Below are 57,671 nucleotides of genomic sequence, written 5' to 3' on the forward strand. Positions count from 1 at the left end.
CACCGCGGCCACTGTGTGTGGTCCCGAGGCGGCGGCCTCCGTAGACCTCGCGGGCGGTTGGCTGGCGTCGCGTCTGGGGATCGACGTCAACCGCGCCGTCGGTCCGTCGATGGTGGTGCTCGAGCGGGCGTCGGGATCAATCGTCCTCCGGCAGCTCAGTGCCACCGCGGCGGAGCTCACCATCACCGGACAGGCGACCACCCGCGTGGCCATCGTCGGGCGGAGTGTCGCCGACTGCCTGGCCGAGGAGCTGCGGCGCATGGACACGGACGGCGTCTACGCGGAGGCGCTGGCGGGACTCGAGCGAGTCATCTACACCTCGGCATCCGTCCGCTGACCTACGGCACTGAAGCCGGACACCCACAGGAACGGAGTACCGATGTCACAGATTCTCCACCACGTGCACGCGGATGTCGACGCGCTCGCCACCGCGGCGGCACAGGCGATCGAGGGGCACCTCACCGAGCGCATCGCGTCGAATGGTCGGGCGGTCCTCGCCCTGACCGGCGGGAGCGCCGGGGTCAAGACCGCGGCCGCGCTAGCCGAGACGGACATCGACTGGGGCAGGGTCACCGTATACTTCGGTGACGAGCGCTTCGTCCCGGCCGACGATCCCGAGCGGAACGACGGCCAACTCGACGCCGCCCTCCTCGACCGACTGGGCGATCGTCCCACCGTGCATCGCTGGCCCGCACGCTCCGATGACATGTCGGATGTCGACCGAGCGGCGGCGTCTTTCCTCGCGGACGTGGCACTGCCCGCCAGCGAGCACGAGATCTTCGATGTGACGATCCTCGGAATGGGGCCGGAGGGGCACATCGACTCGATCTTCCCGCACACGCCGGCGGTCGCCGAGACCGAGTCTCTCGCCGTGGGCGTGCGGAACTGTCCCAAGCCGCCTCCCGAGCGCATGACGTTCACCCTTCCGGCGGTGCGTCGCTCGCGGCACGTCATCGTCGTGGCGACGGGTGAGGGCAAGGCCGAGGCCGTGGCCAACGGCGTCGGCGGGGCGGACCCCACCGAGTGGCCCGTGGCGGGCGCTGTCGGCACGGTCTCGACCACCTACCACCTCGACGGACCCGCGGCATCGCGCCTGACCTGACACTGCTCGTCGCTCGCCGCCCGCCGCTCGACGTTCACAGATCACCACGCGACGATCACTGCTCGGCGATCACCTTTCGACCCACGCGAAGAAGAGTGAGAACGAGAAGCGGGGTGAGGGGGCAGAACTAGAAACGGGGTGTGTCCCCTACCGGTGAGGTAGGAGACACACCCCGTTCTCCGTGTGCGCGACTACCGCGCGAGCACCCGAGTGGGCCGTGGAGATCGTGGAAGGTCAGCTGAAGCGGACCACGAGTCCGACCGCGACGATCGCGATGAGCCAGAGCACCGCCACGATGATCGTCACCCGGTCGAGGTTGCGCTCGACGACGCTCGAACCCGACAGGCTGGACTGGACACCGCCACCGAAGAGTGACGACAGGCCACCACCCTTACCGCGGTGCAGCAGGATGAACAGCATCAGCAGCAGGCTGGAGATGATGAGGAAGATTTCCAGGGCGAGCTTCATGAAAGGGATCGTGCCTCACGTCAGTCAGTCGGTCGGATGTCGACCGCTACAGCCTACCCGGTCAGGTGGCAGGCGCGAATCCCGGCGCGCCCCGACATCGCGGTCGGGGCGCGCCGGGCAGGGTCGGATCAGGGCAGCGGGCCGCCGGCGGCGATCGCCGAGAGCTGGGCGAACTCGTCGGGCTTGAGCGAGGCCCCGCCCACGAGCCCGCCGTCCACGTCGGGCTGCTCGAGGAGCTCACCCACGTTGGACGCGTTGACGCTGCCGCCGTAGAGCACACGCATCTTCTCTGCGGTCTCCGCGTCCGCCAGTTCGGCGAGGGCGGACCGGATCGCGCCGCAGACCTCCTGGGCGTCGGCAGCGGAGGCCGTCTTGCCCGTGCCGATGGCCCAGACCGGCTCGTAGGCGATCACGGTGTCGGCGAGCTGCTCGGTGGTGAGCCCCTCCAGTGACCCCTTGAGCTGGGTGACCACGAAGTCGACGTGGTCGCCCGCCTCGCGGACGTCGAGCTTCTCGCCCACGCAGACGATCGGCACGAGGCCGTGCTCGTGGCACGCGGCCGCCTTCTGCGCGACGAGCTGATCGGTCTCGGCGTGGTAGTCGCGTCGCTCGGAGTGCCCCACCACGACGTAGGTGCAGCCGAGCTTGGCGAGCATCGACGCGGACACCTCACCGGTGTAGGCACCGGAGGCGTGGACGGAGACGTCCTGGGCGCCGTAGGCGAAGCCGAGCTTGTCGCCCTCGATCACGATCTGGACGCCGCGGATGTCGGTGAAGGGCGGGATGAACGCCACGTCGACCTTCTCGAGGTACTTCTCGGGCAGGGCGAAGGCAACCTTCTGCACGAGCGCGATGGCCTCGAGGTGGTTGAGGTTCATCTTCCAGTTGCCGGCGATGAGCGGGGTGCGTGCCATTTTCTCTCCTGTGGTGGACGGGCCGGATCAGTTGGTGCGCTCGAGCGCGGTGACGCCGGGCAGTTCCTTGCCCTCGAGGTACTCCAGGGACGCTCCGCCACCGGTGGAGATGTGGGAGAAGTTCTCCTCTCCCAGGCCCAGTGTGCGGACCGCGGCGGCGGAGTCGCCGCCGCCGACAACGGAGAACGCGCCGTCAGCGGTGGCGGCGATGATGGACTCGGCCACTCCCCGGGTGCCGGCGGAGAACGCCTCGAACTCGAACACGCCCATCGGTCCGTTCCAGAACACGGTCTTCGCGACCGACAGCTTCTCGGCGAACGCGGCGACCGACGCGGGGCCGATGTCCAGACCCATCTTCCCCTCGGGGATGGCGTCGGCGGGAACGGTGGAGTGCGGCGCGTCGGCGGCGAAGCCGTCCGCTGCCACCACGTCCACGGGAAGGCTGATGACGTCACCGAACTTGGCGAGCAGGTCCTTGCAGGTGTCGATCATCTCCTCCTGCAGGAGGGACGCGCCCACGCCGTGGCCCTGGGCGGCGAGGAAGGTGAAGCACATGCCGCCGCCGATGACGAGCGTGTCGACCTTCGGCGCGAGCGCCTCGATGACGGCCAGCTTGTCGGAGACCTTCGATCCGCCGAGCACGACCGCGTACGGACGCTTCGGGTCGCCGGAGAGGTTTGCCAGCACGTCGACCTCGCTGGAGACCAGGTCGCCGGCGTACGCGGGGAGGAACTTGGCCACGTCATAGACCGAGGCCTGGGCGCGGTGCACCACGCCGAATCCGTTGGAGACGAACGCGCCGTCTTCACCGACGAGAGAGGCCAGCTCGGCGGCGAACTCGGCGCGCTCGGCCTCGTCCTTGCTGGTCTCGCGGGGATCGAAGCGGACGTTCTCCACCAGCAGCACGTCGCCCTCGGTCAGTCCGTTGGCACGCTCGCGCGCGTCGGACCCCACGACGTCACCGGCGAGCTGCACGTAGCGGCCCAGATCGTCGCCGAGCTTCGCGGCGACGGGGGCGAGGGAGAACTCGGGATCCACCTTGCCGCCCGGGCGTCCGAGATGGGCGGTGATGACGAGCGCGGCACCGGCGTCGAGCAGTGCGTTGAGGGTGGGCAGTGAGGCCGTGATCCGGCCCGCGTCGGTGATCGTGTCACCGTCGAGCGGGACGTTGAGGTCACAGCGGACGAGGATCTTGCGACCGTCGACGCCGGCCTCGAGCAGGTCGGAGAGCGTGCTCACTGCCATGGGGTGGACTCCTGTGGGGATATGCGGTGGTGGTGGATTCTTCGAGGATGTCGTGATGCCACACCGGGCCCGGTCGGGACGCGTGGTGCGTCCGGGACCGGGCCCGGTGGTCGTGCTGGTGTCGTCAGGACCCGGAGGTCACTCAGAGCGACTTGCCGACGAGGCCGATGAGGTCGGCGAGGCGGTTGGAGTAGCCCCACTCGTTGTCGTACCAGGAGGCGATCTTGATCTGGCCGTCGATCGCCTTGGTCAGCGGCGCGTCGAAGATCGACGAGTGAGGATCGGTGACGATGTCGGAGGAGACGATGGGATCCTCCGTGTACTTGAGGATGCCCTTCATCGGGCCCTCGGCGGCGGCCTTCACGGCGGCGTTGACCTCGTCGACCGAGCCCTTCTTCTCGAGCTCGACCGTGAGGTCGGTGAGCGAGCCGGTGGGCAGCGGTACGCGAACGGCATAGCCGTCGAACTTGCCCTTGAGCTCCGGGAGGACCAAGGCGACGGCCTTGGCGGCGCCGGTCGAGGTGGGGACCATGTTGAGCGCGGCGGCGCGGGCACGACGGGGGTCCTTGTGCGGGGCGTCGAGCAGGTTCTGGTCGGCGGTGTACGCGTGGACCGTGGTCATGAGGCCCTTGATGATGCCGAACTCGTCGGAGAGGACCTTCGCGACCGGCGCGAGGCAGTTCGTGGTGCAGGACGCGTTGGAGATGATCGTCTGCGAGCCGTCGTACTGGTCGTCGTTGACGCCCATAACCACGGTGAGGTCCTCGCCCGAGGCGGGAGCCGAGATGATGACCTTCTTCGCGCCGCCCTCGAGGTGGCCGCGTGCCTTGTCGGCGTTGGTGAAGATGCCGGTGGACTCGACGACGACGTCGACGCCGTAGTCGCCCCACGGCACTGAGGCGGGCCCTTCCTTGACGGCCAGGGCACCGATCTTGGTGCCGCCGACGGTCAGCGAGTTGTCGTCGAAGCTGACGTCCTTGCCGAGGCGACCGAGCGTCGAGTCGTACTTGAGGAGGTGAGCGAGCATGTCGTTCGTGGTGAGGTCGTTGACGGCCACGATCTCGATGTCCGTCTTGCCCTCGGCCTTGAGTGCCTCCACCGCGCGGTAGAAGTTGCGGCCGATACGTCCGAATCCGTTAATGCCTACGCGCACGGTCACTTCGATATCTCCTTGATTGGTGGTGCGACAACGCTGGACGTCGCCGGGGACGCTGAGCGCCCGGGACGTGACCCAGACTACCTGGGGACCGGAATCTGCCGTGCATGGTGCTCCGGCGTGTGATCAGGCGTCGTCCAGCATGTCCTCGGTGACGACCGACTCGGTGTCCGGGATCCCGATCTCGGCGGCCTTGCGGTCCGCCATGGACAGCAGGCGACGAATCCGGCCGGCGACCGCGTCCTTCGTCATGGGCGGGTCGGCGAGTTGACCGAGCTCCTCGAGCGAGGACTGGCGGTGCTGGACGCGTAGTTCGCCCGCGGCGAGCAGGTGGTCCGGGACGTCCTCGCCGAGGATCTCCAGCGCACGTTGGACACGGGCCGCGGCGGCGACGGCCGCTCGTGCGGACCGGCGGAGGTTGGCGTCGTCGAAGTTGGCGAGCCGGTTCGCGGTGGCCCTCACCTCGCCGCGTGAGCGGCGCTCCTCCCACACGTCGCGGGTGGTCGTGGCCCCCATCCGTGCCAGCAGGATGCCGATCGCCTCGCCGTCCCGGAGGACGACCCTGTCCCCTCCCCGGACCTCCCGTGCCTTGGCGGTGACGCCGAGACGACGCGCAGCTCCCACCAGTGCCATGGCGGCCTCGGATCCGGGTGCCGTGACCTCGAGTGCCGAGGACCGTCCGGGTTTGGTGAGCGAGCCGTGGGCGAGGAAGGCCCCGCGCCAGGCCGCCTCGGCGGCGGCGACCGGACCGCCCACTACTGCGGCCGGCAGGCCTCGAACGGCACGACCGCCGTTGTCGACCAGTCCGAGTTGCCGCGCGAGGTCCGCGCCACGGTCGATGACACGGAGGACGAACTTCCGGGCGGTACGTCCGCCGGATCCCCCGATCGGGTGCACTTCGCACGCCACCCCGAACAGTGAGTCCAGTTCGCCCGCGAGACGGTCGACGATGTCGCCGGAATCCACCTCGGCCTCGATCACGAGTCGACCGGACAGGACCTGGAGCGTCCCCGCGAACCGCAGGAGGGTGGAGACCTCCGCCTTCCTGGTCTCGGTGGTCCCGACAGGGACACGCACCAGTTCGGATTTGACCTGGGCGGTCAGCGACACTCCGTGCTCCTTCGTCCGTTACGTCTGTCGCCCGCGCTCGCGGGCATCACGTCGGCCAGCGCCCTGGCCAACTGAGTCGGGTCATGGACCGCACTCATGGTCCCATCCTCGCCGGTCCGGGCGATCTCCGAGGTGTGGACCCTGGCGCCGAGTCCGGCGGCGGCCCGCTCGAGGTGCTCGCGCTCGGTTCCGCTCAGCGGCATCCGCGAATCGACCAGGACGGCGTCGAAATCGATCGCGGGTGCGTGCTGTCGCAGCACGTGGAGATGCTGCTCGGCAGAGAACCCGGCGGTCTCCCCCGGCTGTGGGGCGAGGTTGAGAACCAGCACCTTGGTGGCCCGGGTCCGGGCCAACGAGTCGGCGATCTCCTTGATGAGCACGTTCGGGATGACGCTGGTGAACCACGACCCCGGGCCCAGCACGACCAGATCGGCGGCGTCGATCGCGGAGACGACACCGTCGGCGGCGGGCGGGTCGGGCGGGATCAGCCGGACCCGGCGCACCCGACCGGGGGTCGTGGCCACCGCGACCTGGCCGATGATCGTCCGCACCACGCGTGGATCGGCCTCGAGTCCCACGACCTCGGCGGCGATGTCGAGTGCGACCGGGGACATGGGCAGGACCCGTCCGGTCGCGCCGAGCAGCGACGCCAGGGTGTCGAGCGCCTCGAGGGGGTCACCGAGGAGCTCCCAGAGTCCGGCGAAGACGAGGTTGCCCACCGCGTGCCCGGCGAGCGCGCCGGTTCCGCCGTACCGGTGCTGGAAGAGCCGGGTCAGCAGTTGATGGTCGTCATCGGTGGCGGCGAGGGCGCACAGTGCCATCCGCAGGTCTCCCGGCGGGAGGATCTGCAGCTCGCGGCGGAGCCGTCCCGAGGAGCCCCCGTCGTCGGCCACCGTCACCACCGCCGTGACATCGCGGGCCACCAGGCGCGCCGCGCGCAGCGTGGCCGACAAACCGTGCCCGCCGCCGAGGGCGACCAGGGAACCGATCCGGGGTTCGTTCTCGTCCGTCGACACCGCGTCACTCCCGACCGAGGTCGCGGTGCCGGATGTGGACGTCGACCGAACCGAGGCCGGAGAGCCGGCCGGCGAGGGCCTCGGTGATCGCGACGCTGCGGTGCTTGCCGCCGGTGCAGCCGACCGCGATCGTCATGTAGCGCTTGCCCTCACGGCGGTAGCCGTGCATGGCCAACCGGATCATCGTCTCCGCTGACCGCAGGTACTCCTCGATCGAGTCGTCGGCCATGACGTAGTCGCGGACGGGTTTCTCGCGGCCGTTGTGCGGCTGGAGCTCGGGTACCCAGTGCGGGTTCGGGAGGAACCTCATGTCGAGCAGCATGTCCACGTCGACGGGAACCCCGTACTTGAACCCGAACGACTCGACGGTGAGGTGGAAGTCGAAGCCCAGGTCGCCGAAGGGGGTCTCGAGTCGGTGCCGGAGGTCGTGGACGTTCAGGGCGGAAGTATCGACGACGACGTCGGCACGCCCTCTGATCCCCTCCAGGATCCGACGTTCCCGCTCGATCCCGTCGATGAGTCCGCCGCCGGACTGCAGCGGATGCGAGCGACGCACATTGTTGAAGCGGCTGACGAGCGCCTCGTCCGAGGCGTCGAGGAAGAGGATGCGGGCGTTGGGATCGCCGTCGACACGCGCGACCAGGTCGTCGATGTGGGTATCGAAGCCGATGCTCCGGGTGTCCACGACCACGGCGAGCCGATCGGGCTGGTCCTCCGTGTTCCCGAGGCCGGTGAGGAACTCGTCGAGGAACGACAGCGGCAGGTTGTCCACCACGTACCATCCGAATTCCTCCAGCACCTTGGAGGCAGTGCCCTTGCCCGCACCGGACATTCCGCTGATCAGGAGCAACTCACGGGCTTCGGTGCTGTCCACCATCGCGTCACCTCGCATCGTCTGGGCCACCCTCGTCCTGTCCGGTCGAGTCTGTCACGTCCGGGCCCGGGGCGTCCGGGGTCCCGCCACCCAACACCGATCTGATCGACGCCGCGACTCCGGGGCCGATCCCCGGGACCGCGCACAGTTCGTCGACGGTGGCGGCCCGGAGCGCGGAGACGGTCGGGAACGCCTCGCTGAGCGCGGCACGGCGGGTGGGGCCCAGGCCGGGCACGTCGTCGAGCACCGACGTGGTCATCCGCTTGGACCGCGCACCGCGGTGGGCGCGGATCGCGAACCGGTGTGCCTCGTCGCGGAGGCGCTGCAGGAGGAACAGGCCCTCGCCGTGGCGCGGGAAGATGACCGGGAACTCCTCCCCCGGTATCCAGATCTCCTCCAGGCGCTTGGCGATGCCGATCACCGGCACGTCCGTGACCCCCAACTCGGCGAGAACCTCGGATGCCGCCTCGACCTGGGGGCGTCCCCCGTCCACCACGAACAGCTGCGGCGGGTAGGCGAACCGGCGCCGTGGCGTGGACGCCTGATCGGCATCGGACTCGTCGTCGACCGGCCCGTCCGTCTCGTCCGGGGTGAGCGCGGGGTCCTCGTGGTGGCGCCGGAACCGCCGGCGTGTCACCTCGGCGATGCTCGCCACGTCGTCGGAATGCCCGTCACCCGCCGCGTCCCGGATCCGGTAGAGGCGGTAGTCGCTCTTCCGCGGGATGCCGTCCTCGAACACCACGAGCGAGGCCATCACGTCGGTGCCCTGGATGTGCGAGATGTCGACACATTCGATGCGCAGGGGCGCCGTCTCCAGGTCGAGGTTCTCCTGGATCTCCTGGAGTGCGGCGGACCGGGCCGTGAGGTCGCCACTCCGCCGGAGTTTGTGTTGGGTCAACGCCTCGACGGCGTTGCGGTGGACGGTCTCGGCGAGAGCCCGCTTGTCCCCCCGCTGCGGGATCCGGAGGGAGACCTTCGACCCACGCAGCCCGGAGAGCCAGTCGGTGAGCTCGTCGGAATCCTCTGGGAGCGCGGGCACCAACACCTCGCGGGGAACGGCCGCCGCGATATCCGCCGTCTCGGCGGCGCCGGCCAGATCCGCCTCCCCGCCGTAGAACTGCGCGAGATAGTCCGAGACGACACCGGGTATCGCCTTCTGCGCGTCGAAGTGCCCCTCGTCGTCGACCCCGTGGGCGTGTTCCACCACCCACCCGCGCTGTCCGCGGATCCGTCCGCCGCGCACGTGGAAGACCTGGACCGACACCTGCAGTTCGTCGGCCTCCACGCCCACCACGTCCGCGTCGGTCCCGTCGCCGAGCACCACCGCCTGCTTCTCCATGGCGCGGCGCATCGCCTCCAGATCGTCCCGCAGGCGGGCGGCGCGCTCGAAGTCCAGGTCCGCCGAGGCCTCGAGCATCTGCTTCTCGATGCGGCGCATCATCGGGTCCGTCCGCCCGGCGAGAAAGTCGATCAACTCGTCCACGATCACGCGGTGCTCGTCCGGGGTGACCCGGCCGATGCACGGTGCCGCGCACTTGTCGATGTAGCCGAGCAGGCAGGGCCGGCCCAGTTGGGCCTGACGCTTGTAGACACCGGCGGAGCAGGACCGCACCGGGAAGACCCGCTGGAGAGTGTCGAGGGTGTCGCGGATTGCCCAGGCGTGCGAGTACGGACCGAAGTAGCGGGTCCCGGGCCGACGCGGACCGCGGTAGACGAACGCCCGCGGGATCTCCTCGCCGACGGTCACCGCGAGGAGGGGGTACGTCTTGTCGTCGCGGTACCGGACGTTGAACCGCGGATCGTATTTCTTGATCCACGTGTACTCGAGCTGCAGTGCCTCAACTTCTGTAGAGACCACCGTCCACTGGACGCCGGCGGCAGAGGTGACCATCTGCCTGGTCCGCGGGTGGAGCAGCGTCAGGTCGGCGAAGTACGACCCGAGTCGACTGCGGAGGTTCTTGGCCTTCCCGACGTAGATGACCCGGCCGTGCTCGTCACGGAACCGGTAGACCCCCGGCTCCGTGGGGATGGAACCGGGGGCCGGGCGGTAGGTTCGCGGATCGGCCACGGTGGCTCAGCGGTCGGCGACGGACTCGGGATCGGCCGCCGACGGCTTGTAGGACCCCACGACCTCGCGCAGCCGCGCCATCGCCGTGACCCCCTCCGCGCCGTCGAAGGTCTGGATCGCCCACAGCCCGACGTGCTCGTACGCGGGTAGCTCGAGCCGCGGGAAGTAGCTGGAGCGGGGGAAGGTCAGGCCCACCACGTCGGTCCAGTCCCACACCCGTGACCGCAGTGGACCGGTCACCTCGACCCCGGCCGCACCAGCGCGGACACGGATCCGGAGGAGGGTGAGGAGCACGCCGGCGACGATGAACCCGATGACGACGAACGCGAACTGGTCCGCCGCGCCGATCGTCACGCCCGTGTCACCCTTCACGAGGATAACGGCCCAGATGACGTGGACGATGACGGTCAGGACCGCCAGGGCGATCACGACCTTCCGCATCTTCCGGGGGCGGTGGTCGAAGTCCCAGGTGGTGTCCTCGGCGTCTGAGCCGACCAGGGGCGCGCTCATCGTGCGGTCCGCAGGTCGCGGAGGACGAGCGCGGCTCCGAGAGCCGCCGCCACGGCCTCGCCGCCCTTGTCCTCGGAGGCGCCCTCGTGACCGTCACGGTCCAGGGCCTGCTCCTCGTTCTCCGTGGTGAGCACGCCGTGTGCCACCGGGGTCGCCTCGTCCAGTGCGATCCGGGTGAGTCCGTCGGTCACCGACTGACAGACGTAGTCGAAATGCGCGGTCGAGCCGCGGATGACCACGCCGAGGGCCACGACGGCGTCGTGGGTGCGCGCGAGCTCCTGGGCGACGACCGGCAGCTCCACCGCCCCCACCACCCGGGCGACCGTCGCAGACGCGCCCGCCGCCTCGGCGACCGCGAGTGCCCTAGTGAGCAGCTGCTCGGAGATCGCGTCGTGCCATGTCGACGCCGCGATACCGATCCTCAGTCCGCGGGCGTCGGGGATCACCAGATCCGGCCTGCCGCTGCCGCTCATCGCTGGTCCTCTCCGTGGTCGTTCGTCGCGGACCCGTCGGCGCCGGGCGCCTCGTCGAGTCCTTCCAGCAGGTGGCCCATGCGGTCGCGCTTCGTCCGCAGGTACCGCAGGTTCTCCGGTGTGACGAGGGTGGGGGTCGGCACCCGCTCCACCACCTCCACCCCACCGGCGCGCAGCGCGTCGGCCTTGGCGGGGTTGTTGGTCATCAGTCGGACGCGGTTCACACCGAGGTCGCGCAGGATCTGGGCGGTGAGGCTGAAGTCGCGCGCGTCCGCGGGCAGGCCCAGGTCGAGGTTCGCGTCGATAGTGTCCAGGCCCTCGTCCTGGAGTTCGTAGGCGCGGAGCTTCTGCACGAGTCCGATCCCCCGACCCTCGTGGCCGCGCATGTACACGACGATGCCGCGACCTTCGGCGCAGATCGCCTCCACGGCGGCATCGAGCTGGGGCCCGCAGTCACAGCGGAGAGAATGGAAGACGTCGCCGGTCAGACACTCGGAGTGCACGCGGACGGTCACCGGTTCGTCGCCGGAGATGTCGCCGGCGACCATCGCCACGTGCTCCACGCCCTCGAGTACGTCGCGGTATCCGTGCGCGATCATGGTCCCCGACGGGGTGGGGATCCTGGCGGCGGCCTCGTGGACCACCTGGACCTCGTGCGCGCGTCGCCAGGCCTGGAGCGCCTCGATGGTGATCATCGCGAGGCCGTGCTCGTCGGCGAAGCGCCGGAGCTCGGGGGTGCGAGCCATGGTCGTGGGGTCCTCCTCGGAGACGATCTCGCAGATCACGCCCGCCGGGCGGAGACCCGCGAGCCGCGCGAGGTCGACGGCGGACTCGGTGTGGCCGGGCCGGGTGAGCACGCCGCCGGCGCGGGCGCGCAGCGGGACGACGTGTCCGGGTCGGGTGAAATCCCCGGGAACAGTCTCGGCCGAGGCGAGCAGCTGCGCGGTACGAGCCCGGTCGGCTGCCGAGATGCCGGTCGTTATGCCATTGCGGGCGTCGACGGTGACCGTGTAGGCGGTGTCGTGCCGGTCCTCGTTGATCGCCCGCATCGGCGGCAGGTCCAGGCGGAGGCAGTCCTCGGCCTCGAGGGCCACGCAGACATAGCCCGAGGAGTACCGGACCAGGAAACCCATCAGCTCGGGGGTGGCGAGCTCGGCAGCAAAGATCAGGTCGCCCTCGTTCTCGCGGTCCTCACTGTCGACCACGACAACGGCGCGTCCCGCCGCGATGTCGGCGATCGCGCGATCGATACCGTCGAAGATGGTCACTGCTTCGGGTTCTCCTGTGTTCACCGGTGGCCCGGGCGGTGGCCACGGGCGCGAATCCAAGTATGGCGCATCACCTCAGGTGGGCTGACCACCGCGTCCACCGAGGAGACGCTCGACGTACTTGGCCAGGACATCCACCTCGAGGTTGACGGGGGCGCCCGCGGTCAGGTCGCCGAGCACGGTGGCCTCGAGGGTGGTGGGGATCAGCGACACCTCGAACCACGGTTCGGCGTCCGACTCGCCGCTCACCGCCGACACGGTGAGTGAGGTACCAGAGACCGTGATGGACCCCTTCTCCACGACATACCGCTGCAGGTCGGCAGGCAGTGAGATGCGCACGACGTGCCAGTGCTCGTGCTCGACCCGGCTGATCACGACGCCGGTGCCGTCGATGTGGCCCTGGACGATGTGTCCGCCGAACCGGGCGTCCGCCCGCATCGCCCGCTCGAGGTTGACCTTGTCCCCCGGCGCGAGTGCGCCGAGTGCCGTGCGGTCTAGTGATTCCGCCATCACGTCCACGTCGAAGGTGGCGCCGGGGACGAACTCGGTGACGGTCAGGCAGACACCGTTGACGGCGATCGAGTCCCCGTGGCCCGCATCGGAGGTCACCAGCGGTCCCCGGATCCGCAGGCGCGCCGAGTCGCCCAGCCTCTCGACGGTCTCCAGCGTGCCCAGTTCCTCAACGATCCCGGTGAACATCAGCGGGTCCCTTCCGTCGGTGCGATCAGTCGAATGTGGACATCGGTGCCCAGTGTGGTGGTCTCGGCGACGCTGAACCGGTGCGCGTCGAGCAGCGTCGCGACTCCGGCGTCGTCAACGGCCGACCGTCCGGCCCCGAGGACGAGCGGCGCGATGTAGGCGTCGACCTCGTCCACCAGACCGGCGGACAGGAAGGCCCCGGCCAGACGCGGCCCTCCCTCGACCAGGACTTGCTGCACGTCGCCCAGCATCTCGAGTGCGGCCCGGGGGTCGCGCGTGGCCAGGTGTCGGAACCGGTCATCGGTGCCGCGCACCGACGCGTCAGGGGGAACCGGGGTAAGTCCCATCACCGCGCGCAGCGGTTGGCGGGCGGCCGGGGATCCGTCGTCCCGGCGGGCGGTCAGTGCGGGGTCGTCGGCGGTGAGGGTCCCGGAGCCGACGACGACGACGTCGACCTCCTGGCGTCGCGCGTGCGCGTGACGCCTCGACCCGGGTCCCGTGATCCACATGCTCGTCCCGTCGGCCGCCGCGACGCGGCCGTCGAGGCTGGCCGCGTACTTCCAGGTGACGAGCGGTCGGCCGTGAGATCGTCTGTGCAGCCACGCCTTGAGCGGGCCGCTACGGGCGGCGGCCACCTCGTCGTCGTCGCCCTGATCCACATCGACGCCCGCACGTCGCAGGGTCCCGGCTCCGCCCGCGGCGTCGGCGGTCGTGTCGGGCACCGCGTACACCACCCGCGCGATCCCCGCCGACAGTATCCGGGCGGTACAGGGCCCCGTCCGGCCCTGGTGGTCGCACGGTTCCAGGGTCACCACGATCGTCCCGTGACGGGCCCGCGTACCGGCCTCGTCGAGCGCGACGACCTCCGCATGGCGTCCCCCCGGGGCCTCGGTCGTGCCCCGGCCCACGACGCTGCCGTCCGCGTCGAGTACCACGGCGCCGACCGGTGGGTTGGGGGTCGAGACGCCGAGCGACGCACGGGAGAGGGCGATGGCCTCGGCGAGCGCCGCACGCTCCCGCCCGCGTCGATCGTTCGCCTGGCCGGTGCTGGCCGGGCCGGGGGTGGTCACGCCCGCGCGTCCAAGGCCTCCGCGCGTAGGGCCTGGACCATCGCGTCGGGCTCGGGCGCCCCGTAGACCGCGGAGCCGGCGACGAACACGTCGCATCCCGCCTCCGCGCACGCGCCGATGGTCGTGGCGTCGACACCACCGTCGATCTGGATGAGCACGTCGAGGCCGCGGCGATCGATCTCCGCGCGCAGCGTGCGCACCTTGTCGAGGACATCGGGCATGAACTTCTGACCGCCGAAACCGGGCTCGACGCTCATGACGAGCACCAGGTCCACGTGGTCGAGCAGGCCGAGGTACGGCTCGACCGGGGTGCCCGGCTTGACCGAGACACCCGCCCGGCAGCCCTTCGAGTGCAGGAGGTCCGCAACGGACGCCGGATCGTCGGTCGCCTCGACGTGGAAGGTGACGCTGTACGCGCCGGCGTCCACGTAGTCGCCGACCCAGCGGGCCGGGTCCTCGATCATGAGATGGCAGTCCATCGGCGTGTCGGTGACCGCGGACACGGCCTTGGCAACCGGCGCGCCGAACGAGAGGTTGGGCACGAAATGGCCGTCCATCACGTCCACGTGGATCCAGTCCGCGGAGGGGATCCGCGCGATCTCGCGGTCCAGTCGGGCGAAGTCGGCGGAGAGGATCGAGGGCGCGATCAGCGGCTGGTACGACATGGATTCCATTCTAGGGGGCTGTTCAATGCGGGGGCTGATCACACGGTCGGACGCAGTGCCGCCATGAACATCGCGTCGGTGCCGTGACGATGCGGCCACAGTTGCACCCACGGCCCGTCCCCCAGTCCCCCGAGGGGCTCGACGCAGGCGTCCGCGAGGATCTCGCGGACGTCGAGCATCTCCACGTCGTCCCGCCGCGCGGCCTCGCGCACCACGGAGACGGTCTCGGACAGATGCGGGGAGCAGGTCGCGTACAGGACCACCCCGCCCGGACGCACCAGGCGCAATGCCGAGCCGAGCAGTTCCCGCTGGAGCGCGACCAGGTCGGGGATATCCGACGGCGCCTTACGCCACCGGGCCTCGGGACGGCGGCGCAGGGCGCCGAGACCCGAGCACGGCGCGTCGAGCAACACCCGGTCGAATCCCGGATCCAGTCCGGAGTCGCGGCCGTCGAGGGTGTGCACCGTGACGGGGAGGTCACCGGTTGCGCCCCGGACCAGGTCCGCACGGTGGGTGGACACCTCCACGGCGTCCACCCGGGCGCCCTCGGTGTCCGCCAGGGCGCCGAGCATGACGGCCTTCCCACCCGGGCCGGCGCACAGGTCCAGCCACCGGCCCGAGTCCTCACCCACCACCGGTGCGCGGGCCGCGGCGAGCGCCACCAACTGGCTCCCCTCGTCCTGGACGGTCGCCATCCCTTCCCGGACAGGATCGAGCGCGCCCGGGTCCCCGGATTCCAGATGGACCGCGTACGGGGAGGCCTTTCCCTCGCGGCCCCCGGTGATCAGCGCCAGTTCCTCACCGGTGATCACTCCGGGACGGGCGGCGAGGTGGACCTTGGGTCGGGCGTCATCGGCGGCGAGGAGCTCGGGCAGTTCGCTCGCGGCGGACCCGAGGGATTCAGCGAATGCGCGGGCGATCCATTCGGGGTGTGCCGTTCCGATCGCCAGGCGGGCGACCGGGTCTTTCACGCCCTCCCGGAGTGCGTCCAGCCAGCCGGCGGTATCGCGGGCCGAGATCTTGCGGAGCACGGCGTTGACGAACGCGCCCGCGCGCCCCAGTCCCGCCGTCCGAGCGGCCTCCACACTGGTGTCGACGGCCGCGTGGGCGCCGATCCTGGTGAACAGCAGCTGGTAGGCACCCAGACGCATCACGTCCAGCACCGGTGGATCGATCTCGTCCACCGGCCGCGACGCCACCAGCGTGATGACGCGATCGAGCAACCCCTGGGTCCGGAGCGTTCCGTAGGTGAGCTCGGTGGCCAGGGCCGAGTCCCGCGCATCGAGCTTCGCGCGCCTGAGCTCCGCCGGCAGGGCCAGGTTCGCGTACGCCGAACGCTCGCGCACCGCCGTCATGACGGCCAGCGCGACGGCGCGCGCATCCATAGGCGGCGCCTTGTGGGAGGTGTTACGACCGTCGCCGCCCTGTCGGCGTTGCTGACCGGAGTTGCCGCTACGGGTATTCCGGTCCCGAGTGCTGGCGCCCCGAGAGTTTCCGCTGCGGGTAGTGCCCCCGCGAGGGTTTCCACCACGGGAGCTCGACCCACGGGCAATTGCGCCACGGGAGTTCCCGCCACGGGTGCTGCCTCCCCGGGTATCTCCGCCCCGTGAGTCCCCACGCCTGTCGTTCCCGTTGCGGGAGGAGCTTCCCCGCCGACCGCGTTCGCCGTCGTGTTCACGGTCCCGGTCAGAGTGACGGCCTCGATCGTCGGAACTCATTCGAACGCCGTCCCTGCCTCGATGCGGGCGCCTCGGACCCATTCGAGCGCGTTCATCATCTTCTTGCCCACTGGTTGCAAATGCTCCACCTTGAGCGGTGTCGATGCTGTACCCACGAGGAAGGTCTTCTTCCCCCAGCGGATGTGCCCCGGAGGCAACGCCAGACCTGGTTCCACAGCGTCGATCTCGGACTGCTCGGCAGGGCGGGCCGACCCGATCTTGACCCGGTCTCCGCCCAGGGTCGTCCACGCCCCGGGAGCCGGGGTGACGGACCGGATATGACGATCTACTGCCACAGCGGGGTCCGACCAGCGAATCCGGGCGTCGTCCACGGTGAGCTTGCCCGCGTAGGACACACCGTCCGTTGTCTGGGGTTCGGCTCGGAGGTGACCCACCTCGAGGCCGTCGAGGGTTGCGAGCAGTAGACCCGCGCCGGCCTCTGAGAGGCGGGTGAGCAGATCCCCCGCGGTGTCGCGGGGCCGGATCGTCTCGGTCATCGTGCCCAGCACCGGGCCCGTGTCCATTCCCTCGTCGAGGCGGAACGTCGTGGCACCCGTCATCTCGTCGCCGCTGGCGATGGAGGCGTTGACCGGAGCCGCTCCACGCCACGCGGGCAGTAGCGAGAAGTGAAGGTTGATCCAGCCGTGCGTCGGAATGTCGAGGACCGACCGTGGGACGAGGTGACCGTACGCAACCACCGGCGCGGCGTCCGGGGCCAGCTCGCGCAGGCGCTCCGCGAACTCGGGATCGCGGGCATTCGGCGGGGTGAGGACCTCGATCCCGGCCGCGTCGGCGGCGGACGCCACGGGGCTTCGCGAGAGATTCCTGCCCCGCCCCGTCCGCGCGTCAGGCCTCGACACCACCGCGACGACCTCGTGGCGATCACTGTCGATGAGTGCTTTCAATGACGGCACCGCGACACCGGGGGTTCCTGCGAAGACGACCCTCATCGTCACTTCACCCCCATCGGGTCGGAGAGATGCTCGTGAATGACCCCGGCGCTGATGGCGGCGCTCCCGAACCAGGAGGCAGCCCGAATCTCGGACATAGCCGACCGGCGGGCCTCCGGCGTCAGTCGCTGCAGGAACAACACCCCGTCCAGGTGGTCCGTCTCGTGCTGGACCGCCCGCGCGAGGATGCCCTCTGCGTCAAAGGAGACCGGATTGCCGTACATGTCCTGCCCGCGTGCGCGCACCCTCGCGAACCGCTCGGTCGGCTCGGTGATGCCGGGGATGGACAGGCATCCCTCGTTCACGTGGGTCTTCTCGTCGTCCAACGGCTCCCATTCCGGGTTCACCAGGTGGCCTTCACGCCCGCCACAGTTGTAGACGAACACGCGGATGGACAGACCGATCTGGGGTGCGGCCAGTCCCGCGCCCTCTTCGTGTACGACGGTGTCCGTGAGGTCGGCGACGGCCCGCTCCAACCTGTCATCGAACTTCGTGACGGTGTCGGCCGGGGTCCGGAGGACCGGATCACCGAAGAGCCGGACGGGGAGGACGGGCATGTGGATCTGGTCTCCTAGCGCGCGGTTTCCGGGATGGCAGTTCATTCTAGTTCGTCATCCGGGCACTGCCGTGCGACGGGCGCATCAGCCGATGTTGACCGGGTCGAGGCGCACCCGGAGGGGGTGTGTTCCGCGACGGCCCGACCGGCTGACGATGAACGCGTGTAGTTCGGACGCGACCTCGCCGACCTGTGGCGGCGGTACGCGGAGCAGGACTCGCTCAGGGTCTTCGACCTCGGAGTGGCCCGGCAACTCCTCGCCCGGGGGAAGATCGACCGGGCCCAGTACTTCGACCCGCTCGATGAGCCGGAAACCCTCGAGGAATTCCGCAAGTGACGCGGCGGGCCCGTCGACGGCGAACATGTGCACCGCTGGGGGGAACCCCACCTCAGAGCGATCCGCCAGTTCCCGTTCGGCCCAGCCCTGTGGTGACCACCGGACAAGTGCCTGGGCGACCGGTGATTCGGAATCGGCAGAGAGGAAGACCTTCCCGCCCTCACTCGCGGGGCGTACGAGACTCGCGGCTCCGATCCACAATCGCAGGGCATTCTGCACGGCACGGAGGTCCGGTCTGCTCAACAGCGCCCACGAATCGAGCAGTAACGCCGCGCCGTATCCCCCGGTCGCAACCGGCTCGGCACCCGGTGTCGACACGACTATCGCGGGTTCCGCGGGGACGGTGTCGAGGATGTCCCCGCCCCCGCTGGTGCGCACCCTGATCCCGGGAAACATCCGCCCGAGCTCCTCGGCCGTCCGGCCGGCTCCCACCACACCCGCTCGCAGGGCCCTTGATCCACAGTCCACGCAGCGATAACTGGTCTCCGGCACGCCACACCAGCCGCAGGCGAGGTCGACGGGACCGTAGACGGCATCCATCCGACCGGCTCTGATCGGACCGTTGCACCGTCGACACCGTGCAGGTGAACGACACGTGCCGCACAACAGTGTCGGGATGTACCCCTTTCGAGGTACCTGCACGAGCACCGGCGCGTCGACGTCGATGGACTCGCGAGCCATCGTCAGGGCCACTGCCGGAAGCCGGGTGCGGCCGCCGGCGACATCCCGGGCCTGGGCCGGATCAGAGTCCGTCACCGCAATCACTCTCGGGGCCAGCTCTCGGATGAGCCCCGGCCTGGGGCTCACCTCATGGGCCCACCCCCGCCGCACGTATTCCGCGACCTCGGGAGTGCGGTCGACGGAGCTGAACAGGAGCGGGGTGCCGTCAAGGACGGACCGCTGGACCGCGACGTCACGTGTGTGTGGGTACGGCGCCCGGGGCTCGACATAGGACTCGTCGCCGTCGTCGTGGAGAATTATCAGGCCCAGCTCCGGAAGCGGCGCGAACACGGCGCTCCGTGTCCCCACGATGATCCGGGCGTGACCTCTGATCCCTCGAAGCCACCGGCGGTACCGGGCGGACGGACCCACGCTCGCTGACAACTCGGTCACGAGATCGCGTGCAGCGGAGCCACCACCGACTGCGTCTCGACAGGCCTCGGCGAGACGGTCGACATCGCGTTGGTCCGGAACGATGAGGAGGACCTGCAACCCTCTCCTACGGACCGAGTCGGCCAACGCTGCCAGCGACACCGCCCAGTCACGACCCGGTGGTACCGTCCACACCGCACGCGCGGGCAGGCCGGCGGTGGTCGCTTCCAGGAACCGCGCGACCATCGGATGGTCGTCCCATCCTCGCGGCAGTTCAACCGGACCGACGCCCACCCCGACTGGCGGTTCCGTATCCGGTACCGACTTCTCCGCGGCGGCGTGCCGTGGCGGGATGGCGAGACGAAGGACATCCGACCGCATTCCCACCCACCGTCTGGCGACGACCTCCACGAGCCGGAGCAGCGCAGGGGTCAGCACGGCCTCGGACGACACGACCCGCTCGACCCAGGCGAGGTCTCCCCGGTGGCCGGACTCGGAGGCACGCCCGACGATGAATCCGTCGACCAGCCGGCCCGCGAACCGGACCCGTACACGCGTCCCGGGAACGGCCTCTTCGGACAGGGTCTCCGGCACCTGATAGTCGAATTCCCGGTCCAGATGCGGCACCCCGAGCAACGGCAGAACCCGGGCCACCGGGGCATTCGCCGCGGGGACCCGGGTCGCTGGCCGAGTTGTCGTCACGCCCGGGATCCTCGCATCCCGCTACGACACGTGAGGATAGGCGTCAGAGCCCAGCCGCCGCGCGCAGTTCGGCGACCCGATCGGTCCGCTCCCACGGCAGGTCGACATCGGTGCGCCCGAAGTGCCCATAGGCGGCGGTCGACGCATAGATGGGGCGCTTCAGGTCGAGGTCACGGATGATCGCGCCGGGACGCAGGTCGAACACCTCGGACACCGCCTGCTGCAGGACCTCGATCCCCACCTTCTCGGTGCCGAAGGCCTCGACGAACAAACCGACCGGAGCGGCCTTACCGATCGCGTACGCCACCTGGACCTCGACCCGCTCAGCGAGCTCCGCGGCCACGATGTTCTTGGCGACCCACCGCATCGCGTACGCGGCCGAACGGTCAACCTTCGACGGGTCCTTGCCCGAGAAGGCGCCGCCACCGTGACGCGCCATGCCGCCGTAGGTGTCGACGATGATCTTGCGACCGGTCAGACCGGCATCACCCATCGGTCCGCCCAGGACGAACCGACCGGTCGGATTGACCAGAAGACGGAAGTCCGAGGTGTCGATCCCGGACGCGGCCTCGGCCAACACCGGCTCGATGACGTGTGCGGTGAGGTCGTCACGCAGGGTGGTCTCGAGGTCGATCCCGTCAGCGTGCTGCGTGGAGATGACGATCGTGTCCAGTCTGACGGCCTTCTCACCGTCGTACTCGATGGTGACCTGGGTCTTGCCGTCCGGGCGGAGGTACGACAGCGTGCCGTTCTTCCGGACCTCGGTCAGCCGACGCGAGAGGCGGTGCGCCAAGGCGATCGGCAGAGGCATCAGCTCCGGGGTGTCCGAGCAGGCGTACCCGAACATCAGTCCCTGGTCGCCGGCGCCCTGACGGGCGATCTCGTCCTCGACGGAGTCCCCCTCGGTGCGTGCCTCGTGAGAGGTGTCCACGCCCTGGGCGATCTCCGGGGACTGCTGTCCGATAGAGATCGAGACGCCACACGAGACGCCGTCGAACCCCTTGTCCGACGAGTCGTAACCGATCTCGACGATCTTGTCCCGGATCAGCTGAGGGATCTCCACGTACCCGGTGGTCTTCACCTCGCCCGCGACATGAACCTGTCCTGTCGTGACCATGGTCTCCACGGCAACCCGGGCCGCCGAGTCCTGCTCCAGCATCGCATCAAGGATCGAGTCCGAGATCGCGTCACAGATCTTGTCCGGATGCCCCTCGGTCACGGACTCGCTGGTGAACAGCCGACGTGCCTGCGTCACTGTAGTTCTCTCTTCCATCGTGGGATCGCGCGCGCTCGCTTGAAGAGCGCGTGGTGCCAGCCTAGTCGGTGCTTCCCGGCGCTCGCCGGCCGGTACTTCAGCGCGAGTGCGCCACAACCGCGTCCAGGATGCGAGCGGCGAGAATGTCCTTGCTCCCGGGCTCGACTCGCGACTCCGCGCCGGTGGAGTCGAGGATCCAGCCCGCGTTCTGGTCCTGCCCGAACGTCTTGTCCCGTCCGACCTCGTTGACGACCAACAGGTCGCAGCCCTTCCTGGCCAGCTTCGCACGACCGTGGTCCAGGACGGAGCCCGACGCGTCGCCCGTCTCGGCCGCGAACCCGACGAGTACGCACGACTGAGGGACGCCGCCTCCACGGCGCGCCGAGACCAACTCGGCGAGGATGTCGGGGTTCCGTTCGAGCCTGATCTCGGCCGGCTCGTCGTCACTGCCCTTCTTGAGCTTCGAATCAGAGACGCTGCTCGGGCGGAAGTCGGCGACGGCTGCAGCCTTGATCACCACGTCCGCTGATGCGGCGGCGCGGAGAGTCTCGTCTCTGAGTTCGCGGGCCGAGTCGATGTGGATCGCGGTGACGGCCGGAGGCACCGGAAGATCGGATGACGTCAGGAGGGTCACCTCGGCGCCCCGTGCGGCCGCCAGTGCTGCGAGGGCGTGGCCCTGCTTCCCCGAACTGCGGTTTCCGAGGAACCGCACGGGGTCGATCTCCTCGCGGGTGCCACCCGCGGTCACCACGACGTGTTTTCCGTCCAGGTCCCACGGCAGGGTGCCCCCGTCGAGGAGCAACCAGGCGAGGCGGGCGATATCAGCGGGCTCGGGAAGTCTCCCGGCACCGGTGTCCGCCCCGGTCAGGCGTCCCCGTGCAGGCGGCATAACATGCACTCCGTCGCCCCGGAGGGTGTCGACGTTGCGACGAGTGGCGGGGTGCTCCCACATCTCGGTGTGCATCGCAGGAGCCAGCAGTACCGGGCACCGGGCGGTGAGAAGTGTCGACGTGAGGAGATCGTCAGCCCGCCCCGTCGCGGCACGGGCGAGCAGGTCGGCAGTCGCGGGTGCGATCACGACGAGGTCCGCCTTCTGCCCGAGGGCGACGTGGCGGACGGAAGGCACGTCCGAGAAGACGTCCGTGAAGACCGGGTGTCCGGACAGTGCCTCGAAGGTGGCGGCTCCCACGAAGTGGAGAGCAGCCTGGGTGGGGACGACGTCGACGTGACAGCCGGACTCGGTCAGTAACCGAATGAGACCGCAGGCCTTGTAGGCGGCGATGCCGCCGCCGACTCCGACGACAACGCGCTGGCGGCTCATGTCGTCCCCAGGGGCGGTCACTCGCCCTCGGCGCAGTCGAGGAGGTCGGAGTGGAGTTCGCGCAGCGCGATCGTCAGCGGCTTCTCGTGCAGACCGGGATCGACCAGCGGGCCGACGTATTCGAGGATGCCCTCTTCGATCTGGTTGTAGTACGAGTTGATCTGACGCGCGCGCTTGGCGGCGAAGATCACGAGAGCGTACTTCGAGGACGCCCGCTCGAGTAGCTCATCGATCGGGGGGTTGGTGATGCCGATCGGGGTGTCGTACAGCGGGGTGGCCGCTGCAGCTTCGGTGGTGGCCACTATGGGTTCTCCTCAATGAATCTGAGCCGCGTTCGGGCTCAACGGTGTCGATGAGCGGCGGGTGCCGGACCCTGTCATCGACAAGATCCGGCAATCGACGCTAGCCGACCAGCAATGATACCAACTTGTCCACCGCGGTTTCGAGTTCGTCGTTGACGACGATCTCGTCGAACTCGCCCCGGGCGTCCATCTCGACCTTGGCGGTCTCGAGGCGGCGGGTGACGACGTCGTCGGGTTCGGTGCCCCGACCACGGAGTCGCTGCTCGAGAACGTCCCACGACGGCGGTGAGAGAAAGACGGTCCGACCCTCGGGGATGGACTGCCGGATCTGACGGACGCCCTCGAGATCCACCTCGACCAGAACAGGTCGTCCCTCGTCGAGCGCTCTCCGGACCGGTTCCGCGGGCGTGCCGGACAGCTGGAGCCCACTGTGGATCTCCGCCCATTCGAGCATGCGGCCGTCGTTGATCGCGTCCCTGAACTCATCCAGTGACACGAAGAAGTAGTCGTGTCCGTCGACTTCACCGGGACGCGGGTCCCTGGTGGTCATCGAGACACTGAAATACAGGTCCGGCACGCGCTCGCGAAGGCGGGCGACAACGGTTGACTTACCGACGGCAGAGGGGCCGGCCAAGACGATCAGCCGGCCCCTCTTCGCCGTCGCCTCCGGGGTGTTACCACCGGATGACGGTGCGTTCATACGTCGATCAGTCGACCGTGAAGTCGAACCGCTCGAGCAGTGCGCGGCGCTGGCGGTCGCCGAGGCCGCGCAGGCGGCGCGTGGGCGCGATCTCAAGCTCGGTCATGATCTCCTGAGCCTTGACCTTGCCAACCTTCGGCAGAGCCTCGAGCAGCGCGGAGACCTTCATCTTGCCAAGGATCTCGTCGCTCTCGGCGTCCTTGAGAACCTGCTTGAGGTCGGTACCGCCACGCTTCAGGCGCTCCTTGAGCTCAGCCCGGGCACGACGGGCCGCAGCCGCCTTCTCCAGAGCAGCGGCACGCTGCTCATCGGTCAACTGGGGAAGGGCCACAATTCCTCCGTCTCGTTCGTGTGTGTCTCATGACTCACGCGGGAGTCCAACGTAGGACACCGGCGTGTGGTGTGCGGTGACCGTCCCCGGCGCGTCCACAGTGTCGTGTGGGTCGAACCGGGAGCGGGCACTCCCTCGTACTCACCGTACCCGGGCGTTCCCGCCTCTCTCGCGAGGGGCGGAGACCGCGTCGGGCCTGATGACCTCAGCAACAGTACGCGGACGAATAGTCGCGTACCCGCACCGGGTCCCCCTGTGGAACCCCGCCTGACATGCGATTTGACGTGTTGAGGTTAGAGGCAGACTAACCCCGCATGCCCGCTGGTGCCACGCGAAACGCCTGAAAACAACGTCTCGACGGCAACTCGGTGCACCAGCAGTGCGTAACGCGAGTGATCGGTGTGATTCCAGGGATCAGCGGTGTTCAGGTGGTGTCGGCGAACCGGTACTGGGTCGTCAGTGCCGACACGACCGCACGCATCTCACCCACGTCCGGACCGGCCCTCAACACATGTCGAGAGATGTTGGCGAGAGTGTCGGGAAGAGCCGGTCCCGCGATACGCCGGACATCCGCGAGGGTTCCCCCCTGCTCCCCCACCCCCGGCATCAACACGGGACCGGACAATCCGTCGAGTCGCGGAGGGTCGGAGACCGTGGCTCCGACGACGACACCGAAGGATCCTCCACCGCGTCCGAACGCCTCCGTGTTCCGGCGCCCGATCTCGTCGATGACGGTCTGAGCGACAGTCCCACGCTCCCCCGTCGAGGTCTGGAGCTCTCCTGCTTCCGGGTTCGAGGTACGGGCCAACACGAACAGTCCCCTACCCGAGTCCGCAGCAGCGTCGAACGCCGCGTCCAATGCGCCGACGCCCAGGTAGGGAGAAACGGTCAACGCATCGCAGGCGAGCGGGGATCCGTCGGCCAGCCATGCGCGGGCGTACCCCGCCATGGTCGACCCGATGTCCCCCCGCTTCGCGTCGGCGATGGACAGTGCGCCGAGCTCACCGATGGAGGAGAGCACGTCCTCGAGAACCGCGATACCTGCGGAGCCGTGCTCCTCGAAGAATGCGACCTGGGGTTTGATCGCCGGCACGAGATCGCCGAAAGCGTCCAACGCCAGGCGGGAGAACCGGGCGAGCCCCGCGGGGCTGACCTCGAGTCCCCATGCCTCCAGCAGCGCCGGATGGGGATCGATTCCCACGCACAGGTTTCCCCGGTCGGCCACGACGGACCGGAGTCGGGCCCCGAACGGGGCCCGACTCCCATCTGATCCGGTCATCGGTTCGCGAACTCCGCGTGCAGCTGCTGCAGCGGGCTCACCGTCACGTCTCCCCGCTGCATCGCCTCGATGCCGTGAACTGCTGCGGTGGCCCCCTGGACAGTTGTGACGCACGGGATCCGACGATTGATCGCCGCAGACCGGATCTCGTACCCGTCCGCGCGCGTACCGCCGGTCGACGACGCGATGTTGAGCACCAGGTCGACCTCGTCGGCGTTGATCCGGTCCACGATGGTCGGCACCGGGTTCCCCTCGGCATCGACCGGGCCGGCACCGGTCTCCGTCAGCTTCGCCACGGTCTCGCACTCGATCCCGTAGCGACGGAGCATGAGGGCGGTGCCCTCGGTGGCGAGGACGGTGAACCCGAGCGCGGCGAGCCGCTGGGCAGGGAAGACCATCGACCGCTTGTCGCGGTTCGCCACCGAGATAAACACCGTCCCCGACGTGGGCAGCACGCCCTCGGCGGAGAGCTGGCCCTTCGCGAACGACACGGCGAAGTTGGGGCTGATCCCCATGACCTCTCCGGTTGACTTCATCTCAGGGCTCAGGAGTGAGTCGACGGCGTCTCCCTCCGGGGTGCGGAACCGGTTGAACGGGAGGACGGCTTCCTTTACCGCCACCGGGGCGTCGGCCGGGAGTGAGCCGCCGTCGCGGTCGGACGGGATGAGACCGTCGGCGCGCAGGTCAGCGATCGTCTCGCCCATCATTATCCGGGAACAGGCCTTGGCCAGATGGACCCCCGTGGCCTTGGAGACGAAGGGGACGGTGCGGCTGGCGCGCGGGTTGGCCTCGAGAACGTACAGGATGTCGTCTTTGATGGCGTACTGGACGTTCATCAGTCCCTTGACCCCGATGCCGAAGGCCAGAGCCTCGCTCGACTTGCGGACGCGGTCGATGTCGTCCTGTCCGAGGGTGATCGGCGGGAGTGCACACGCGGAGTCGCCGGAATGGATGCCGGCCTCCTCGATGTGCTCCATCACGCCGCCCAGGTAGACCTCCTCGCCGTCGCAGAGCACGTCGACATCGATCTCCACGGCGTCGTCGAGGAAGCGGTCGACGAGAACCGGCCGGTCCGGGCTGATCTCGGTGGCCCTGTCGATGTAGGACCGGAGCGACGCCTCGTCGTACACGATCTCCATGCCGCGGCCGCCAAGGACGTAGCTCGGACGCACCAGGACGGGGTAACCGATGTTGGCGGCGATCTCGGTCGCCTCGTCGGCGTTGATGGCCGTGCCGAAGGCGGGTGCGGGGAGTCCGGCCTTGACCAGGACCTCACCGAACTCGCGACGGTCCTCCGCGAGATCGATGGCGGACGGGCTGGTCCCGACGATCGGGACACCGGCGTCCTCGAGCTGCGCGGCAAGTCCCAGCGGGGTCTGGCCGCCGAGCTGGACGAGCACACCGGCAACGGTTCCGGACTCCGACTCCGCGTGGTAGACCTCCATGACGTCCTCGAACGTCAGGGGCTCGAAGTAGAGTCGGTCGGCCGTGTCGTAGTCCGTCGAGACCGTCTCCGGGTTGCAGTTGACCATGACGGTCTCGTAGCCGGCCTCGGACAGGGTCAGCGCGGCGTGCACACACGAATAGTCGAACTCGATGCCCTGGCCTATCCGGTTCGGACCGGACCCGAGGATGATGACCTTCTCGCGCTCGGTCTGCGGAGCCACCTCGGACTCCGCCGCGGGATCGAGCTCGTAGGTCGAGTAGTGGTACGGGGTCTTCGCCTCGAACTCGGCCGCGCAGGTGTCGACGGTCTTGTAGACCGGCCGTACACCGAGACGGTGACGGAGCCGCTGAACGCCCTCCGCGCCGGCGAACTCCGGCCGCAGTGCCGCGATCTGGGCGTCGGACAGGCCGTTGTGCTTGGCCCGACGCAGCAGCGGCTCATCGACAACGGGGGCGTCGATGATCTCCGCACGGAGTTCGAGGAGCGCCGCGACCTCCTCGATGAACCACGGGTCGATCGACGACGCCTCGTGGACCTGCTCGACCGTCGCACCGAGGCGCAGGGCGAGCTCCACGTCGTACATGCGTCCCTCGGTGGGGCGCCGCAGGTCGTCCAGGACCGCGGCGAGGTCGGTGGACCGCCCCGGTGCGATCGACTCGTCGGGCAGGGTCCAGAACCCGGCGGCCTTCGTCTCCAGCGACCGCATCACCTTTCCGAGTGCCTCGCGGTAGTTGCGACCGAGGCTCATGGCCTCACCGACCGACTTCATGGTGGTGGTGAGCGTGTCGTCGGCGCCGGGGAACTTCTCGAAGGCGAATCGCGGGGCCTTGACGACGACGTAGTCGAGGGTCGGCTCGAAGCACGCGGGGGTCTCGCCGGTGATGTCGTTGGTGATCTCGTCCAGGGAGTAGCCGATGGCCAGCCGGGCGGCGATCTTGGCGATCGGGAAACCGGTCGCCTTGGACGCGAGCGCGGACGAGCGCGAGACGCGCGGGTTCATCTCGATGACGATGAGGCGGCCGTCCGCGGGGTTGATCGCGAACTGGATGTTGCATCCGCCGGTGTCCACACCGACCTCACGGATGATGGCGATCCCGAGGTCGCGCATGTTCTGGAACTCACGGTCGGTGAGCGTCATAGACGGGGCTACGGTGACGGAGTCACCCGTGTGGACGCCCATCGCGTCCACGTTCTCGATCGAACAGATGACCACGACGTTGTCCTTGTTGTCGCGCATCAGCTCGAGCTCGTACTCCTTCCACCCGAGGATCGACTCCTCGATGAGCACGTTCGCGGTCGGTGACGCGGCGAGTCCGCCGCCGGCGATCCGCTCGAGGTCCTCGGTGGTGTACGCCATGCCCGAGCCGAGGCCACCCATGGTGAAGGAGGGACGGACGACGACGGGCAGTCCGAGCTCGGCGACGGTCGCGTGGACCTCGTCCATTGTGTGGCACACGGCGCTACGGGCGGACTGGCCACCCACGCTGGCGACGATGTCCTTGAACATCTGCCGGTCCTCACCGCGGTTGATCGCGGGGATGTCGGCACCGATCAGTTCGACATCGTGCTTGGCGAGGATTCCCTGCGCGTCGAGCTGCATCGCCGCGTTGAGTGCGGTCTGACCACCGAGGGTGGCGAGGACGGCGTCGATGGGGTGCCCGTCGGCGGCTTCTTTGGCGAAGATCTTGTCGATGTACTCGGGAGTGATCGGCTCGACATAGGTGGCGTCGGCGAACTCCGGATCGGTCATGATCGTGGCGGGGTTCGAATTGACCAGAGTGACGCGGAGTCCCTCCGCCCGGAGAACCCGGCACGCCTGGGTACCGGAGTAGTCGAACTCACAGGCCTGGCCTATCACGATCGGGCCGGAGCCGATGACGAGGACGTGATTGATGTCTGTGCGGCGGGGCATCAGAGAGCGCCCTTTCTGGTGTCTGCGGAACCGAGCAGGTCGACGAAGCGGTCGAAGAGGTCGGCGGCGTCGCGGGGACCCGCGGCGGCCTCGGGGTGGTACTGGACGGAGAACGCGGTCCCGTCGGTGAGGGCGACGCCCTCGACGGTGCCGTCGTTGGCGCACGTGTGGGTGACGGTCGCGGTGCCCCACGGCGTCTCCCATGTCTCGGACTCGGGGGCGCGCAGTGCGAAACCGTGGTTCTGGGAGGTGATGGCCACATTGCCGGTGGACTTTTCGATGACCGGGATGTTCGTCCCTCGGTGACCGAAGGTCATCTTGTAGGTCTCCAGGCCGAGTGCACGGCCGAGGATCTGGTTCCCGAAGCAGATCCCGAAGAACGGGATGCCCTGGCTCAAGACCTCCTTGGTGAGGTGCACCGCCGCGTCGGCGGTCGCCGGGTCACCGGGGCCGTTCGAGAGGAAGAAGCCGTCGACGTCCAGGTCGAGTACGTCCTCGAGCGTCGACGAGGCGGGGATGACGTGGACCCGGATGCCGCGCTCGGCGAGCATGCGCGGGGTGTTGGACTTGATCCCGAGGTCTAGGGCGGCCACGGAGTAGCGCGCCTTGCCGTCCTTGGGCTCGACGACGTAGGTCTCGTCGGTCGTGACCTCGTCCGAGAGCGACAGACCCGCCATAGGTTCCTGGGCCCGGACCGCGGCGAGCATGGTCTCGTCGTCGGACACGTCGTCGCCGGAGAAGATGCCGGCCTTCATCGCGCCGGAATCCCGGATGTGACGGACCAGTGCACGGGTGTCGATATCGGCGATGCCGATCGCGCCCTGGGCGGTCATCTCCTCGTCGAGGGTGCGCTCCGCGCGATGGTTGGAGGCCCGGCGGGACAGATCGCGGATGACCAGGCCGGCCACCCAGATCTTGCCGCCGCGGTCTTCACCGTCGAGGAGCGACTCCCCGTCCTCGTCGTTCCATCCCGTGTTCCCGATCTGGGGCGCGGTGGTGACGACGATCTGGCGGCAGTACGACGGGTCGGTCAGGGTCTCCTGGTAACCGGACATCGCGGTGGTGAAGACCGCCTCCCCGAGAGTGGTACCGGTCGCACCGAACGCGGTTCCCCGATGGATCCGTCCGTCCTCGAGGACGAGGACGGCGGGTACACGTCCTCCCCTGGTCTCCGGTGTGCTGGTCTGCGTCGTCATTGGTTCTCCTCGGTGCTGGAGGTGGGGATGCCTGTGGTGTCGGAGGCACCGGCGTCGCCGCGGAGCGCCTCCCAGCGCTGGTAGTCGTCTTTGTCGTCGGCCCGGAAACCGGAGTCGATCAGCGTGTGTCCCTCGGTGGACGCGACCTGCCACCGGGCGACGAGGATCCCGCCACCCGGGACGGTTTTGTTCGCCAGGGCGGAGGCCCGTCGGACGTCGACGAGGCTCTCACGTGGGATCCACACGTCGTCGGTCGCCAGCTCGAGCAGGAGGCCACCGGTGTACGCCGTGAAGGTGGCCGCGGACCGGTGCCCCAGGGGCGCCCGGGCGATCCGTGCCTGCCAGTCCCCCGCGACGGTGCTCCCGACGTAGACGCCGGACAGCGGTCCCAGGACGAGAGCGCCGGGATCCGCGGGTGCAGCGGGCAGGGACTCGAAGAGGGAGCCCTGTCGTCGGATTCGATTGCGCCAGCCCAGCGTCATCAGGCCGATGGCCACGAGGACGAGTGCCACGGCGATGGTGGCGGTCCAGAAGTCCTGACTCATGCGATCACCTCACCGTTTCTGGTCGTCACACGGCCGCGGTAGATCGTGCCGACGACACGCGCGGAGAAGGTCATGCCCTCGTAGGGGGTGTTGGCGGAGAGGCTGGCGAGCTCGTCGCCGATGACTGTCCATGACGAGTCGGGGTCGACGACGGCGAGGTTCGCGGGCTCCCCGACCTCGATCGGTCGACCCTGGTCGGTCAGTCCCGCGATCTCGGCGGGGCGGACGCTCATGACCCGGGCGAGATCCCGCCAGGTCATGTCTCCGGTCTCGACGAGCAGTGCCGCGACGATCGGCAGTGCGGTCTCCAGACCGAGCATGCCCGGTCGGGCGGCCGCGAACTCGCAGCACTTCTCCTGGGCCGCGTGCGGAGCGTGGTCGGTGGCCACGCAGTCGATCACGCCGCTGACGAGCGCTGCACGTAGTGCCCGTGCGTCCTTCGCCTCGCGCAGCGGCGGGTTGACCCGGTACACACCGTCGTAGGTCTCGAGCTTCGAGTCGTCGAGGAGCAGGTGGTGTGGGGTGACCTCGGCGGAGATGGAGATGCCCTGGTCTTTGGCCCATTTCAGGAGCTCGACCGTGCCGGTCGTCGAGGCGTGGCAGATGTGGACCCGGGCCCCTGCGTCTCGTGCGAGGATCGCGTCACGGGCGACGATGGACTCCTCGGCGGACCGGGGCCACCCGGTCAGGCCGAGTCGAGCCGCGGTGGGCCCCTCGTGGGCCACGGCCCCCTTGGTGAGCCGGGGCTCCTCCGCGTGCTGAGCGATGAGCACGCCCAGACCGGCGGAGTACTCGAGCGCCCGGCGCATGATCAACGGGTCGTACACGCACATCCCGTCGTCGGAGAAGACGCGTACCCCTGCTGCCCCGGCGGCCATCTGGCCCATCTCGGTGAGCTGCTCGCCCTTGAGACCGACCGTCACCGCGCCGACCGGATGCACCGCACACAGTCCCACCTCCTGACCGATCCGCCACACGGAATCGGTCACGGTCTGGTTGTCCTGCGGAGGCTGGGTGTTGGCCATGGCGAAGACCGCGGTGTAGCCGCCCAGGGCAGCCGCGGCTGAGCCGGAGGCGATCGTCTCGGTGTCCTCACGGCCCGGCTCGCGGAGGTGGGTGTGGAGATCAACGAATCCGGGGAGGAGCACCGAACCGCCCAGATCGTGGACCTCGGTGTCGGTCGGGGCAGCTGCGCCGGCGTCGGCGCCGATCGCGGCGATCAGGCCGTCGCGGATCAGGACATCAACAGGGTCACCCTCGCCGTACGGTCGTACGTTTCGGAGAAGTAGGCCGGGGGCCTCGGTGTGGGTCACTCGCTGATTCCTTCCGTAGCGACAAGAGTGTGCAGCAGGACCGACATGCGGACGTGGACGCCGTTCGTCACCTGCTGGATGACCGCTGACGACGGCGCGTCCGCGACGTCGAACCCGATCTCCATCCCCCGGACCATCGGACCCGGGTGGAGTACCACCACGTCGTCCCGCAGCCGGGCGGCCCGCTGCGGGCCGAGCCCGTACCGCACGGCGTACTCGCGCTGCGAGGGGAAGAACCCGCCGTTCATGCGCTCGGCCTGGACGCGCAGCATCATCACGGCGTCGGCACCGGGAAGTTCCGCGTCCAGATCGGTGGACGCGCGGCACGGCCACTCATCGATGCCCACCGGGAGCAACGTCGGTGGTGCGACGAGGACCACCTCGGCACCGAGGGTCGACAATAGGAGCGCGTTGGAGCGGGCGACGCGGGAGTGCAGGATGTCGCCGACGATCACGACCCGGCGTCCCTCGATGCCTCCCAGTCGCTCGCGGAGGGTCATGGAGTCGAGCAGAGCCTGGGTGGGATGCTCGTGCATTCCGTCGCCGGCGTTGATCACCGAGGGACCGATCCCGTCCGGGGCGACCCACGAGGAGATCTGCTGGGCCGAGCCCGATGCGGGGTGACGCACGATCAGGGCGTCGGCACCGATCGCGGTGAGGGTCAGCGCGGTGTCGCGCAGTGACTCGCCCTTCTGGACCGAGGAGGCGCTGGCGGAGACGTTGATCACGTCGGCGCTCATCCACTTCCCCGCGGTCTCGAACGACACACGTGTCCGGGTCGAGTTCTCGTAGAAGACGGTGAGGACGGTCTTGCCCCGCAGTGTGGGCAGCTTGCGGACCTCGCGGCCGAGGAGCGTCTCCTTGAGCCGGCCGGCCTCATCCAGGATCGAGGTGGCCGTCTCCCGGTCGAGGTCGGCGGCGGAGAGCAGGTGCTTCATGAGTTCTCCTCCGGATCATGACGATGGAGGAACACCGCGTCGTGACCATCGACTTCGGTCAGTTGGACCGAGACGCCCTCCTCGCGCGAGGTGGGGACGTTCTTGCCGACGTAATCTGCTCGGATCGGCAGTTCGCGGTGGCCCCGGTCGACCAGGACAGCGAGCTGCACTCGAGCCGGCCGTCCGAGATCGCGCAGGGCATCGAACGCCGCCCGGATCGTTCTCCCGGAGAACAGGACGTCGTCGACGAGGATGACCGTCGCGCCGTCGATGCCCTCGGCGGGAACGCGGGTCGGTCCCATGGGCCTGTGCGGCCCGCCGGCCAGGTCGTCCCGGTACAGGGTGACGTCCAGGGAGCCGGCGTGGACATCTGCGCCACTGAACTCCCGGATCCGTTCCGCCAGTCGTCCGGCGAGCGGGACTCCCCTGGTCGGGATGCCGAGGAGCACCACCTGGCCGGAATCCGGAGAATCCGCAGCGGTGCGCTCGATGATCTGATGGGCCAGGCGGGAGACCGTCCTGGCCACGTCGTCGGACGTGAAAAGTGACACCACGTTCGTTTCCGAACCGTCAGCGTTCACCGATCACCACCTCCTTGTCCGCCTCACTGGACGGCTCGTTAAAGGGATAGCTATCGATACCGAACTCTATCAGTCTGCCGACGGGGCTCCCGGTTCATCCGGCGTGGTCTCGGACACGTCCGAAGCGGTCGAATCGGACGCGTCGGAAGCGGCCGGATCGGACGCGGGGGTCTGCAGCGACGAGACCGCCTTCTCCGCCGCCCGGATGTGCTCGGCGAGCCCCGCCACACGGTCGAGTACCGCGTTGACATACGGCACCGACTTCTCGGCGGACAGGTCGGCGACCAGGAGCACGGACTGGTCAATCACGATCGCCGAATCGACCTCGGTGGGAGCGAACAGGAGCTCCCACGCACCTGCTCTGAGGACGGCCCGATCCACGGCCGGGAGACGTTCGAGAGTCCATTCGCGCAGGTTCTCGGCGATCATCGAGTCCAGCCGGTCGAGGCGTTCCGCCACTCCGGTGACGATCTCCATCGTGTAGGGGGCTACGTCGTGGAACTCCTGCGACTGCTCGCCCATCTGGCGCCGCTCCTCGGCGAGACCCACGACGTCGGCGTCGCGGAGCTCGGCCTCGAAGAGCAGGGAGACCGCGCGCCGTCGAGCCCGATACCGGGAGCCCCGACGCCGGTGATCGAAGTCTTCCGACATGATCAGTCGTTCACCCGGCTGAGGTAGTGACCGTCACGGGTGTCGATGCGGAGCTTGTCACCGGTGTTGATGAAGAGCGGGACCTGGACCTCGGCACCGGTCTCGAGAGTGGCGGGCTTGGTGCCACCGGTCGAGCGATCACCCTGCAGGCCGGGGTCGGTGTGCTGGACGACGAGGTCCACGGCGACCGGCATGTCGGCGAACAGTGCGACACCCTCGTTGAAGGACACCTGGACGCTGGTGTTCTCGAGGAGGAAGCGGGCGCCGTCGCCCATGACCGCCGGAGAGACGTTTATCTGGTCGTAATCCTGCTCGTCCATGAGGACGTAGTCCTCGCCGTCGCGGTACAGGAAGGTCATGTCGCGACGATCGACCGTCGCGATCTCGACCTTGACGCCCGCACTAAAGGTCTTGTCGACGTTCTTGCCGGTGACGACGTTTTTGAGCTTGGTCCGTACGAACGCCGGTCCCTTACCGGGCTTGACGTGCTGGAACTCGGTGATCTGCCAGAGCTGACCCTCCTCCTTGAGGACGAGGCCGTTCTTGAAATCGGCGGTGGACGCCATGGTCGGTGCTCCTTCGAGAGTCGTCCGCCCGCGGCCTGGCAGGGCCAGCGCGGGCGCGGTCGTGGATCGAGGCCGTCAGAGCGTGCTGAAGGCCTTCGAGGTTGTCGTCAGGGATCGACCGCCGCCGACGGAGACGGCCACGGTGTCCTCGATTCGGATCCCGCCGAGCCCCGGGATGTAGATTCCGGGCTCGATGGTGATCACATCGCCGTCGAACAGTGTACTCGTCGACCCGGTCGACACCGCGGGCGCTTCGTGCACGTCCAGCCCCACACCGTGCCCCAGGGAGTGACCGAAGAAACCGCCGAACCCCTCGGCCTCGATGATGTCGCGACTGACCCCGTCCAGATCAGCACATCCGAGTCCGGGCCGAACCGCCTCGACACCCGCGAGCTGGGCGCGCAACACGACCTCGTAGGCCCGGACGAGACGATCTGGGGCCTGCCCGATCGCCACGGTCCGTGTGCAGTCCGACGCGTATCCGTCGACCATCGCGCCGAAGTCGACCACCACGAGGTCTCCAGCCTCCAGGACACGGTCGCCGGGCACATGATGAGGAAGGGCACCGTTGGGGCCAGAGGCCACGATCGTCTCGAAGGCCACACCGTCGGATCCCGCCCGCCGCATCGCGTGCTCGAGATCCGCGGCCACGTCACGTTCGGACCTGCCCGCCGTGATCAGTCCCGACGCCAGCATGTGGGTCCAGGCGCGATCGAGCACGGCGCAGGACTTCTCGATGAGCCCCAGCTCGACCTCGTCCTTCCGTCGGCGGACCCCTTCGATCACCCCGCTGGTCTCGATGACCGGCGCGTCGACTGATCCGACCTCGGCGAGCGCACTACGGAGGGCCGCTGCCGCGCTCAGCGTGAGATCGTCGGCCTCGACGGCGACCGGTGCGTCCCCGGTGCCACGTCGCCGGCCGAGGACGCCGGACACGTACTCGCGGGTGATCACGTGGCCGACGTCGGGAGCCTGCTCGACGACCTGCAGCTCGTACCGGGAGTCGGTGGCGAGTACCGCCTCGCCGTCGGCGTCGACCAGAAGTGCCCCGGCCGAGCCACGGAATCCGCTGAGGTAGCCGATGTTACGCAGGTCGGTGACGACCATCGCCTCTGCTCCGACGGACTGCAGGGCCTGAGCGACAGCACGGCGGCGGTCGGCGAACCGGCCCGTCACAGCAGCACTCCCCCGCCGCCTGACGTGTGGCCCTCCGAGATGGCGGCGTACGCCGCGGTCATCAGGGAGGCATCCGGAGCCTCCATCCGGGACGGCTTGGCCAGACCGTCGAGCACGACCAGGCGGAGGTAACCGGAATGGTTCTTCTTGTCGCCGGCCATCAGCTCGAGCAGCCGCGGGAAGGCGTCGTCGTCATACCCGGTCGGGAGGCCGAGCGCGGCGAGGACCGACGCGTGACGGTCCGCGGTCGCGTCGTCGAGGCGGCCGGCGAGCCGGGCGAGCTCGGCCACGAAGCACATTCCGACACTGACCGCAGCGCCGTGACGCCAGCGGTACTGCTCGCGCCGTTCCACGGCATGGGCGAGGGTGTGACCGTAGTTGAGGATCTCGCGCAGGCCCGACTCCTTGAGGTCCTGTCCGACCACGTCTGCCTTGACCTGGACGCTTCGACGGATGAGTTCGACGATCACCTCACCGCTCGGATCGAGGGCCGCCTCGGGATCGGCCTCGATGAGGTCGAGGATCTCCGGGTCCGCGATGAAGCCGCACTTGACGACCTCCGCCATCCCCGAGATGAGCTCGTTGCGGGGGACCGTCTCGAGTGTCGCCGTGTCGATGAACACCGCGGCGGGCTCGTGGAAGCTGCCGACGAGGTTCTTGCCCGCGTCGGTGTTGATGCCGGTCTTACCGCCGACTGCGGCATCCACCATCGCGAGCAGTGTGGTGGGGATGTGGATGACCCGGACACCCCGCATCCAGGTGGCGGCGACGAAACCGGCGAGATCTGTGGCCGCACCGCCTCCGAGACTGACCACGGTGTCCTTGCGATTCACCCCGATCTTGCCCAGGACGTCCCAACAGAAACCCGCCACCGCGAGGTCCTTCCCGGCCTCCGCGTCAGGGATCTCGATGCGGTGGGCGTTGACGCCGGCCTTCTCGAGTTCCTCCCTCAGCGCCTCGGCGGTCTGCGCCAGTGGGGGCTGGTAGAAGATCGCCACGCTCCGCGAGGACGAGCACGCCTCGATGATCTCGGGGAGCAGTCCGCGCCCGATGACGACCGGATACGGCGACTCGGAACGCACCTCCACGATCGCGGGTTCGGTCATGCTCGGATCCTGACTCATCTCATGCTCCCGGTCATCGTTGGTCGCCCTTCTCGGGCTGGGTGTCCCATGTGTTCTTGTGGACGGTCCTGCTCCCCGCCGGAGTCGGACGCCGACGACCCGTGTGGGGGTCGGCTGGTGCGTCCGCTCATGAACGTCCGTCGGCGCCTCTCAGGTGGGGGTCGCCCGACTCGATTCTGTCGACGATCTCCGACACCACCTTGCCGGAACTCCGACGTTCCGTGCTGACAGTGGTCCAGGCGACCTCGCGGTAGAGCGGCGCACGTTCGGTCAGCAGCGCCTGATAGCGGGCTGTCGCATCGCCTCCGGCGAGCAGCGGGCGCCCCAAGCCCCGTGACCTCTTGACGCCCTCGGCCACACCGATCGTCAGGTGGACCACCCGCATCCCACGCAGCCGCTCGCGCGTGACCGGAGACAGAACCGCTCCCCCTCCGAGAGACAGGACTCCGTCGAACGACCCGAGGGTCTCCCCGATGACGCGCTCCTCGATACGACGGAATCCCGCTTCGCCGTCGGCCTCGAAGATCTCCGGGATCGAACGACCGTCGACGTCCACGATCAGGTGGTCGGCGTCGAGGAACGGTACCTCTAGTCTCCTGGCGAGCTTGCGCCCGATGGTGGTCTTTCCGGCGCCGGGCGGCCCTACGAGGACGGCGACCGGTCGGGCCGGGTCGCTCATGCGGATTCCGTCGGCCAGTCCAGTCGCGCGGCGACCGCGGCGCGGTATCCCTCGACGTTGCGTCGGGTCTCCGCCAGTGAGTCGCCACCGAACTTCTCGAGTGCGGCACGGGCCAGCACGAGCGCGACCATCGACTCGGCCACGACGCCCGCTGCCGGGACGGCGCAGACATCGGATCGCTGGTGGATCGCCGTGGCAGCGGAGCCGTCGGCCATATCGACGGTGCTCAGGGCGCGAGGAACGGTGGAGATCGGCTTCATCGCCGCGCGCACGCGGAGAGGCTGGCCGTTGGTCATGCCGCCCTCGAGGCCGCCGGCACGGTTGGAGCGACGATCGACCCCGTCCGCACCACGATCCATCTCGTCGTGGGCGACACTCCCCCGCCGACGAGCCGTCTCGAAGCCGTCGCCCACCTCGACGCCCTTGATCGCCTGGATGCCCATCAGCGCTGCGGCGAGCTGTGCGTCGAGTCGCTCGTCGCCCGACACGTGAGAGCCGAGTCCGATCGGGAGCCCGTGGACGACGACCTCCACGACACCACCGAGGGTATCGCCGGCCTTCTTTGCGGATTCGATCTCCGCGATCATGGACTGTCCCGCGGCCTCGTCGAAAGCGCGAACGGGGCTCGCGTCGATCGCCTCGAGGTCGTCGAATGTGGGCTCGGGCCCCACGTAGGGCTCGGACGCCCCGATCGAGATCACGTGTGACAACACCTCGACACCGAGAACATCCCGCAGGACCGCGCGGGCGACGGTCCCGGCAGCGACGCGGGCGGCGGTCTCACGGGCGCTCGCCCGCTCGAGGATCATCCGAGCGTCGTCGAAGCCGTACTTGAGCATTCCGGAGAAGTCGGCGTGACCGGGCCGCGGGCGCGTCAGCAGAGCAGCCCTGGCCTTGTCGTCGATCGAGTCGGGATCGACCGGGTCGGCAGACATGATCTGCTCCCACTTCGGCCACTCGGTGTTGCCGACCTCGATCGCGATCGGCGACCCCATGGTCCTTCCGTGACGCACGCCTCCGAGCACACGCACCGCATCTGCCTCGAACTTCATCCTGGCGCCACGGCCGTACCCGAGACGACGACGGGCGAGCTGCGAGGCGATCTCGTCACTCGTCACCTCGATGTCGGCGATGACGCCCTCGATGATCGCCACGAGGGCCTGGCCATGGGATTCTCCGGCGGTGGTCCACTTCAGCACGTGCCCGATCATCCCACGTCGGCGCGGACCGTGGCACATCAGGCCCGTCGGACCCACCTCAGCGGCCGAGAGCCTCCGAGAGCGCGGTGGCCATCGCGGACTTCGGCGCAGGCAGACCTGTGAAGAGTTCCACCTGACCGAATGCCTGGTTGAGCAGCATCACGTCGCCGCCGACCACGGGTGTCCCCTCAGCTGCGGCGACCGAACCGGCCGTGGTCGGCCACGGGTCGTACAGGACGTCGAACAGGCGTCTCGCACGCCTCACCAGATGAACGAGGTCGCCCACGCCCGGCTCGGGAACTGTGTTGATCAGCACGTCGGCGCTCTCGATCTCGTCGAGGAGTCGGGAGTCGTCGAGAAGGTAGCTCGCGACCCGGAGTCCGAACTGCTCTCCGCAGGCGATCGCCGGGCCCGCATTGTCCCGGCGTGAAGCGAGAACCACCCGCGTCGAACCCAGGTGCGCCAATCCGGCCAGTACGGGCCTTGAGGTACCGCCCACCCCCAGGATGACGGCTGACGGCGATGGCGGTAGGTCTCCGAACGCGGCGAGAGCACCGACCACGCCGTCGATATCTGTGCAGTCGGCGAACCAGCCCTCGCCGCGTCGGACGAGAGTGTTGGCACTTCCGACGATGCGGGCGCGTTCCGAGACCTCCGCGGCGTGCTCGAGAGCTGCGAACTTACCGGGCATCGTGACCGAATAGCCGATCCGATGCTCGGGGGAAGCGTCGACCAGGAACGGTAGCCGTTCTCCGTCACAGTCGATCCGCTCGTAGGTCCACCCCACGAGCCCGAGGGCCGTGTAGGCGGCGCCGTGGAGCACTGGAGACAGGGAATGGTCGACAGGATGGCCGAGGACCGCCGCCGAGCACGGACCGCCCGAGGATGGTCGGGCGTGAGTTGGGGCCTCAGCGCCCACTGGCCAGCACCCCGTTCGCGATGGCCTCACTCTGATTGCGTTCGTGTTCCGGGTACTCGTCCGCGAAGCGGGTCGTTCCCTGCATGTCGACGGTGACGAAGTACAACCAGGCTCCCGGTGCCGGGTTCTCCATCGCGCGCAGTGCGTCGAGTCCCGGTGAACCGATCGGACCGTACGGCAGTCCGTCCATAGCATAGGTGTTCCAGGGGTTGGTGTCCGCGCGTGCCGCGTCGGTCGTCGCGATCTCCTGATCGGCGAGGGTGTAGTTGACGGTGGAGTCGAACTGTAGGCGCATCGGTTCGGCGAGACGGTTGAGGATCACCCTCGCCACCTTGTCGAAGTCCTCAGAGGTGCCCTCCTTCTCGACCAGCGACGCGGAGGTGACCACCTGATACGGCGACAGGCCGATCTGCTCGGCCGAGGCGACCAGTCCGGTGGAGTCGTACGAGGCCGCCGACGACGAGACGAGTTCGCGCAGAATCTCCACGGGCTCGGTCCTGGGGTCGATGTTGTGAACACCGGGAGAGATCAGACCCTCGAGTCGGCGGACCGGATCGGGTGCGGCCTGCACCTCATTGATCGCCCATGACGGGACGCCCAGAGCCGCCGGGTCGGTCTGGACAGCGGCGTCGACGATCTCCTGTGGTTGCCGGCAGGTGGCCGGGTTCTCCGGAGCGTCGAGGTCCCGCAGGCAGGTGGCCTCGGCGATGAGCGTGAAGATGCCCTTCTCCGTGGATCCACCCACCACGACGGTGTCCAGGAGTCGCCCGCCCGGTTTGATCTCGAGGAAGCCGACCCGGTTCTGCGGATCGGAGAGCGCTTTCACGGCCGAGTCGGCGCTCATCTCCTCCTGCACCTGGTAGAAGCCGGGTTGGATTCCTTCGACCGAGGTCCCCGACGCCGCACTGACGAATGCCCGGGTGCTGGCGATGGCCCCCACGTCGTAGAGGCGGTCACCGACCTGGCCGAGCGTGTCTCCCTGTTCCACGTGCAGCAGTGCGTTCCCGGTTCCCTGTCCCTCGAAGTCGGGAGCCGGAGCGATCTCCGCGTTGAGATTGCGGAACAGCATGAAACCGAAGGCCAGAATGACCCCGATCACGGCAGCAAGTAGTAGGAAGCGTGTGGTGCCTCCGGTGCGTGGTCGTCCTCGTGCCGCAGACATCGCGCTCCTCGGTCGGGGATACAGGGAACCGCCCAAGGGGCAGCATCGTGCTCGGCGGCGAGTTTATCCAGCACTCACCGCCTTCAGTCGGTCATCGGCGGGCGTGCCGCGACTCCATCCAGGCCTGCAGCAGGACAACGGCGGCCGCTTGGTCGATCACATCCCGTTGTTTGCGGGTGTTACGGCCTGCACCGTGGAGCGCCGCACCGGCGGTGACGGTGGTCAGACGCTCGTCGACGAACTCGACCGGGAGGTCGGGCGACGTGGCGTTCAGTGACTCGACGAACGAGCGGGCCATGCCGGTCGACGCGGTCTCGCGGCCCTTGAGAGATCGGGGAAGTCCCACGATCACCGCGACCGCGTCGTATTCCTCGACGAGCTCGAGGACCCGACGCAGCTCGGCGGTCCAGGAGGGTGCGCCGTCGGCCACGCGGATCGTCTCTACAGGTGTTGCGAGAATCCCATCGGGATCGCAGGAGGCGACACCGATACGGGCGGTGCCCACGTCCAGCCCCAGTCGTCGTCCCCTAGTCCAGCCGGGAGGAGACCCCTCGGACGGGGCGGAACCGACGGCGTCGCTGCTGCCGTCGATGCCCGAGCCCGGCGTCACAGGGCGTCCCGCACGGCCTCACGGAGCGCGGATACGGCAGTGTCGATCCCGGTCGGATCCGAACCCGCGCCCTGCGCCATGTCGGGCTTTCCGCCACCGCGCGCCCCGAGAGCCGGGGCGATCGACTTGACGAGATCTCCGGCCTTGAGGCCGCGGTCCTGGGCCGCGGAACTCACCGCGATGACGAACGGGACCTTGTCCGCCCCCGGAGCGGTGAGCAGCACGACCCCGGCATCGGAGCCGAGCCTGCCCTTGAGATCCGAGGCGAGGGTACGCAGGTCACCGGCGGCTGCGCCGGGGGCGTTGTGTGCGAGGAACCGGATGCCCCCGAGATCCTCGGACTCGGCGACGAGCGTCGCGGCCTGGGAGGCGAGTTGTGCTGCGCGCATCGACTCGAGGGACTTCTCGGTCTCACGGAGCTTCGCGGTGAGCGCCGCGATACGGTCCGGCAGTTCGTCGGTCGGCGCCTTGAGCGAGGCGGCGAGCCCGGAGACGAGGGCCCGCTCCTTGGCCTGGTGACGGTAGGCGTCCATTCCGACGTACGCCTCGACGCGGCGGATGCCGGAACCCACCGACGACTCGCCGAGCAGGCTCACGGGACCGATCTGCGCCGACGTGGCGACGTGGGTGCCACCGCAGAGCTCCATGGAAAAGGGACCGCCGATCTCCACGACGCGGACGGTTGAACCGTAGTTCTCGCCGAACAGCGCCATGGCCCCCATGCGCTTGGCCTCGTCCAGCGACGTCTCCACCGTGTTGACGGTGTAGTCGGCGTCGACCGCTGCGTTGGTGACCTCCTCGATCTGGGCGAGGACGTCCCCGGGGATCGCCCCGGTCCAGTTGAAGTCGAAGCGCATGTAGCCGGGCTTGTTCAGCGATCCGGCCTGGACCGCCTCCGGGCCGAGGATCTGACGCAGTGCGGCGTGAACGAGGTGCGTCGCCGAGTGTCCCTGCGTCGCACCCTTGCGCCAGTCACGGTCCACGGCTGCGGTCACGAGCTGGCCGGCCTCGGCCTGACCACCGGTCACCACGCCCTTGTGGACCCACAGCTTCTTGCCGATCTTCTGCACGTCGTCGACCCGCATCTGGAACCCGGCGGTCGAGATGAGACCCCGGTCGCCGATCTGCCCACCTGACTCGGCGTAGAACGGCGTGCGGTCGAGGAGGAACTCGACCTCGTCGCCCTCGGTGGCCACGGGGACAGACGCGCCCCCGGAGATGATGCCCAGCAGGGTGCCCTCGTCGGTGAGGTCCGTGAACCCGGTGAACACGGTCTCCCCCGCGTCCAGGAAATCCCGGTACACCGACAGGTCGGCGTGAGCGTGCTTCTTGGCCTGCGAGTCCGCCTTGGCCCGCGCGCGCTGTTCTGCCATGAGCGAGCGGAAGCCCTCCTCGTCCACCTGCAGGCCGGCCTCGGAAGCCATCTCCAGGGTGAGATCGATCGGGAAACCGTGGGTGTCGTGCAGCGCGAACGCCTGGCTGCCCGAGAGCACCGCCGCCCCGGATCCGCGGGCGTCCTCGGCAGCCCGCTCGAACAGCTGGGTGCCGGACTCGAGGGTCTTGAGGAATGCGGTCTCCTCGGCCACCGCGATGCGCTCGATCCGCTCGTAACCGGCAACGGTCTCGGGGAACGACGGCCCGATCGCGTCACGCACGGTGGCCATGAACTGTGCCATCGTCTCCTGCGAGGCACCGAGTAGCCGGACGGACCGCACGATGCGGCGGAGCAGACGTCGGAGAATGTACCCACGGCCCTCGTTGCCGGGGGTCACGCCGTCCGAGATGAGCATGTACGCGGTCCGGGCGTGGTCTGCGATCACACGGAAACGCACATCAGCGGCACTGTCCGCGCCGTACTTCGCACCGGACAGCCGCTCGGCGGTGTCGATGACCGGACGCAGCAGATCCGTCTCGTAGACGTTCTCGACCCCCTGCAGAAGGAACGCGACACGCTCCACGCCCATACCGGTGTCGATGTTCTGTTTCGGGAGCGGCCCGAGGATCTCGAAGTTGTCCTTACCGGTGCCCTCGCCGCGCTCGTTCTGCATGAACACGAGGTTCCAGATCTCGATGTAGCGGTCCTCGTCCGCTTCGGGTCCGCCCTCCACCCCGTACTCCGGCCCACGGTCGTAGAAGATCTCCGAACAGGGCCCACACGGTCCGGGAATACCCATGGACCAGTAGTTGTCGGCCATGCCACGACGCTGGATTCGCTCTTCCGGGACACCGATCACGTCTCGCCAGATACCGAAGGCCTCGTCGTCGTCGAGATACACGGTGACCCACAGCAGCGCCGGGTCGATCCCGAACCCTCCGGCGTCTACGGACGAGGTGAGCAGCGACCACGCGTGGCGGATCGCCCCCTCCTTGAAGTAGTCACCGAACGAGAAGTTGCCGGCCATCTGGAAGAAGGTGTTGTGGCGGGTCGTGATGCCCACCTCCTCGATGTCGAGGGTGCGGACACACTTCTGTATGGAGGTGGCGGTGGCGTACTCGGGGGATTCCTGACCGAGGAAGTACGGCTTGAACGGCACCATGCCCGCGTTCACGAACAGCAGGTTGGGATCGTCGAGCACCAGCGACGCACTGGGGACCTCGGTGTGTCCGGCCTTGACGAAGTGGTCGAGAAAACGGCGACGGATCTCATGGGTCTGCACTGGCAAGCCTCGCTGGGTCTACTGAAGGGGATGTCCGGCCCACCAGACTACCGCCGGGGCCCGCCCGCCCTCGCGGGAGCCTGATCAGCCGGGGCGCCCCGACCGGCAAGTGTGGAGAACATCCGGTGTGGAGAACATCCGGTGCGGAGAACAGCTGCACGCACAAAGGGCCGGGCGCGTATCCGACTGGCCGGAGACGCGCCCGGCCCCTCAGCCGGTGACAGCAGGGTGTCAGCGCGGCATCGGGGGCAGGGTGATGCCGAAGTTCTGGGCAGTGATGAACGCCTCGGGCGGGAGCAGGCCCATGCTGTGGGCCGCGGTGCCCCAGACACCGATCGAGGTGGCGAACCCGACTGCCGTCGAGACGAGATAGGTCAGAAAACCGCCCATGATTCCTCCGGGAGAGTGTGGTTACGCAGTGCCCGGTCAGACACCTGCCCTCCAGCGTCACACAGTTTTCAGCAAGTTGACAGGGATTCCCCGACAATTCAAGGCCCTCAACTGCAGTGATACCACGAAGGGGGCGACAGATCACTGTCTGATGATTTTCCTCAGCTTGTTCACGCGCGCCGCGAGTTCCCGTTCGTGCCCGTGCACACCGGGTGTGTAGTACTCGCGACCCACGAGATCGTCGGGCGGGTACTGCTGCCGAACCACCCCCGGCGCCGCATCGTGGGGGTACCGGTAGCCGACACCGTTCCCGAGTCCCTTGGCGCCGGCGTAGTGCCCGTCTCGCAGGTGCTTGGGGACCTCGCCGACCCCACCCGCCCGGACGTCCGCCATAGCGGAGTCGATGGCGGCGATCACCGCGTTCGATTTGGGCGCGGTGGCGAGGTGGATGGTGGCCTGGGCCAGGGCGAGTCGGCATTCCGGCAGTCCGACCTTCTGCACCACCTCTGCCGCCGCTGTCGCCGACTGCAGCGCCGTGGGATCGGCCATGCCGATGTCCTCGCTCGCGTGGATCATCAACCGTCGCGCGATGAAGCGCGGGTCCTCCCCCGCCACGAGCATCCTGGCGAGGTAGTGCAGCGCCGCGTCCGCGTCGGATCCTCGGATCGACTTGATGAACGCGCTCGTCACGTCGTAGTGCTGGTCCCCGTCTCGGTCGTACCGCACGGGCGCGGAATCAAGACTGAGCTCGACGACCTCCGGGGTCACCGTCCCGCCCGCGTCGGCCGCCCCGGCCGCGGCCTCGAGTATCGTCAGACTGCGCCGCGCGTCACCGCCGGCGAGTCGGACGATGTCCGCCACCGCCTCGTCGGTGACCTCGACAGAGCCCCCGAGCCCCCGCTCGTCGGACACCGCGCGACGCACCACATCGCCGATCCCCTCCTCGTCCAGCCCCTTCAGCTCCGCGATGAGGGAGCGGCTGAGAAGCGGCGAGATCACCGAGAAGTGCGGGTTCTCGGTCGTGGCGGCCACCAGGAGAACGATCCCGTTCTCGACCGCGGCCAGCAGTGCGTCCTGCTGGCTTTTGGAGAAACGGTGCACCTCGTCGATGAACAGGACGGTGCGCTGACCGTGGATCTGGCGGGTGCGCGCGTCGTCGATCACCGCCCGGACGTCCTTCACACCGGCGTTGAGCGCCGACAGGGCCACGAAGTGTCGCCCGGAGGAGCTCGCCACGAGGTTCGCGAGGGTGGTTTTACCCGTGCCCGGGGGTCCGTAGAGGATCACCGAGGAGCCGCCCCTGCCCTCGACCAGCCTGCGCAGCGGTGAGTTCTCGCGGAGGAGGTGGTCCTGGCCCAGCACCTCGTCGAGGTTCCGTGGGCGCATCCGGACCGCGAGTGGAGCCGAGGGGTCATGGTCGAGGGAGCCGCCCCGTGACGGGACGTATCCCGCCGGTTCCGCTCCCGGCGTCCCCGGCGTGGCGAAGAGTCCGGCCTCGTCAGTCACCCCGTCAGGCTACCGCGACGGTCCGACACCGCCCGGCTGCCGCCATCGCACAGGCCCCGTAGAGGTGAACGTCAGTCCAACTTTCCGCCGGAACCCTTCTCCCCACCGGCATCGATGCGATTGACTGGATCAACGGACCGGTGACCCCCTGCTCACCAGTGATCGGAAAGCCCCCAGCTCCATGTGCCAGCTCGACCGTCACCGCCCCACTCCCGACTCCCCCGCCCTCTCGCGTCGGACCGTCCTGGCCGCAGGGGGCGCCGGGGTCCTCGCCGCGGTCGGTGCCACGGTCCTGGGAACCCCTGCCGCGGCATGGGCCCGCCCCACGCAGCCCGTCGCCGACGACGTGGACGTCTACGTGATCGTCACCGACGGCATGATCCCGTCCGAGCTCAACGCGGCTCAGGCGCCCACCCTGTCCCGTTGGGCCGATCACGGCACCCGATACACCTCGGCGCGGGCGCACATGATCGCCGAGACCCTCCCCAACCACACCGCGATGATGACCGGGGTCTACCCCGACCGGAACGGCGTTCCCTCCAACTCGATCTGGGACCGCGCGGCCGGCGATGAGCGCACCCTCGACCGTGCGGACGACATCACCTACCCCACGGTGCTCGAACGAGTCCGGGTCGAGGCCGGCGTCACCACGGCCAGCGTCCTGAGCAAGGACTACCTCCACGGGATCTTCTCCGGACGAGCGTCGGTCCAGTGGGCGCCGTTCCCCCTTGTGCCCGTCACGGATCATTCACTCGACGAGTTCACCGTCGAGGCTCTCAAACGGACGGTGATCGACCACAGTCCCCGGTTCACCTTCGTCAACCTCGGTGACATGGACCGGTTCGGACACATGGATCTCAGCGGCTACTCACTGCGGGTCGCGCGCAACCAGGCGGTGTGGAACTCCGACCACAAGCTCTTCCAGTTCGAACGGTTCCTGCGTGAGACCGGGCGGTGGGAACGGTCGGTCCTCATCGTGCTGGCCGACCATTCGATGGACTGGTCGGTTCCGGAGAACTTCATCAACGCGGGGGCGGCCATCGACGCCGACCCGGCACTGCGTGGCCGGTTCGGGATCGCGCAGAACGGCGGGGCGGACACTTTCACCTATCTGGGGGCGCCGGCAGAGCGTGGAGCGGCCCTCGACCGGCTTCGCACCGTCTTGGCCGGGCTGCCCGGAGTCAACTCCCTCTACGACCCGGCCGAGCTCCGTCTCGGCGAGCGCGCCGGGGACCTCGTCGCGACCTGTCACCCGGGGTGGCGGTTCTCCGATCCCACCCCGCTCTCCAACCCGATTCCCGGTAATCACGGTCACGAGGCGACGTTGCCCATCCCGTTCTTCGTCTCCGGCGGCCATCGGATCGTGCGCCACGGTCAGGTGGTCGATCGTCCGGTCACCACGCGTGATGTGGCCCCCACCGTTGCGCGTCTGTTCGGCCTTGATCACGGGGACATGGACGGGTCCCCGGTTGTCGAGGCGTTCGACCTGTAGCGGCGCGTCGCCGTGGGCCTGTGGCGGCGTGTCGCCTTGTGACCGTCGCCGTGGGCGACGAGACCGGGTCGACGACGACGACGAGACCGCCCGTCTCCGGGACGTGATCGTCGGGAGACGGGCGGTCTGATCAGACGCGGATCGCTGCTGCCGGCCTAGTCGGCTGTCGCGACCTCGTCCTGCTGCCGACGGGGCGCCGGCGTGGCGTCGATACCGGACTCCTTGCGCTGCTGCGGGGTGATCTCCGCGGGTGCGTCGGTGAGGGGGTCCACGCCGCCACCGGACTTGGGGAACGCGATGACGTCACGGATCGACTCGGTACCGGCGAGCAGTGCGCAGATCCGGTCCCAGCCGAAGGCGATGCCGCCGTGCGGCGGGGCACCGTAGGAGAACGCGTCCAGCAGGAAGCCGAACTTCTCGCGGGCCTCGTCCTGAGTGATTCCCATGACGCCGAACACCCGTTCCTGGATATCCTGGCGGTGGATACGGATGGAACCGCCACCGATCTCGTTGCCGTTGCACACGATGTCGTAGGCGTGCGCCAGCGCCGAACCCGGGTCGGTGTCGAAGCTGTCGAGGTGCTCGGGCTTGGGCGAGGTGAAGGCGTGGTGCACCGCGGCCCAGGCGCCGGAACCCACGGCCACGTCACCGGCAGCGGTGGCGTCGTCGGCGGGCTCGAACATCGGGGCGTCCACAACCCAGGTGAACGCCCACGCGGTGGGGTCGATGAGGTCGAGCTTGGCGGCGATCTCACCACGGGCCGCGCCGAGGAGCGCGCGGGTGGACTTCACCGCGCCGGCTCCGAAGAAGATGCAGTCCCCCGGCTCGGCGCCGACGTGGGCTGCGATGCCCTCACGTTCGGAGTCCGACAGGTTCTTGGCCACCGGGCCGCCGAGTTCGCCGTCCTCACCCACGAGGATATACGCCAGTCCCTTGGCGCCACGCTGCTTGGCCCACTCCTGCCAGGCGTCGAGCTGGCGGCGTGGCTGCGACGCACCGCCCTTCATCACCACCGCACCCACGTAGGGCGCCTTGAACACGCGGAAGGGGGTGTCGGCGAAGAACTCGGTGCACTCGACCAGCTCGATGTCGAACCGAAGGTCCGGCTTGTCGGAGCCGTAACGACGCATGGCCTCGTCGTAGGTCATGCGCGGGATCGGCGTGGTGATCTCGATGCCGGCCGCGGCCCACACGTCGGTGAGGATCTCCTCGGCCAGGGCGATCACGTCATCCTGGTCGACGAAGCTCATCTCCACGTCGAGCTGCGTGAACTCCGGCTGGCGGTCGGCACGGAAATCCTCGTCGCGGTAGCACCGGGCAAGCTGGTAGTAGCGCTCCATACCGGCCACCATGAGGAGCTGCTTGAACAGCTGCGGCGACTGCGGCAGTGCATAGAACGTGCCCGGCTGCAGGCGCGCCGGGACGAGGAAGTCGCGGGCGCCCTCGGGGGTCGACCGTGTCAGGGTCGGGGTCTCGATCTCCACGAAGTCGTGGCGGGCCATGACCGACCGGGCGGCGGCATTGACCTTCGACCGCAGTCGGAGTGCCGCACCGGGGCCCTCACGCCGCAGGTCGAGGTAGCGGTGCCGCAGTCGCGCCTCCTCGCCGACCTCGTCGTCGAGCTGGAACGGGAGCGGCGCGGCCTCACCGAGGACCTCGAACGACGTCACGTCGATCTCGACCTCGCCGGAGGTCAGATTCGGGTTCTCCGATCCCTCCGGACGACGGTCCACCACGCCGGTGATCGAGACGCAGTACTCGTTGCGGAGCCGGTGGGCACGCTCGGCCACGTCCTCGGAGCGGAACACGACCTGGCAGATGCCGGTCGAGTCGCGGAGATCGACGAAGATGACCCCGCCGTGGTCACGGCGACGTGCAACCCAACCGGCCAGGGTGACTGTGGCTCCTGCATCGGCGGCTCGGAGCTGGCCGGCGGAATGGGTGCGCAGCACTACGGTGTTCCTCTCGTCTGGATGGCGATGTGTGGTCGTGGAGCGGGCGAACCGCCGGGGCACCGGTGGCCGGCCGAGCGGCTCAGACGAGGGACAGTCTACGGCCACCACCGGATTCGGCTCGTGTCGGACACCCCGGGGCCCGCAGCGCAATAAGGTTATCGACACAGCGCCGAGGTGGTGACGGCCCGGAGGACGGGCGGCCGGCGCATCAGAAGGGGCAGCGGCCATGACTTTCAGGCAGAACGGTCAGCTCGACACGAGCGGGGTGTCCGGTGGTGGCGGAGGTCGTCGCCGTGGCGTCGCGATCGGCGGCGGCGTCGGTGGCATCGCGATCGTTCTCATCGCCCTGTTCCTGGGGGTGGACCCCTCACAACTGGGACTGACCGAGGGCGGCACCACCGATCAGGGTGCGACAACTGAGTCGGCCCAGCAGATCCAGCAGCACATCGACCAGTGCGACCTGCAGCAGGCCAATGCGGACACGACGTGCCGGATCGTCGCCACCACGGAGAGCCTCGAGGACGTCTGGACCGCTCAACTGCCCCAGCAGGTGGGTGTGGACTGGATCCAACCGCACACCAACATCTTCACCGGTGGAATCGACACAGGGTGTGGCGCGGCGACCTCGGCCGTCGGCCCCTTCTACTGCCCGGCGGACAACGAGGTATACCTCGATCCGTCGTTCTTCGACGATGTTCTGGTCCAGCAGCTCGGCGGCTCGGGCGACGGGGCATCCCAGATGTACGTGGTGGCCCACGAGTTCGGCCACCACCTCCAGACCATGCTCGGCGACATCCAACGCTCGCAGCAGGACCCGGCCGGTCCCTCGTCCGGTGCCGTTCGCGTCGAACTCCAGGCTGATTGCTACGCGGGCCTGTGGGCACATTTCGCGACGGGCACCCCGGCACCGGGCGGCGAACTCCCCCTGTTGGAGAGTCTGACCGAGCGCGACGTGGACGGGATCATCCAGACCGCGGAGGCGATCGGTGACGATCACATCCAACGCACGGGAGGGGCCAGGGTCGACCCGAGCTCGTGGACCCACGGGTCCTCCGAGATGCGCAGGCAGTGGTTCCTCACCGGGTACCGGGAGGGATCGGTCCAGGCCTGCGACACGTTCTCCGCGCGGCTGTAGGTTTCAGCCGTCCAGCAGGCCTCGGACGTGGTCGACCACGGAGTCCAGCGGAACCGGATGCTGTTCGCCGTCCGCCATGTTCTTCACCACCGCTGTCCCGGCCGCGAGCTCGTCCTCACCGATCACGATCGTCACCGAGGTGCCGGAGCGGTCTGCGGCCTTGAACGCACCCTTGAGGCCACGGTCGCCGTATGCCATATCGGCGCGGATGCCGTCGCGCCGGAACTGTCCGAGCAGGGGGACGAGAACGGCCTTGGCGGCGGAGCCGAGCGCGACACCGAAGACGTCGACCCGGCCGGTGACGGTCGGGTCGATGCCCTCGGCCTCGAGAGCGAGCACCGTGCGGTCGACGCCGATGCCGAACCCGATGCCCGAGAGATCCTGTCCGCCGAGCTGGGCCATCAGACCGTCATAGCGCCCGCCGCCTCCGATACCGGACTGCGCTCCCAGCCCGTCGTGGACGAACTCGAAGGTCGTCTTGGTGTAGTAGTCGAGCCCGCGGACCATCCGCGGGTTGATCTCGTACGCGACCCCGAGAGCATCGAGGTGCGCGCGGACCGACGAGAAGTGCTCGGCGCTCTCGTCGGAGAGATGATCGAGCATCAGTGGAGCGTTCTCGAGCTGAGCACGCACTTCCGGACGCTTGTCATCGAGGACCCGCAATGGGTTGATCCGGGCGCGTTCGCGCGTCGCCTCGTCGAGGTCCAGACCGCTGAGGAACTCCTGCAGCCGCTGTCGGTACTCCGGACGGCAACTGTCGTCGCCGAGCGAGGTCAACTCGAGGCGAAAGCCCGTCAGACCGAGCGACCGGAACGCCTGGTCCGCGACCGCGATCACCTCGGCGTCGAGTGCGGGGTCGTCGACGCCGATCGCCTCGATCCCAACCTGCTGCAGCTGCCGGTACCGGCCCGCCTGCGGGCGCTCGTACCGGAAGAACGGCCCCGCGTAGCTCGCCTTCACCGGGAGTTGTCCCCGATCGAGTCCGTGCTCGATCACCGCGCGCATGACTCCAGCGGTTCCTTCCGGTCGGAGCGTGACACTGCGACCGCCCCGGTCCTCGAAGGTGTACATCTCCTTCGAGACGACGTCGGTGGACTCCCCCACACCCCGGGCGAACAGGGTGGTGTCCTCGAAGATCGGAAGCTCTATGTGCCCGTAACCGGCGTTGCGCGCCGCAGCGGTGATCGCGTCGCGTACCGCCACGAACGCAGCTGACGTCGGCGGAACGTAATCAGGGACGCCCTTGGGTGCCTTGATGGTGGACTTCTTCTGGCTACCGGTCACGGGTCGGGATTCCTCGGTCTTCTCGAAGGGATGCTGGGTGGGGTTCAGAGGTCGCGGAGGAACGGGTTCGACCGGCGCTCCCGACCGATTGTCGTGGACGGGCCGTGTCCCGGGAGGACGATCGCGTCGTCGTGGAGCACCAGGAACTTCTTGGCGATCGACTGCAGAAGAACCTCGGTGTCGCCACCCGGGAGATCGGTCCGCCCCACGCCGTCCTGGAACAGGACGTCTCCTCCGAGGACCACCTCCCTCGGGCCCTCCTCAGTATCCACGGTGATCCGGAACGACACGGAACCGCGGCTGTGCCCCGGGACGTGGTCCACGTCGAAGACCATCGAGCCGAAGGTGAGTGTGTCCCCGTCGAACACCTCGATGACGTCCGCTGGTTCGGTGAACGTCGTGTCCTTCAGCAATGCGGAGATGTCCATCGAGATCGCCTTGGCGGGATCCGCGAGCATCTCGCGGTCGTCCGGATGGATGTAGGCGGGGACGCCGTAATGATCAGCGACCTGCTGGGCGTTCCAGATGTGATCGAGATGCCCGTGAGTCAACAGGACCGCCCTCGGCTTGAGACCCGCCTCGGAGACCTGGCGACGGACCTGCGGCTCCGCGTCCTGGCCGGGGTCGACGATCACGCACTCACCGGAATCATCCGCCACGATGTAGCAATTGGTCTGGAACATCCCTGCGGGGAAACCCATGATCTGCACTACTGCAACTCCTTACGTTGGACATCCCACGGCGATCAGCGCGGCCAGGACCGTTCAACGACCCACGACACCGGCAGTGGTGTTCGGCCTTCTCAGCCCAACCTGGTAGACAAGGACCCTGGGTTGGAGCGTCGTGGGCGAAGTCCCCAAGGGGCATCCGCGATCATTCCAGCCGACCGTTCCAGCCTAGTCCAGGTACCCAGGAGGGTCATGTCCACCAACCAGGAACGCCGAGCCGAGGCCCGTCAGCGCCTACGCGAGCAGATGGAGGCCCAGGCCCGCCGCGAGAAGCAGCTCAAGATCGGGGCCGCCGTCGTGGTGGCCGTCGTCCTGCTCGGCATCGTGGGCATCGTGGTGTGGAACAAGGCCGAGCAGGCACGAGCCGAGGAATACGCGGCCAATTGGCTCACCTGTGAGTACCCGGAGGACACCAGTACCCCGGAGAAGGTCGACCCGGAGGAGTTCAAGGAGGACGGCCCCGAGGTGATGGCCGAGGCAAAGCGCTACAACGAGCGGATCGACACGATCGCCGACACCAAGCGCGAGGGTCAGTCGCCCACCGGTGACCAGCCGCGACGGGGTACCGCCGCGGTCACCATCGACACGAACAGCGGCGAGATCCCGCTCACGCTCGATCGCGCCGACGCGCCCTGCAACGTGGCCAGCTTCGTGTCACTCGCCGAGCAGAAGTTCTTCGACGAGACCGAGTGCCACCGCCTGACAGTCGCCGAGGAGGGCGCATCGTTGTCAGTCCTCCAGTGTGGTGATCCCACCGCGACCGGACTGTCGGGACCCGGCTACTCGGTCGTCGACGAGCCTCCGACGGACCTCGCGGTGGCGGAGGACGGTTCGGGAATGACGGTCTACCCCCGAGGCACGGTCGCCATGGCGAAATCCCAGACGCCGAACAGCGCGGGTAGCCAGTTCTTCCTCGTCTACGAGGACTCCACGCTCCCGCCCGAGTACTCCGTCATGGGGACGGTCGACGAGTCCGGACTCGAGGTGCTGGACAAGATCGCCGACGCAGGGATCAAGAGCAACGAACCGGAAGACGCGGACTACCAGCAACCGACGAAACCGGTGAAAATCGAGAAGGTGACGGTCGGAGCCCAGGAGGGCCTGCCCGAGGCCTGACCCCTCGACATCGACGCCAGCGGCCCGCCTTCACCGGAGAAGGCGGGCCGTACCCGTATGTTCGTCGACGTGGTCCTCACGACGCCTTGCCGGTCAGTTGGAGGTCACGCGACTCACGTCGAAGACCCCCTCGACCCGGCGAACCGTGTTGAGGACGTGACCCAGGTGTTTCGGATCCGCCATCTCGAAGGTGAATCTCGAGATGGCAACCCGGTCGTCTCCGGCCGTCTGCACTGACGCGGACAGGATGTTGACCTTCTCGTCGGCGAGCACCTTGGTGACGTCGGAGAGCAGCCGATGCCGGTCGAGCGCCTCGACCTGGATCGCCACGAGGAACACCGACCCCGGCCGAGGAGCCCATTCGACCTTGACCAGGCGTTCCGGCTCACGGTGAAGGTCCGTGGCGTTGGTGCAGTCGGTGCGGTGCACGCTGACGGTTCCACCGCGCGTGATGAACCCCAGGACCTCGTCACCGGGAACAGGAGTGCAGCACCTGGCGAGCTTGGCGTGCACGTCCTCGACGCCGCCCACCAGGACCCCCGCGCCGGCCGGGGCCGGTCGATGGGGGGTGATGGTCTTCTCGCCGGACCGGTCAGCCAGTTCCTCGGTGACCTCGTCGACGCCGCCGAACGCGGAGACCAGTCGCCCCACAACGGTCTTGGCGGACACGTGGTTCTCGCCGATCGCCGCGTACAGCGCGGTCACGTCACCGAAGCCCAGTTCCCGGGCGACATCCGCGATGGTCTCGTTGGAGAAGACCCGGTGCACGGGCACCCCACCGCGCCTGACCTCGCGGGTGATCAGGTCCTTGCCCCGCTCGAGCGCCTCTTCCCTGCGTTCCTTCGCGAACCACTGCCGGATCGAACTCTTGGCACGTCCGGAGACCACGAATTTCTGCCAGTCGAGGCTGGGCCCCGCATTGGGGTCCTTGGAGGTGAAGATCTCCACTACCTCGCCGTTTTCCAGGGGCCTCTCCAGAGCGACGAGCTTGCCGTTGACCCGCGCACCGATACAACGGTGTCCGACCTCGGTGTGTACCGCGTAGGCGAAGTCGACCGGTGTCGACCCGACGGGCAGGTTGATCACGTCGCCCTTCGGTGTGAAGACGAAGATCTCCTTGCTCGTCATCTCGAATCGCAGCGAGTCGAGGAACTCACCAGGATCCGCTGCTTCGCGCTGCCAGCTGAGCAGTTGACGCATCCAGGCCATTTCGTCGACCTCTGCCTGGTCGCCGTGATGTTTGCCCTTCGTCTCCTTGTACCGCCAGTGGGCAGCGATGCCGTACTCGGCGTTCCGGTGCATCTCGTGCGTCCGGATCTGGATCTCCAGCGGCTTGCCGTCCGGTCCGATCACCGTGGTGTGCAGTGACTGGTAGACGCCGAACCGCGGCTGGGCGATGTAGTCCTTGAAGCGTCCCGGCATCGGCTTCCAGGTCGAGTGGACGACACCGATCGCCGCGTAGCAGTCCCTGACGTCCTCGCAGAGGACGCGCAGTCCGACCAGGTCGTGGATCTCGTCGAACTCCCTGCCACGGACGATCATTTTCTGATAGATCGACCAGTAGTGCTTGGGCCGACCCTCGACGGTCGCCTGGATGTGGGCCTTCTCGAGTTCGTTCTTGACCCGCCCGATCACCGTGCCCAGATAGACGTCACGGCTCGGTGCGCGGTCCGCGACGAGCCGGACGATCTCCTGGTACTTCTTGGGCTCGAGGATCGCGAAGGCCAGATCCTCGAGTTCCCACTTGATGGTCGCCATCCCGAGTCGATGCGCCAACGGCGCGATCACCTCGAGGGTCTCGCGTGCCTTCTTGGCCTGCTTCTCCGGCGGGAGGAACCTCATCGTCCGCATGTTGTGGAGGCGGTCCCCGACCTTGATCACCAGTACACGCGGGTCATGCGCCATCGCGATGATCATCTTGCGGATGGTCTCCGCTTCTGCGGCCTCGCCGAAATCGACCTTGTCGAGTTTCGTGACCCCGTTGACGAGATGCGCGACCTCGCCTCCGAAATCCGCAGCCAGCTCCTCGAGCGAATAGTCGGTGTCCTCGACGGTGTCGTGGAGCAGTGCCGCGACCAGCGTCGTGGTGTCCATGCCCATCTCCGCACAGATCGTGGCGACGGCGAGGGGATGTGTGATGTACGGGTCGCCAGACTTCCGGAACACCCCGCTGTGCTTACGCTCGGCGAGGGCGTAGGCGCGAGCCAGCAGACCGACGTCCGACTTCGCGTGGTGCATCCGGTGGACCCGGACGAGAGGCTCGAGCACCGCAGGGGTCGATGTGACGGTGAGGCCGGAGGTGAGTCGACGTGCCCACCGGGCCCGGACACGCCGGCCGGCGGACGGTCGGGTACCGGGGATCACCGGTATCGGCTGGGTACGCGGCTCGTGCTGAGGATCGCGTTCGGCGGGATCAGGTCGTTGCGTCATGCCCGACTCCTCCCTGGGTAACCGGACGCCGTGGTCATGCGCCCGATGCCTATGCGACCGTCAAACAGGTCAGCGGTGTGCCCGACAGTCTATCCCGACCCCCCAGGCCGGGAACCTCGAGAATGACGGACAGACCGGCGACGACGGCGCCGCAGTCATCGAGAAGTCCCACCGCTGCTCCGAGAGTGCCTCCGGTGGCGAGCACGTCATCGACGACGAGCACGCGCTTACCGCGGAGCTCCAGGCCGTCAGCCGGTAGCTCGAGCGTCGCGGCGCCGTACTCGAGTTCGTACGACCGGGAGTGGACGGGCGGAGGCAGCTTGCCGGCTTTGCGGATCGCCAGCACACCGGTGTGGAGGCGGACAGCCACTGCGCCGGCGAGGAGGAATCCCCTGGCATCGAGTCCGGCGACGTAGTCGATCGTCCCGATCTCGTGTCCGGCCATGAGACCGTCGACGACCGCGTCGAACCCCTCGGCATTCGCCAACACAGGCGTGAGGTCGCAGAACTGGACCCCGTCGGTCGGGAAATCTTCTACCCGTCGCATCAGTCGTTCAACCGAGTTGGTGATCTCCGGGGTGACGGTGGTGACGTCGGATGCGGTCATGCGAGGGCCTCCTGCTTGGCACGACGAGCCAGGACCTTGGCCGACTGACGCCGGATCTCGGGATCCCGTTCCTTGAGCGATACGAGTAGTGGGGTGGCGAGGAACACCGACGAGAAAGTACCGGTCACGATCCCGACCATCTGGACGATGGCCAGATCCATGAGCGTGCCGACCCCCAGGATCCACACGGCGATCACGACCAACGCCAGCAGGGGCAACAGACCGATGATCGTGGTGTGGATCGAGCGCATCAGGGTCTGGTTGACACCGAGGTTCGCCTCTTCCGCATAGGTATGGCTCGCGGTGTGCCGCAGCCCACGCGTGTTCTCCTCGACCTTGTCGAACACCACGACCGTGTCGTAGAGCGAGAAGCCGAGAATCGTGAGGAGTCCGATGACGGTCGCCGGAGTCACCTCGAACCCTGCGATCGCGTAGATCCCCGCGGTGGTGATGATGTCGAAGAACAGCGCGACGATCGCCGCGGCGGCCATCTGCCATTCGAACCGGAAGGCGATGTACCCGAAGACGATCACGAGGAACACGGCCAGCGCGATGAGCGCCTTCTCGGTGACCTGTCCGCCCCAACTCTCGCTGCGTGCCGAGTCGCCGATCGCCTCGACGGAGGTCTCTCCACTGGCGGTGACCGGTTGAAACGCCTCGAACAGTGCGTTCTTGGTCGACACGATCTCGTCAGTGTTCAAGAATCTGGTCCCGATCTCGACGATCCGGGCGTTGCCCGTTCCGACGATCTGGACCATTTCGGGCTCTTCACCGAGCGATTCCTCGACTACAGCCGCGACGCGATCCTTGTCGATGTCCCCGGCGGGCATCGTCAGCTTGGTACCTCCGGTGAAATCGATACCGAAGCTGAAGCCCCGGAGCAGGATCGCCGCGAGGCACACGGCGACGATCGCCATCGTCAGCATGTAGAACCTGCGACGGTTCGCGACGATCTCGAAGGCACCGGTACCCGTGTACAGACGGTTGAACAGACTCTCAGTGCGGTTTGACGAGCTGTTCTCGCCGCTTTCGGCTGCGGTGGTCGTGGGCGAGGTCATCGGCCCTCCTCGTCAGTGGCGGGACGGTTCGTCGACTCTGGCGTCGGTGAGGTCGTCGGACCGGAGCCCGGGCCGGTGATGGTGGCCGTGACACCCCGCTCACGGGACTGTTCG

The 57,671-nt window shown here is 68.3% G+C and carries 54 protein-coding genes (2 of these 54 running past the window's edge); 5 read left to right on the plus strand and 49 right to left on the minus strand.

What is annotated here, in order from left to right:
- Both OPF83_RS00530 and pgl read left to right on the plus strand, forming a co-directional pair.
- Positions 1-337 carry the final stretch of a glucose-6-phosphate dehydrogenase assembly protein OpcA gene (locus tag OPF83_RS00530; RefSeq protein ID WP_375546182.1) on the plus strand. Its footprint begins 584 nt before the window's first position, so only the last 337 of its 921 coding nucleotides appear in the window; its start codon lies beyond the left edge, outside the window; it ends in the stop codon at positions 335-337.
- Positions 338-379: 42 nt separating this feature from the next.
- Positions 380-1,102, plus strand: a complete 723-nt coding sequence (gene pgl / locus OPF83_RS00535; protein WP_264885261.1) for a 6-phosphogluconolactonase — start codon at positions 380-382, stop codon at positions 1,100-1,102.
- Between the two features lie 234 nt (positions 1,103-1,336).
- On the opposite strand, the gene secG is transcribed toward pgl, so the two are convergent.
- The 42 genes from secG to OPF83_RS00745 all read right to left on the minus strand — a co-directional run bounded on the left by secG (position 1,337) and on the right by OPF83_RS00745 (position 45,752).
- Positions 1,337-1,570 carry a preprotein translocase subunit SecG gene (gene secG, locus OPF83_RS00540; protein ID WP_264885262.1) on the minus strand — a complete coding sequence of 78 codons (234 nt, stop codon included), beginning with the start codon at positions 1,568-1,570 and terminating at the stop codon, positions 1,337-1,339.
- 128 nt (positions 1,571-1,698) lie between these two features.
- Positions 1,699-2,484: a triose-phosphate isomerase gene (gene tpiA, locus OPF83_RS00545; RefSeq protein WP_264885263.1), complete on the minus strand. Its 786-nt coding sequence runs from the start codon at positions 2,482-2,484 to the stop codon at positions 1,699-1,701.
- Positions 2,485-2,511: 27 nt separating this feature from the next.
- Positions 2,512-3,729 (minus strand): phosphoglycerate kinase, encoded by a 1,218-nt coding sequence (locus OPF83_RS00550; RefSeq protein ID WP_264885264.1) that lies wholly within the window; start codon positions 3,727-3,729, stop codon positions 2,512-2,514.
- Between the two features lie 142 nt (positions 3,730-3,871).
- Positions 3,872-4,888: a type I glyceraldehyde-3-phosphate dehydrogenase gene (gene gap / locus OPF83_RS00555; RefSeq protein WP_264885265.1), complete on the minus strand. Its 1,017-nt coding sequence runs from the start codon at positions 4,886-4,888 to the stop codon at positions 3,872-3,874.
- 123 nt (positions 4,889-5,011) lie between these two features.
- On the minus strand, positions 5,012-5,995 hold the full coding sequence (gene whiA / locus OPF83_RS00560) for a DNA-binding protein WhiA (RefSeq protein ID WP_264885266.1): 984 nt from the start codon (positions 5,993-5,995) through the stop codon (positions 5,012-5,014).
- Complete coding sequence (gene yvcK / locus OPF83_RS00565) at positions 5,986-7,011, minus strand: uridine diphosphate-N-acetylglucosamine-binding protein YvcK (protein WP_264885267.1); 1,026 nt, start codon at positions 7,009-7,011, stop codon at positions 5,986-5,988. The genes whiA and yvcK overlap by 10 nt, the downstream gene beginning before the upstream one ends.
- A 4-nt stretch (positions 7,012-7,015) precedes the next feature.
- Positions 7,016-7,903: an RNase adapter RapZ gene (gene rapZ / locus OPF83_RS00570; protein ID WP_375546189.1), complete on the minus strand. Its 888-nt coding sequence runs from the start codon at positions 7,901-7,903 to the stop codon at positions 7,016-7,018.
- Entirely contained in the window at positions 7,893-9,953 is a 2,061-nt protein-coding gene (gene uvrC / locus OPF83_RS00575) for an excinuclease ABC subunit UvrC (RefSeq protein WP_264885269.1), read from the minus strand. Before uvrC ends, rapZ begins: the two co-directional genes overlap by 11 nt.
- A gap of 6 nt (positions 9,954-9,959) precedes the next feature.
- Positions 9,960-10,463 carry a PH domain-containing protein gene (locus OPF83_RS00580; RefSeq protein ID WP_264885270.1) on the minus strand — a complete coding sequence of 168 codons (504 nt, stop codon included), beginning with the start codon at positions 10,461-10,463 and terminating at the stop codon, positions 9,960-9,962.
- A complete protein-coding gene (gene ribH / locus OPF83_RS00585) occupies positions 10,460-10,936 on the minus strand; it encodes a 6,7-dimethyl-8-ribityllumazine synthase (RefSeq protein WP_264885271.1) in 477 nt (158 codons plus the stop codon). Before ribH ends, OPF83_RS00580 begins: the two co-directional genes overlap by 4 nt.
- Entirely contained in the window at positions 10,933-12,204 is a 1,272-nt protein-coding gene (locus tag OPF83_RS00590) for a bifunctional 3,4-dihydroxy-2-butanone-4-phosphate synthase/GTP cyclohydrolase II (protein WP_309297730.1), read from the minus strand. Before OPF83_RS00590 ends, ribH begins: the two co-directional genes overlap by 4 nt.
- 75 nt (positions 12,205-12,279) lie before the next feature.
- The gene (locus tag OPF83_RS00595) at positions 12,280-12,903 is read right to left on the minus strand and encodes a riboflavin synthase (protein WP_264885272.1); all 624 of its coding nucleotides are present in this window, start codon (positions 12,901-12,903) and stop codon (positions 12,280-12,282) included.
- Complete coding sequence (gene ribD, locus OPF83_RS00600) at positions 12,903-13,973, minus strand: bifunctional diaminohydroxyphosphoribosylaminopyrimidine deaminase/5-amino-6-(5-phosphoribosylamino)uracil reductase RibD (RefSeq protein WP_264885273.1); 1,071 nt, start codon at positions 13,971-13,973, stop codon at positions 12,903-12,905. Before ribD ends, OPF83_RS00595 begins: the two co-directional genes overlap by 1 nt.
- Positions 13,970-14,647: a ribulose-phosphate 3-epimerase gene (gene rpe, locus OPF83_RS00605; RefSeq protein ID WP_264885274.1), complete on the minus strand. Its 678-nt coding sequence runs from the start codon at positions 14,645-14,647 to the stop codon at positions 13,970-13,972. Before rpe ends, ribD begins: the two co-directional genes overlap by 4 nt.
- Before the next feature lie 29 nt (positions 14,648-14,676).
- Positions 14,677-16,023, minus strand: coding sequence for an RsmB/NOP family class I SAM-dependent RNA methyltransferase (locus OPF83_RS00610; protein WP_264885275.1), 1,347 nt, complete (start codon positions 16,021-16,023; stop codon positions 14,677-14,679).
- A gap of 329 nt (positions 16,024-16,352) precedes the next feature.
- The gene (gene fmt, locus OPF83_RS00615) at positions 16,353-17,306 is read right to left on the minus strand and encodes a methionyl-tRNA formyltransferase (RefSeq protein WP_264885276.1); all 954 of its coding nucleotides are present in this window, start codon (positions 17,304-17,306) and stop codon (positions 16,353-16,355) included.
- Between the two features lie 2 nt (positions 17,307-17,308).
- Positions 17,309-17,863 (minus strand): peptide deformylase, encoded by a 555-nt coding sequence (def, locus tag OPF83_RS00620; protein WP_264885277.1) that lies wholly within the window; start codon positions 17,861-17,863, stop codon positions 17,309-17,311.
- An 84-nt stretch (positions 17,864-17,947) separates the two neighbouring features.
- Positions 17,948-19,993: a primosomal protein N' gene (locus OPF83_RS00625; protein WP_264885278.1), complete on the minus strand. Its 2,046-nt coding sequence runs from the start codon at positions 19,991-19,993 to the stop codon at positions 17,948-17,950.
- Positions 19,994-20,036: 43 nt separating this feature from the next.
- Positions 20,037-21,248, minus strand: coding sequence for a methionine adenosyltransferase (gene metK, locus OPF83_RS00630; RefSeq protein WP_264885279.1), 1,212 nt, complete (start codon positions 21,246-21,248; stop codon positions 20,037-20,039).
- A 97-nt stretch (positions 21,249-21,345) separates the two neighbouring features.
- Positions 21,346-22,569: a bifunctional phosphopantothenoylcysteine decarboxylase/phosphopantothenate--cysteine ligase CoaBC gene (gene coaBC / locus OPF83_RS00635; RefSeq protein ID WP_264885280.1), complete on the minus strand. Its 1,224-nt coding sequence runs from the start codon at positions 22,567-22,569 to the stop codon at positions 21,346-21,348.
- Positions 22,570-22,586: 17 nt separating this feature from the next.
- Complete coding sequence (gene rpoZ, locus OPF83_RS00640) at positions 22,587-22,871, minus strand: DNA-directed RNA polymerase subunit omega (protein ID WP_061228655.1); 285 nt, start codon at positions 22,869-22,871, stop codon at positions 22,587-22,589.
- A 100-nt stretch (positions 22,872-22,971) separates the two neighbouring features.
- The gene (gene gmk / locus OPF83_RS00645; RefSeq protein WP_264885281.1) at positions 22,972-23,571 is read right to left on the minus strand and encodes a guanylate kinase; all 600 of its coding nucleotides are present in this window, start codon (positions 23,569-23,571) and stop codon (positions 22,972-22,974) included.
- A 7-nt stretch (positions 23,572-23,578) separates the two neighbouring features.
- Positions 23,579-23,902 carry an integration host factor, actinobacterial type gene (gene mihF / locus OPF83_RS00650; protein ID WP_007631925.1) on the minus strand — a complete coding sequence of 108 codons (324 nt, stop codon included), beginning with the start codon at positions 23,900-23,902 and terminating at the stop codon, positions 23,579-23,581.
- A gap of 424 nt (positions 23,903-24,326) precedes the next feature.
- Positions 24,327-25,181 (minus strand): orotidine-5'-phosphate decarboxylase, encoded by an 855-nt coding sequence (gene pyrF, locus OPF83_RS00655; RefSeq protein ID WP_264885282.1) that lies wholly within the window; start codon positions 25,179-25,181, stop codon positions 24,327-24,329.
- Positions 25,178-28,540, minus strand: a complete 3,363-nt coding sequence (gene carB, locus OPF83_RS00660; protein ID WP_264885283.1) for a carbamoyl-phosphate synthase large subunit — start codon at positions 28,538-28,540, stop codon at positions 25,178-25,180. The genes pyrF and carB overlap by 4 nt, the downstream gene beginning before the upstream one ends.
- Positions 28,540-29,736, minus strand: a complete 1,197-nt coding sequence (gene carA, locus OPF83_RS00665) for a glutamine-hydrolyzing carbamoyl-phosphate synthase small subunit (RefSeq protein ID WP_264885284.1) — start codon at positions 29,734-29,736, stop codon at positions 28,540-28,542. Before carA ends, carB begins: the two co-directional genes overlap by 1 nt.
- A complete protein-coding gene (locus OPF83_RS00670) occupies positions 29,733-30,281 on the minus strand; it encodes a hypothetical protein (RefSeq protein WP_264885285.1) in 549 nt (182 codons plus the stop codon). The genes carA and OPF83_RS00670 overlap by 4 nt, the downstream gene beginning before the upstream one ends.
- Positions 30,278-31,594 (minus strand): dihydroorotase, encoded by a 1,317-nt coding sequence (locus tag OPF83_RS00675; protein ID WP_264885286.1) that lies wholly within the window; start codon positions 31,592-31,594, stop codon positions 30,278-30,280. Before OPF83_RS00675 ends, OPF83_RS00670 begins: the two co-directional genes overlap by 4 nt.
- Complete coding sequence (locus OPF83_RS00680; RefSeq protein WP_264885287.1) at positions 31,591-32,532, minus strand: aspartate carbamoyltransferase catalytic subunit; 942 nt, start codon at positions 32,530-32,532, stop codon at positions 31,591-31,593. The genes OPF83_RS00675 and OPF83_RS00680 overlap by 4 nt, the downstream gene beginning before the upstream one ends.
- A complete protein-coding gene (gene pyrR / locus OPF83_RS00685; RefSeq protein WP_264885288.1) occupies positions 32,529-33,113 on the minus strand; it encodes a bifunctional pyr operon transcriptional regulator/uracil phosphoribosyltransferase PyrR in 585 nt (194 codons plus the stop codon). The genes OPF83_RS00680 and pyrR overlap by 4 nt, the downstream gene beginning before the upstream one ends.
- A gap of 69 nt (positions 33,114-33,182) precedes the next feature.
- Complete coding sequence (gene nusB / locus OPF83_RS00690; protein ID WP_264885289.1) at positions 33,183-33,764, minus strand: transcription antitermination factor NusB; 582 nt, start codon at positions 33,762-33,764, stop codon at positions 33,183-33,185.
- A 2-nt stretch (positions 33,765-33,766) separates the two neighbouring features.
- Positions 33,767-34,330, minus strand: a complete 564-nt coding sequence (gene efp, locus OPF83_RS00695; protein ID WP_264885290.1) for an elongation factor P — start codon at positions 34,328-34,330, stop codon at positions 33,767-33,769.
- 75 nt (positions 34,331-34,405) lie between these two features.
- Positions 34,406-35,506, minus strand: coding sequence for a Xaa-Pro peptidase family protein (locus tag OPF83_RS00700; protein WP_264885291.1), 1,101 nt, complete (start codon positions 35,504-35,506; stop codon positions 34,406-34,408).
- Entirely contained in the window at positions 35,503-36,612 is a 1,110-nt protein-coding gene (gene aroB, locus OPF83_RS00705; RefSeq protein WP_264885292.1) for a 3-dehydroquinate synthase, read from the minus strand. Before aroB ends, OPF83_RS00700 begins: the two co-directional genes overlap by 4 nt.
- 145 nt (positions 36,613-36,757) lie before the next feature.
- Positions 36,758-37,309 carry a shikimate kinase gene (locus tag OPF83_RS00710; RefSeq protein WP_264885293.1) on the minus strand — a complete coding sequence of 184 codons (552 nt, stop codon included), beginning with the start codon at positions 37,307-37,309 and terminating at the stop codon, positions 36,758-36,760.
- Positions 37,306-38,508: a chorismate synthase gene (gene aroC, locus OPF83_RS00715; RefSeq protein WP_309297733.1), complete on the minus strand. Its 1,203-nt coding sequence runs from the start codon at positions 38,506-38,508 to the stop codon at positions 37,306-37,308. The genes OPF83_RS00710 and aroC overlap by 4 nt, the downstream gene beginning before the upstream one ends.
- 58 nt (positions 38,509-38,566) lie before the next feature.
- Positions 38,567-39,427 (minus strand): shikimate dehydrogenase, encoded by an 861-nt coding sequence (locus OPF83_RS00720; RefSeq protein WP_264885295.1) that lies wholly within the window; start codon positions 39,425-39,427, stop codon positions 38,567-38,569.
- Positions 39,417-40,526, minus strand: a complete 1,110-nt coding sequence (gene mltG, locus OPF83_RS00725) for an endolytic transglycosylase MltG (RefSeq protein ID WP_264885296.1) — start codon at positions 40,524-40,526, stop codon at positions 39,417-39,419. Before mltG ends, OPF83_RS00720 begins: the two co-directional genes overlap by 11 nt.
- A gap of 154 nt (positions 40,527-40,680) precedes the next feature.
- On the minus strand, positions 40,681-41,106 hold the full coding sequence (gene ruvX, locus OPF83_RS00730; RefSeq protein WP_375546190.1) for a Holliday junction resolvase RuvX: 426 nt from the start codon (positions 41,104-41,106) through the stop codon (positions 40,681-40,683).
- 89 nt (positions 41,107-41,195) lie between these two features.
- The gene (gene alaS / locus OPF83_RS00735; protein ID WP_264885298.1) at positions 41,196-43,856 is read right to left on the minus strand and encodes an alanine--tRNA ligase; all 2,661 of its coding nucleotides are present in this window, start codon (positions 43,854-43,856) and stop codon (positions 41,196-41,198) included.
- Positions 43,857-44,087: 231 nt separating this feature from the next.
- The gene (locus tag OPF83_RS00740; protein ID WP_264885299.1) at positions 44,088-44,246 is read right to left on the minus strand and encodes a hypothetical protein; all 159 of its coding nucleotides are present in this window, start codon (positions 44,244-44,246) and stop codon (positions 44,088-44,090) included.
- A 141-nt stretch (positions 44,247-44,387) separates the two neighbouring features.
- Positions 44,388-45,752 carry a replication-associated recombination protein A gene (locus OPF83_RS00745; protein WP_264885300.1) on the minus strand — a complete coding sequence of 455 codons (1,365 nt, stop codon included), beginning with the start codon at positions 45,750-45,752 and terminating at the stop codon, positions 44,388-44,390.
- A gap of 181 nt (positions 45,753-45,933) precedes the next feature.
- Between OPF83_RS00745 and OPF83_RS00750 the strand changes: the two genes are divergently transcribed.
- Positions 45,934-47,244, plus strand: a complete 1,311-nt coding sequence (locus tag OPF83_RS00750) for an alkaline phosphatase family protein (protein ID WP_264885301.1) — start codon at positions 45,934-45,936, stop codon at positions 47,242-47,244.
- A gap of 155 nt (positions 47,245-47,399) precedes the next feature.
- Here OPF83_RS00750 and aspS read toward each other — a convergent pair whose 3' ends face one another.
- Entirely contained in the window at positions 47,400-49,196 is a 1,797-nt protein-coding gene (gene aspS, locus OPF83_RS00755; protein WP_264885302.1) for an aspartate--tRNA ligase, read from the minus strand.
- Positions 49,197-49,425: 229 nt separating this feature from the next.
- Between aspS and OPF83_RS00760 the strand changes: the two genes are divergently transcribed.
- Complete coding sequence (locus tag OPF83_RS00760; protein ID WP_264885303.1) at positions 49,426-50,334, plus strand: neutral zinc metallopeptidase; 909 nt, start codon at positions 49,426-49,428, stop codon at positions 50,332-50,334.
- A 3-nt stretch (positions 50,335-50,337) separates the two neighbouring features.
- Here the strand turns inward: OPF83_RS00760 and hisS are convergent, their stop codons facing one another.
- Both hisS and OPF83_RS00770 read right to left on the minus strand, forming a co-directional pair.
- A complete protein-coding gene (gene hisS, locus OPF83_RS00765; protein WP_264885304.1) occupies positions 50,338-51,618 on the minus strand; it encodes a histidine--tRNA ligase in 1,281 nt (426 codons plus the stop codon).
- A 44-nt stretch (positions 51,619-51,662) separates the two neighbouring features.
- On the minus strand, positions 51,663-52,328 hold the full coding sequence (locus tag OPF83_RS00770; protein ID WP_264885305.1) for an MBL fold metallo-hydrolase: 666 nt from the start codon (positions 52,326-52,328) through the stop codon (positions 51,663-51,665).
- 210 nt (positions 52,329-52,538) lie between these two features.
- On the opposite strand from OPF83_RS00770, the gene OPF83_RS00775 reads away from it, so the two are divergent.
- Positions 52,539-53,462: a peptidylprolyl isomerase gene (locus OPF83_RS00775; RefSeq protein ID WP_264885306.1), complete on the plus strand. Its 924-nt coding sequence runs from the start codon at positions 52,539-52,541 to the stop codon at positions 53,460-53,462.
- Positions 53,463-53,555: 93 nt separating this feature from the next.
- Here the strand turns inward: OPF83_RS00775 and OPF83_RS00780 are convergent, their stop codons facing one another.
- The 4 genes in view from OPF83_RS00780 to secD are tightly spaced (at most 49 nt apart) and all read right to left on the minus strand, a layout consistent with a single transcriptional unit that may run on beyond the window.
- Positions 53,556-55,892, minus strand: a complete 2,337-nt coding sequence (locus tag OPF83_RS00780; protein ID WP_264885307.1) for a bifunctional (p)ppGpp synthetase/guanosine-3',5'-bis(diphosphate) 3'-pyrophosphohydrolase — start codon at positions 55,890-55,892, stop codon at positions 53,556-53,558.
- A 49-nt stretch (positions 55,893-55,941) separates the two neighbouring features.
- The gene (locus tag OPF83_RS00785; protein ID WP_264885308.1) at positions 55,942-56,499 is read right to left on the minus strand and encodes an adenine phosphoribosyltransferase; all 558 of its coding nucleotides are present in this window, start codon (positions 56,497-56,499) and stop codon (positions 55,942-55,944) included.
- Complete coding sequence (gene secF, locus OPF83_RS00790; RefSeq protein WP_264885309.1) at positions 56,496-57,557, minus strand: protein translocase subunit SecF; 1,062 nt, start codon at positions 57,555-57,557, stop codon at positions 56,496-56,498. Before secF ends, OPF83_RS00785 begins: the two co-directional genes overlap by 4 nt.
- A protein-coding gene (gene secD, locus OPF83_RS00795) for a protein translocase subunit SecD (protein WP_264885310.1) crosses the window boundary here: on the minus strand, positions 57,554-57,671 show its end. Its footprint extends 1,538 nt past the window's final position; the window shows 118 of its 1,656 coding nt (coding positions 1,539-1,656); the start codon falls outside the window, past its right edge — the gene reads right to left on this strand; it ends in the stop codon at positions 57,554-57,556. The genes secF and secD overlap by 4 nt, the downstream gene beginning before the upstream one ends.

The organism is Dietzia sp. NCCP-2495 (assembly GCF_026011735.1).
Classification (GTDB): Bacteria; Actinomycetota; Actinomycetes; order Mycobacteriales; family Mycobacteriaceae; genus Dietzia.

Bases quoted from the DNA above. Each gene is read 5' to 3' on its own strand.
- nusB (WP_264885289.1), bottom strand. From the start codon at position 33,764: ATGTCGGAAGACTTCGATCACCGGCGTCGGGGCTCCCGGTATCGGGCT.
- gmk (WP_264885281.1), bottom strand. From the start codon at position 23,571: ATGAACGCACCGTCATCCGGTGGTAACACCCCGGAGGCGACGGCGAAG.
- OPF83_RS00775 (WP_264885306.1), top strand. From the start codon at position 52,539: ATGTCCACCAACCAGGAACGCCGAGCCGAGGCCCGTCAGCGCCTACGC.
- OPF83_RS00580 (WP_264885270.1), bottom strand. From the start codon at position 10,463: ATGAGCGCGCCCCTGGTCGGCTCAGACGCCGAGGACACCACCTGGGAC.
- carB (WP_264885283.1), bottom strand. From the start codon at position 28,540: ATGCCCCGCCGCACAGACATCAATCACGTCCTCGTCATCGGCTCCGGC.
- OPF83_RS00750 (WP_264885301.1), top strand. From the start codon at position 45,934: ATGTGCCAGCTCGACCGTCACCGCCCCACTCCCGACTCCCCCGCCCTC.
- fmt (WP_264885276.1), bottom strand. From the start codon at position 17,306: ATGAGGGTCGTCTTCGCAGGAACCCCCGGTGTCGCGGTGCCGTCATTG.
- OPF83_RS00740 (WP_264885299.1), bottom strand. From the start codon at position 44,246: ATGGGCGGTTTTCTGACCTATCTCGTCTCGACGGCAGTCGGGTTCGCC.
- OPF83_RS00785 (WP_264885308.1), bottom strand. From the start codon at position 56,499: ATGACCGCATCCGACGTCACCACCGTCACCCCGGAGATCACCAACTCG.
- OPF83_RS00760 (WP_264885303.1), top strand. From the start codon at position 49,426: ATGACTTTCAGGCAGAACGGTCAGCTCGACACGAGCGGGGTGTCCGGT.
- coaBC (WP_264885280.1), bottom strand. From the start codon at position 22,569: ATGAGCCGCCAGCGCGTTGTCGTCGGAGTCGGCGGCGGCATCGCCGCC.
- secF (WP_264885309.1), bottom strand. From the start codon at position 57,557: ATGACCTCGCCCACGACCACCGCAGCCGAAAGCGGCGAGAACAGCTCG.
- OPF83_RS00610 (WP_264885275.1), bottom strand. From the start codon at position 16,023: ATGGATGCGCGCGCCGTCGCGCTGGCCGTCATGACGGCGGTGCGCGAG.
- aroB (WP_264885292.1), bottom strand. From the start codon at position 36,612: ATGACCGAACCCGCGATCGTGGAGGTGCGTTCCGAGTCGCCGTATCCG.
- rpe (WP_264885274.1), bottom strand. From the start codon at position 14,647: ATGGAATCCATGTCGTACCAGCCGCTGATCGCGCCCTCGATCCTCTCC.
- OPF83_RS00680 (WP_264885287.1), bottom strand. From the start codon at position 32,532: ATGAAGCACCTGCTCTCCGCCGCCGACCTCGACCGGGAGACGGCCACC.
- OPF83_RS00595 (WP_264885272.1), bottom strand. From the start codon at position 12,903: ATGTTCACCGGGATCGTTGAGGAACTGGGCACGCTGGAGACCGTCGAG.
- OPF83_RS00550 (WP_264885264.1), bottom strand. From the start codon at position 3,729: ATGGCAGTGAGCACGCTCTCCGACCTGCTCGAGGCCGGCGTCGACGGT.
- def (WP_264885277.1), bottom strand. From the start codon at position 17,863: ATGCCCGTCCTCCCCGTCCGGCTCTTCGGTGATCCGGTCCTCCGGACC.
- ribH (WP_264885271.1), bottom strand. From the start codon at position 10,936: ATGAGCGGCAGCGGCAGGCCGGATCTGGTGATCCCCGACGCCCGCGGA.
- OPF83_RS00780 (WP_264885307.1), bottom strand. From the start codon at position 55,892: ATGACGCAACGACCTGATCCCGCCGAACGCGATCCTCAGCACGAGCCG.
- rapZ (WP_375546189.1), bottom strand. From the start codon at position 7,903: ATGCGAGGTGACGCGATGGTGGACAGCACCGAAGCCCGTGAGTTGCTC.
- OPF83_RS00710 (WP_264885293.1), bottom strand. From the start codon at position 37,309: ATGAGCGACCCGGCCCGACCGGTCGCCGTCCTCGTAGGGCCGCCCGGC.
- OPF83_RS00670 (WP_264885285.1), bottom strand. From the start codon at position 30,281: ATGAGTCAGGACTTCTGGACCGCCACCATCGCCGTGGCACTCGTCCTC.
- efp (WP_264885290.1), bottom strand. From the start codon at position 34,330: ATGGCGTCCACCGCCGATTTCAAGAACGGCCTCGTCCTCAAGGAGGAG.
- tpiA (WP_264885263.1), bottom strand. From the start codon at position 2,484: ATGGCACGCACCCCGCTCATCGCCGGCAACTGGAAGATGAACCTCAAC.
- carA (WP_264885284.1), bottom strand. From the start codon at position 29,736: ATGACGACGCAGACCAGCACACCGGAGACCAGGGGAGGACGTGTACCC.
- secG (WP_264885262.1), bottom strand. From the start codon at position 1,570: ATGAAGCTCGCCCTGGAAATCTTCCTCATCATCTCCAGCCTGCTGCTG.
- pgl (WP_264885261.1), top strand. From the start codon at position 380: ATGTCACAGATTCTCCACCACGTGCACGCGGATGTCGACGCGCTCGCC.
- pyrF (WP_264885282.1), bottom strand. From the start codon at position 25,181: ATGACCGGATCAGATGGGAGTCGGGCCCCGTTCGGGGCCCGACTCCGG.